At 72.5% G+C, this 56155-nt stretch carries 57 protein-coding genes (1 of these 57 cut by a window edge); 26 read left to right on the top strand and 31 right to left on the bottom strand.

Features of this window, described 5'->3' with window-relative positions; genetic code table 11:
- Positions 1-684, bottom strand: the 5' end (the start) of a protein-coding gene (locus RF640_RS06370; RefSeq protein ID WP_109221846.1) for a DUF1538 domain-containing protein. 798 nt of this gene lie to the left of the window's left edge; 684 of the gene's 1482 nt are visible here — the first part of the coding sequence; its start codon is at positions 682-684; the stop codon falls past the left edge of the window.
- A 78-nt stretch (positions 685-762) separates the two neighbouring features.
- Complete coding sequence (locus tag RF640_RS06365; RefSeq protein ID WP_109221847.1) at positions 763-1788, bottom strand: DUF368 domain-containing protein; 1026 nt, start codon at positions 1786-1788, stop codon at positions 763-765.
- Between the two features lie 139 nt (positions 1789-1927).
- Between RF640_RS06365 and RF640_RS06360 the strand changes: the two genes are divergently transcribed.
- From RF640_RS06360 to RF640_RS06325, 8 genes are all read left to right on the top strand, one after another.
- Positions 1928-3370: a sodium/glutamate symporter gene (locus RF640_RS06360; RefSeq protein WP_109221848.1), complete on the top strand. Its 1443-nt coding sequence runs from the start codon at positions 1928-1930 to the stop codon at positions 3368-3370.
- Positions 3371-3376: 6 nt separating this feature from the next.
- Positions 3377-4135 (top strand): dienelactone hydrolase family protein, encoded by a 759-nt coding sequence (locus tag RF640_RS06355; protein WP_109221849.1) that lies wholly within the window; start codon positions 3377-3379, stop codon positions 4133-4135.
- A gap of 271 nt (positions 4136-4406) precedes the next feature.
- Positions 4407-4628 carry a hypothetical protein gene (locus RF640_RS06350; protein WP_035925329.1) on the top strand — a complete coding sequence of 74 codons (222 nt, stop codon included), beginning with the start codon at positions 4407-4409 and terminating at the stop codon, positions 4626-4628.
- 103 nt (positions 4629-4731) lie between these two features.
- Positions 4732-5604: an N-acetylglucosamine kinase gene (locus RF640_RS06345; protein WP_095649914.1), complete on the top strand. Its 873-nt coding sequence runs from the start codon at positions 4732-4734 to the stop codon at positions 5602-5604.
- Positions 5605-5638: 34 nt separating this feature from the next.
- Positions 5639-6553 carry a DMT family transporter gene (locus RF640_RS06340; protein ID WP_095649915.1) on the top strand — a complete coding sequence of 305 codons (915 nt, stop codon included), beginning with the start codon at positions 5639-5641 and terminating at the stop codon, positions 6551-6553.
- Positions 6554-6598: 45 nt separating this feature from the next.
- A complete protein-coding gene (locus tag RF640_RS06335; RefSeq protein ID WP_035925322.1) occupies positions 6599-6805 on the top strand; it encodes a hypothetical protein in 207 nt (68 codons plus the stop codon).
- Between the two features lie 55 nt (positions 6806-6860).
- Positions 6861-8000: an FAD-binding oxidoreductase gene (locus tag RF640_RS06330; RefSeq protein WP_109221850.1), complete on the top strand. Its 1140-nt coding sequence runs from the start codon at positions 6861-6863 to the stop codon at positions 7998-8000.
- A gap of 137 nt (positions 8001-8137) precedes the next feature.
- The gene (locus RF640_RS06325) at positions 8138-8923 is read left to right on the top strand and encodes a VOC family protein (RefSeq protein ID WP_109221851.1); all 786 of its coding nucleotides are present in this window, start codon (positions 8138-8140) and stop codon (positions 8921-8923) included.
- Positions 8924-8941: 18 nt separating this feature from the next.
- Here RF640_RS06325 and RF640_RS06320 read toward each other — a convergent pair whose 3' ends face one another.
- The gene (locus RF640_RS06320; protein WP_109221852.1) at positions 8942-9775 is read right to left on the bottom strand and encodes a hypothetical protein; all 834 of its coding nucleotides are present in this window, start codon (positions 9773-9775) and stop codon (positions 8942-8944) included.
- Positions 9772-10566: a hypothetical protein gene (locus tag RF640_RS06315; protein ID WP_017834019.1), complete on the bottom strand. Its 795-nt coding sequence runs from the start codon at positions 10564-10566 to the stop codon at positions 9772-9774. The genes RF640_RS06320 and RF640_RS06315 overlap by 4 nt, the downstream gene beginning before the upstream one ends.
- A 65-nt stretch (positions 10567-10631) precedes the next feature.
- Between RF640_RS06315 and RF640_RS06310 the strand changes: the two genes are divergently transcribed.
- Positions 10632-10841 (top strand): hypothetical protein, encoded by a 210-nt coding sequence (locus RF640_RS06310; protein WP_109221853.1) that lies wholly within the window; start codon positions 10632-10634, stop codon positions 10839-10841.
- An 83-nt stretch (positions 10842-10924) separates the two neighbouring features.
- Here RF640_RS06310 and RF640_RS06305 read toward each other — a convergent pair whose 3' ends face one another.
- The 4 genes from RF640_RS06305 to rhaI are packed head-to-tail and all read right to left on the bottom strand — an operon-like array spanning position 10925 to position 18232.
- Positions 10925-13450, bottom strand: coding sequence for a glycoside hydrolase family 3 C-terminal domain-containing protein (locus tag RF640_RS06305; RefSeq protein ID WP_109221854.1), 2526 nt, complete (start codon positions 13448-13450; stop codon positions 10925-10927).
- Between the two features lie 50 nt (positions 13451-13500).
- Complete coding sequence (locus RF640_RS06300; RefSeq protein WP_109221855.1) at positions 13501-14973, bottom strand: rhamnulokinase family protein; 1473 nt, start codon at positions 14971-14973, stop codon at positions 13501-13503.
- Between the two features lie 5 nt (positions 14974-14978).
- Positions 14979-17024 carry a bifunctional aldolase/short-chain dehydrogenase gene (locus RF640_RS06295; RefSeq protein ID WP_109221856.1) on the bottom strand — a complete coding sequence of 682 codons (2046 nt, stop codon included), beginning with the start codon at positions 17022-17024 and terminating at the stop codon, positions 14979-14981.
- Positions 17025-17065: 41 nt separating this feature from the next.
- The gene (gene rhaI / locus RF640_RS06290; protein ID WP_109221857.1) at positions 17066-18232 is read right to left on the bottom strand and encodes an L-rhamnose isomerase; all 1167 of its coding nucleotides are present in this window, start codon (positions 18230-18232) and stop codon (positions 17066-17068) included.
- 333 nt (positions 18233-18565) lie between these two features.
- Between rhaI and RF640_RS06285 the strand changes: the two genes are divergently transcribed.
- The 3 genes from RF640_RS06285 to RF640_RS06275 all read left to right on the top strand — a co-directional run bounded on the left by RF640_RS06285 (position 18566) and on the right by RF640_RS06275 (position 21492).
- Positions 18566-18934, top strand: a complete 369-nt coding sequence (locus RF640_RS06285; RefSeq protein ID WP_109221858.1) for an L-rhamnose mutarotase — start codon at positions 18566-18568, stop codon at positions 18932-18934.
- 65 nt (positions 18935-18999) lie between these two features.
- On the top strand, positions 19000-20298 hold the full coding sequence (locus RF640_RS06280) for an MFS transporter (RefSeq protein WP_109221859.1): 1299 nt from the start codon (positions 19000-19002) through the stop codon (positions 20296-20298).
- Between the two features lie 168 nt (positions 20299-20466).
- Positions 20467-21492 (top strand): LacI family DNA-binding transcriptional regulator, encoded by a 1026-nt coding sequence (locus RF640_RS06275; RefSeq protein ID WP_035925293.1) that lies wholly within the window; start codon positions 20467-20469, stop codon positions 21490-21492.
- A gap of 48 nt (positions 21493-21540) precedes the next feature.
- Here RF640_RS06275 and RF640_RS06270 read toward each other — a convergent pair whose 3' ends face one another.
- Complete coding sequence (locus RF640_RS06270; RefSeq protein WP_207307455.1) at positions 21541-22224, bottom strand: maleylpyruvate isomerase family mycothiol-dependent enzyme; 684 nt, start codon at positions 22222-22224, stop codon at positions 21541-21543.
- Positions 22225-22326: 102 nt separating this feature from the next.
- Here RF640_RS06270 and RF640_RS06265 point away from each other — a divergent pair, with 102 nt between their 5' ends.
- The gene (locus RF640_RS06265; RefSeq protein WP_109221860.1) at positions 22327-22779 is read left to right on the top strand and encodes a MarR family winged helix-turn-helix transcriptional regulator; all 453 of its coding nucleotides are present in this window, start codon (positions 22327-22329) and stop codon (positions 22777-22779) included.
- A gap of 3 nt (positions 22780-22782) precedes the next feature.
- Here the strand turns inward: RF640_RS06265 and RF640_RS06260 are convergent, their stop codons facing one another.
- The 4 genes from RF640_RS06260 to RF640_RS06245 form a co-directional block, all read right to left on the bottom strand.
- The gene (locus tag RF640_RS06260; protein ID WP_017834030.1) at positions 22783-22965 is read right to left on the bottom strand and encodes a PspC domain-containing protein; all 183 of its coding nucleotides are present in this window, start codon (positions 22963-22965) and stop codon (positions 22783-22785) included.
- Between the two features lie 83 nt (positions 22966-23048).
- Positions 23049-23534, bottom strand: a complete 486-nt coding sequence (locus RF640_RS06255) for a pyridoxamine 5'-phosphate oxidase family protein (protein WP_017834031.1) — start codon at positions 23532-23534, stop codon at positions 23049-23051.
- 161 nt (positions 23535-23695) lie between these two features.
- On the bottom strand, positions 23696-24286 hold the full coding sequence (locus RF640_RS06250) for a hypothetical protein (protein ID WP_109221861.1): 591 nt from the start codon (positions 24284-24286) through the stop codon (positions 23696-23698).
- Positions 24283-25302, bottom strand: a complete 1020-nt coding sequence (locus tag RF640_RS06245; RefSeq protein ID WP_368827142.1) for an arsenic resistance protein — start codon at positions 25300-25302, stop codon at positions 24283-24285. The genes RF640_RS06250 and RF640_RS06245 overlap by 4 nt, the downstream gene beginning before the upstream one ends.
- A 77-nt stretch (positions 25303-25379) precedes the next feature.
- Between RF640_RS06245 and RF640_RS06240 the strand changes: the two genes are divergently transcribed.
- The gene (locus RF640_RS06240; RefSeq protein ID WP_368827140.1) at positions 25380-26555 is read left to right on the top strand and encodes a PP2C family protein-serine/threonine phosphatase; all 1176 of its coding nucleotides are present in this window, start codon (positions 25380-25382) and stop codon (positions 26553-26555) included.
- 33 nt (positions 26556-26588) lie between these two features.
- Here RF640_RS06240 and RF640_RS06235 read toward each other — a convergent pair whose 3' ends face one another.
- The 3 genes from RF640_RS06235 to RF640_RS06225 form a co-directional block, all read right to left on the bottom strand.
- Positions 26589-26900 (bottom strand): hypothetical protein, encoded by a 312-nt coding sequence (locus RF640_RS06235; RefSeq protein WP_109221864.1) that lies wholly within the window; start codon positions 26898-26900, stop codon positions 26589-26591.
- A 367-nt stretch (positions 26901-27267) separates the two neighbouring features.
- The gene (locus tag RF640_RS06230) at positions 27268-27897 is read right to left on the bottom strand and encodes an AAA family ATPase (RefSeq protein ID WP_323632679.1); all 630 of its coding nucleotides are present in this window, start codon (positions 27895-27897) and stop codon (positions 27268-27270) included.
- A 230-nt stretch (positions 27898-28127) separates the two neighbouring features.
- Positions 28128-28613 carry an Lrp/AsnC family transcriptional regulator gene (locus RF640_RS06225; protein ID WP_242630326.1) on the bottom strand — a complete coding sequence of 162 codons (486 nt, stop codon included), beginning with the start codon at positions 28611-28613 and terminating at the stop codon, positions 28128-28130.
- A 164-nt stretch (positions 28614-28777) separates the two neighbouring features.
- On the opposite strand from RF640_RS06225, the gene RF640_RS06220 reads away from it, so the two are divergent.
- From RF640_RS06220 to RF640_RS06200, 5 genes are all read left to right on the top strand, one after another.
- A complete protein-coding gene (locus tag RF640_RS06220) occupies positions 28778-30037 on the top strand; it encodes an MFS transporter (protein WP_095649928.1) in 1260 nt (419 codons plus the stop codon).
- A gap of 146 nt (positions 30038-30183) precedes the next feature.
- Positions 30184-30816, top strand: coding sequence for a dihydrofolate reductase family protein (locus RF640_RS06215; RefSeq protein WP_109221867.1), 633 nt, complete (start codon positions 30184-30186; stop codon positions 30814-30816).
- Positions 30817-30981: 165 nt separating this feature from the next.
- The gene (locus RF640_RS06210; protein ID WP_368827136.1) at positions 30982-32103 is read left to right on the top strand and encodes an alcohol dehydrogenase family protein; all 1122 of its coding nucleotides are present in this window, start codon (positions 30982-30984) and stop codon (positions 32101-32103) included.
- A 37-nt stretch (positions 32104-32140) separates the two neighbouring features.
- On the top strand, positions 32141-33322 hold the full coding sequence (locus tag RF640_RS06205; RefSeq protein ID WP_109221868.1) for an SGNH/GDSL hydrolase family protein: 1182 nt from the start codon (positions 32141-32143) through the stop codon (positions 33320-33322).
- A 298-nt stretch (positions 33323-33620) separates the two neighbouring features.
- Positions 33621-34952: a serine hydrolase domain-containing protein gene (locus RF640_RS06200; protein WP_368827134.1), complete on the top strand. Its 1332-nt coding sequence runs from the start codon at positions 33621-33623 to the stop codon at positions 34950-34952.
- On the opposite strand, the gene RF640_RS06195 is transcribed toward RF640_RS06200, so the two are convergent.
- The 3 genes from RF640_RS06195 to RF640_RS06185 all read right to left on the bottom strand — a co-directional run bounded on the left by RF640_RS06195 (position 34953) and on the right by RF640_RS06185 (position 36585).
- Positions 34953-35333 carry an LssY C-terminal domain-containing protein gene (locus RF640_RS06195; RefSeq protein ID WP_368827132.1) on the bottom strand — a complete coding sequence of 127 codons (381 nt, stop codon included), beginning with the start codon at positions 35331-35333 and terminating at the stop codon, positions 34953-34955.
- Positions 35334-35519: a hypothetical protein gene (locus tag RF640_RS06190; RefSeq protein ID WP_368827130.1), complete on the bottom strand. Its 186-nt coding sequence runs from the start codon at positions 35517-35519 to the stop codon at positions 35334-35336.
- Between the two features lie 97 nt (positions 35520-35616).
- On the bottom strand, positions 35617-36585 hold the full coding sequence (locus RF640_RS06185) for a GlxA family transcriptional regulator (RefSeq protein ID WP_144836373.1): 969 nt from the start codon (positions 36583-36585) through the stop codon (positions 35617-35619).
- A 160-nt stretch (positions 36586-36745) separates the two neighbouring features.
- Here RF640_RS06185 and RF640_RS06180 point away from each other — a divergent pair, with 160 nt between their 5' ends.
- Positions 36746-37387, top strand: a complete 642-nt coding sequence (locus tag RF640_RS06180) for an isochorismatase family protein (RefSeq protein ID WP_272027460.1) — start codon at positions 36746-36748, stop codon at positions 37385-37387.
- 74 nt (positions 37388-37461) lie between these two features.
- Here RF640_RS06180 and RF640_RS06175 read toward each other — a convergent pair whose 3' ends face one another.
- From RF640_RS06175 to RF640_RS06145, 7 genes are all read right to left on the bottom strand, one after another.
- Positions 37462-38031 carry a DapH/DapD/GlmU-related protein gene (locus tag RF640_RS06175; RefSeq protein WP_272027461.1) on the bottom strand — a complete coding sequence of 190 codons (570 nt, stop codon included), beginning with the start codon at positions 38029-38031 and terminating at the stop codon, positions 37462-37464.
- A gap of 60 nt (positions 38032-38091) precedes the next feature.
- Positions 38092-39135 carry an NAD(P)-dependent alcohol dehydrogenase gene (locus RF640_RS06170; protein ID WP_272027463.1) on the bottom strand — a complete coding sequence of 348 codons (1044 nt, stop codon included), beginning with the start codon at positions 39133-39135 and terminating at the stop codon, positions 38092-38094.
- 544 nt (positions 39136-39679) lie between these two features.
- Positions 39680-40831, bottom strand: a complete 1152-nt coding sequence (locus tag RF640_RS06165) for an AI-2E family transporter (RefSeq protein WP_272028058.1) — start codon at positions 40829-40831, stop codon at positions 39680-39682.
- Between the two features lie 38 nt (positions 40832-40869).
- Positions 40870-41160, bottom strand: a complete 291-nt coding sequence (locus tag RF640_RS06160) for an FCD domain-containing protein (RefSeq protein ID WP_158279194.1) — start codon at positions 41158-41160, stop codon at positions 40870-40872.
- Positions 41118-42581 (bottom strand): L-lactate permease, encoded by a 1464-nt coding sequence (locus tag RF640_RS06155; RefSeq protein ID WP_272027472.1) that lies wholly within the window; start codon positions 42579-42581, stop codon positions 41118-41120. Before RF640_RS06155 ends, RF640_RS06160 begins: the two co-directional genes overlap by 43 nt.
- 255 nt (positions 42582-42836) lie before the next feature.
- Positions 42837-43823, bottom strand: a complete 987-nt coding sequence (locus RF640_RS06150) for a DMT family transporter (RefSeq protein WP_249033735.1) — start codon at positions 43821-43823, stop codon at positions 42837-42839.
- Between the two features lie 5 nt (positions 43824-43828).
- A complete protein-coding gene (locus RF640_RS06145) occupies positions 43829-44434 on the bottom strand; it encodes a TetR/AcrR family transcriptional regulator (RefSeq protein WP_368827125.1) in 606 nt (201 codons plus the stop codon).
- A gap of 555 nt (positions 44435-44989) precedes the next feature.
- Between RF640_RS06145 and RF640_RS06140 the strand changes: the two genes are divergently transcribed.
- Positions 44990-45577 carry an HAD-IA family hydrolase gene (locus RF640_RS06140; RefSeq protein ID WP_290467765.1) on the top strand — a complete coding sequence of 196 codons (588 nt, stop codon included), beginning with the start codon at positions 44990-44992 and terminating at the stop codon, positions 45575-45577.
- Between the two features lie 346 nt (positions 45578-45923).
- Here the strand turns inward: RF640_RS06140 and RF640_RS06135 are convergent, their stop codons facing one another.
- The 5 genes from RF640_RS06135 to RF640_RS06115 form a co-directional block, all read right to left on the bottom strand.
- The gene (locus RF640_RS06135) at positions 45924-47012 is read right to left on the bottom strand and encodes a Gfo/Idh/MocA family oxidoreductase (RefSeq protein ID WP_272027464.1); all 1089 of its coding nucleotides are present in this window, start codon (positions 47010-47012) and stop codon (positions 45924-45926) included.
- Positions 47013-47092: 80 nt separating this feature from the next.
- Positions 47093-48124 carry an inositol 2-dehydrogenase gene (iolG, locus tag RF640_RS06130; RefSeq protein ID WP_272027466.1) on the bottom strand — a complete coding sequence of 344 codons (1032 nt, stop codon included), beginning with the start codon at positions 48122-48124 and terminating at the stop codon, positions 47093-47095.
- Positions 48125-48319: 195 nt separating this feature from the next.
- The gene (locus RF640_RS06125) at positions 48320-49192 is read right to left on the bottom strand and encodes a sugar phosphate isomerase/epimerase family protein (RefSeq protein ID WP_368827122.1); all 873 of its coding nucleotides are present in this window, start codon (positions 49190-49192) and stop codon (positions 48320-48322) included.
- Positions 49193-49212: 20 nt separating this feature from the next.
- Positions 49213-50295, bottom strand: coding sequence for a Gfo/Idh/MocA family protein (locus RF640_RS06120; RefSeq protein WP_368827120.1), 1083 nt, complete (start codon positions 50293-50295; stop codon positions 49213-49215).
- A 184-nt stretch (positions 50296-50479) separates the two neighbouring features.
- Positions 50480-52108 carry an IclR family transcriptional regulator gene (locus tag RF640_RS06115; protein WP_109221885.1) on the bottom strand — a complete coding sequence of 543 codons (1629 nt, stop codon included), beginning with the start codon at positions 52106-52108 and terminating at the stop codon, positions 50480-50482.
- Between the two features lie 287 nt (positions 52109-52395).
- Here RF640_RS06115 and RF640_RS06110 point away from each other — a divergent pair, with 287 nt between their 5' ends.
- The 5 genes from RF640_RS06110 to RF640_RS06090 all read left to right on the top strand — a co-directional run.
- A complete protein-coding gene (locus RF640_RS06110) occupies positions 52396-52533 on the top strand; it encodes a hypothetical protein (RefSeq protein WP_161976678.1) in 138 nt (45 codons plus the stop codon).
- Positions 52534-52578: 45 nt separating this feature from the next.
- Positions 52579-53703, top strand: coding sequence for a maleylacetate reductase (locus RF640_RS06105; RefSeq protein WP_109221886.1), 1125 nt, complete (start codon positions 52579-52581; stop codon positions 53701-53703).
- Between the two features lie 71 nt (positions 53704-53774).
- On the top strand, positions 53775-54737 hold the full coding sequence (locus RF640_RS06100) for an aldo/keto reductase (protein ID WP_109269519.1): 963 nt from the start codon (positions 53775-53777) through the stop codon (positions 54735-54737).
- Between the two features lie 34 nt (positions 54738-54771).
- The gene (locus RF640_RS06095) at positions 54772-55704 is read left to right on the top strand and encodes a dioxygenase (RefSeq protein ID WP_109221888.1); all 933 of its coding nucleotides are present in this window, start codon (positions 54772-54774) and stop codon (positions 55702-55704) included.
- Positions 55705-55773: 69 nt separating this feature from the next.
- Positions 55774-56155 (top strand): MFS transporter (locus RF640_RS06090; RefSeq protein ID WP_368827115.1); only part of this gene is annotated, 382 nt, incomplete at its 3' end.

Raw genomic sequence — 56155 nt, 5'->3', positions numbered from 1 at the left:
GTACAGCTGCACGCCGATCATCGGCACCATGACGCACAGGGCCACGAGGCCGAAGCCGTCCGAGAGCGCGCTGCGGCCCCGGATCGAGTTGGCGAGACCGATCCCGATGGCCGCGATCAGGGGCACGGTGACGATGTTCGTGGTGACGCCGCCGGAGTCGTAGGCGAGGCCCACGATCTCCGGCGGGGCGACGTACGTGGCGACGAGGACGAGCACGTAGCCGGGCAGCAGCAGCCTCTGCACCGCCCAGCCCCGCAGGATGCGCAGGATGCCGAGGACGAGCACCGCGCCCACGGACACGGCGATGACGAGGCGCAGCACGAGGGCGCTGATCCGTCCCTCGCTGACGAGCTCGGCCTGCTCGGCCACGGCGATCAGTGCGGGCTCGGCGACCACGGCGGCGAAGCCGATGGCGAAGCCGAACGGGAGCAGCAGCCCCAGGGCGCCGCGGCGGGCGAACTGGTTGGCCAGGTTCTTGCCGACCGGGAACACGCTGAGGTCGAGGCCCTGCAGGAACAGGGCGATGCCGACGCCCACGACCAGCAGCCCGGCGACGAGCCGCAGGGGCTGCTCCGGGACCTCCCGGAACACGGCCAGCTGGAACACCACGACCACCACCACGATGGGCAGCAGACTCCGCAGGGCCTTCAGGAACTCCCGGGAGAAGTGCATGAGGTGCTCCATGGGCGCTGCCGGACCTCCTCCGGGGGAGCCGCGGGCGGGGTGTCTCCCGCCAGTCTGTCGCGGCCGGCCCGGGGCCGTCTACCGGGTGCTGTCCGCGGCGTCGTCGCCGGACTCGACGCCGGCGAGCTCCTCCTGGGAGCCGTGGCCGGTGCGCGCCCGGGTGCGGGCGTCGACGGCCAGCAGGGCGAGGACGACGACGCAGCCGGCCGCCGCCCCGAGCAGCTGCACCCACCAGTCCCCCTCGGGGGAGAGCAGCGTGCGGTCCTCGAGCTGCCAGGGCCACAGCGTGCGCAGGGCACCGAGCATGAGCCCGGTGAGCGCCAGCATGGTGACGCGGTGGTGGTGGTCGAGGAGCCACTGCAGGCCCTTGACGATGACCACCATGCCCAGGGCCGCCCCGAGGAAGAACAGGGACAGGTAGCCGAGGTCGAGCTCGTCGACGGCCCGCAGCGTCGGCTGGTAGAGCCCGATGGTCAGGAGCAGGAAGGAGCCGGAGAGCCCGGGGAGCAGCAGCGCGGACACCGCGACCATGGCCGCGAGCACGATGAGCAGCGGCGCGGGGGCCACCGTGGTGGGCGGCACGGACACGAGCACGAACGCGAGCACGGCCGCGAGCGCCACGACGGCCGCGTCCCGGGCCCGCAGGGCCCCGCCCGCCAGACGGAGGGGCACCCCGATGGAGGCCAGGACCATGCCGAAGAACAGCGCCCGCATGGTGACGGGGTACTCCTCGACGAGGTGGCTCATGGGCCCGGCCACGGTGAGCAGGGCCGCGACCATGCCGATCACCACGGGCACCACGATCCGCCAGTGCACCCGGGCCAGGTGGTGCCGCACCCCGGCGGCGCGGTCGGGCCCGAGCAGCGCCCGCCTGCCGGCGGAGACCACGTGCCCGGCGGAGTTGATGAGCTCGTCGTAGATGCCGACCACGAGGGCCACGGTGCCGCCGCTGACCCCGGGGACGGTCTCGACCACGCCGATGAGCGCGCCGCGCACCACGTTGCCCGGGATGCTGCGGCGGACCTCCCCGCCGGGAGTGGTCGTGGCGGTGGTCGTGGTGGCCGGCGGTGTCGAGGGACGGTCCGGGGGCGACGAGGGCGTCACAGGTGCTCCTGGGCAGGGGAAGAGGGGACGCCTGCCAGGGTACCGGGGCGGGCGCCCGCCCCGGCGGCCCCGGGTGTGCCGCCGGACACGCGTGCGTAGACTGGCCCGACCGCACGAGCCTTCGACCCAGGAGCCCGCCATGAGCCCCAACCACGTCGGTTTCGCCCTGATCCTGCTGGCAGCGCTGTTCCTCGTGGGGAAGTGGTTGCGGGTCCGGGTGCGGTGGATCCAGAAGATCTTCCTGCCCAGCTCCATCATCGCGGGCTTCCTCGCCCTGCTCGCCGGCCCCCAGGTCCTGGGCCGGGTCGGAGAGGCCGCCGGGGTCGGCTGGTTCGCGGACGGGGGCGTGTTCACCCCGGAGATCCTCGAGGTCTGGGCCACCCTGCCCAGCCTGCTCATCAGCGTGGTCTTCGCGACGCTCTTCCTCGGGGCGTCCATCCCCGGTCCGCGGCGCGTCGCCCGGCTCGCCGGCCCGCAGCTGTCGGTGGGTCTCGCCTTCGGCTCCGGCCAGTACGTCGTCGGCCTGCTGCTGGTGATCGCGGTCCTCGGGCCCCTGTTCGGGATCTCCCCCATGGCCGGGGCCCTCATCGAGATCGGCTTCGAGGGCGGCCACGGCACCGCGGCCGGGATGCGCCCCGTGATGGAGGAGCTCGGCTTCGAGGAGGGCGCGGACCTGGCCCTGGGCATGGCCACGATCGGCCTGGTGGGCGGCATCGTCATCGGGATCGCCGTCATCAACTGGGGTGTGCGCACCGGGCGCACCAAGGTGCTCAAGGGCAACGTGGAGCAGTCCGTCGAGGAGCAGAAGGGCCTCTACCGCCGGGACGAGAACATCCCCGCGGCCATGATGACCTCCCGGCCGGCCTCGATCGAGCCGCTGACCCTGCACGTGGCCGTGGTGGGCATCGCGATCCTCATCGGCTACCTCATCCTCACGGCCCTGCAGTGGGTCGAGCAGGCCCTGTGGGCGGACACCGTGGAGCTGCTCGCGTTCGTGCCCCTGTTCCCGCTCGCCATGCTGGGCGGCGTGGTGGTGCAGCTGGTGATGGACTGGCGGGGCATCGGCCACCTGCTGGACCACCAGATGATGCTGCGCATCCAGGGGCTCGCCCTCGACTTCCTGATCCTCGCCGCGATCGCGACCCTGTCCCTCACCGCGATCGCCGCGAACTGGGAGGTCTTCCTGGTCCTGTCCGTCGCCGGCGTCGTCTTCTGCACCGGCTTCCTGCTCCTCTTCGTGCCCAAGGTCATCCCCGACTACTGGCTCGAGCGCGGCATCGCGGACTTCGGCCAGTCCATGGGTGTCACCGCCACCGGCCTCATCCTGATGCGCATCGCCGACCCGCACGACGAGAGCCCGGCGATGGAGGCCTTCGGCTACAAGCAGCTGTTCTTCGAGCCGTTCTTCGGCGGCGGGCTGATCACCGCCGCCTCGGTGCCGCTGATCTACCAGTTCGGCCCGTGGCCGCTGCTCGTCGTCATGTCGGTGCTGTTCGTGGTGGCGCTGGTCGGCGGCATGTCCTACCGCAAGCGGCTCGTGGCGGCCGGCTCCGCCGACGCCGTGCACGCCCGGCAGGCCTGACGGGCCATGAGCGACGTCCTCGTGGCCACCGGTCACGGGCAGATGCCCGTCCACGTGGCGGTGCCCGACGGCCCGGGGCCCTGGCCCGGGGTGGTGCTCGTGCACGACTTCACCGGGATGAGCCAGGACCTGCGCCACCAGGCGGACTGGCTGGCGGGGGCGGGGTTCCTCGCCGTGGCCCCGGACCTCTTCCACTGGGGCGGCCGGCTCCGCTGCCTGCGCACGATCATGAAGGACATCGGCGCCCGCCGGGGACGCACGTTCGACGACGTCGAGGCGGCGCGGTCCTGGCTCGCCGCGCGCCCCGACTGCACGGGCCGGATCGGGGTCGTCGGCTTCTGCATGGGCGGCGGCTACGCGCTCGCCCTCGCCGTGGAGCACGGGTTCTCGGCCGCGAGCACGAACTACGGCGGGTGCCCCGAGGGCGCCGAGCAGTGGCTCCCGGACGCCTGCCCCATCGTGGGCAGCTACGGCGGGGCGGACACCACTCCCCTGGGCGCCGACGCCGGCCGCCGCCTGGAGGGCATCCTCACCGAGACCGAGGTGGCGCACGACATCAGGATCTACCCCGGGGTGGGTCACGGCTTCATGAACGACCACGACCCCGAGGACCTCTCGCCGATGCTGCGGGTGCTCGGCCGGTTCAGCCGCACGGCCTACGACGACCCGGCCACCCAGGACGCCCGGCGCCGGATCGTCGCGTTCTTCGACCGGCACCTGCGGGAGCCGGCCGATCCGGACGGAGCGCAGGGCTCCGAGGGCTGAGCACCCGGCACGAGGGCGCGCACGACACGGATGACGGTGTGCGACGACGATTTCGTGACGTGTTGTTGTTCACGCGCCCGGCCGGGACGGCCGTCACAGAACGCCGCCCTCGGCACCCTCCGGGCAACCGTTGCAGGTTGCCGACCGGACGGGGGTGTGACGAAGCTCAAGACCCGCGGGCCGTTTGTCAAATCGGGGTCGCTGCGCAGGTCACCTCGGACAGTGCACCATGGAAGCACACACGAACGAAGACTTGATGGGAGGTGGCGGAATGACCGCTGCTGAGAAGTGGATGACCGACCTGAGCCAGATCCAGCCCGGCGACCGGCTCGAGATCTGGGACGAGTTCTACGAGAGCTGCGTCGGCACCGTGGGGCAGGTCTCGCACCCCCTGGGCGTCCTGTGGGTCCTCGAGGCCGGCACCGGCGTCCGCCGGCTGTTCTCCTTCGAGGACTGCCGCCTGCGCCCCGCGCCCCTGGCCCTCGCGGCCTGACCGGACACGGTCCACGACGCCCGATCGGGCCGGTTCGCACCGGCGCCCGGTCGGGCGTCGTCGTGCCCTGGGCCGGCCCGGCCGCGCACGGCAGGATGGACCCATGAGCATCCTCATCGGCCTGGACATCGGCGGCACCACGACCCACGGCCTGCGGGCCGAGGACGGCCGCCCGGTGCAGGAGGTCGTCGGCGGCAGCGCCAACGTGCAGAACGTCAGTCCCGCCCAGGCCTCCCGCGCCCTGGCCGGCGTCCTCGGTGAGCTGGGCGCCTCCGCCGCGGACGTGGTCGTGGCAGGGGCGGGCGGCGTCGACACGCCCGCGGACGCCGAGGCGCTGCGCGCGCTCATCGCCCCGCACACGGGGGCGGCGCGGATCGTCGTCGTGCACGACACCCGGCTGGTCCTGGCCGCCGGCGGGTGCAGCACCGGCATCGCGGTCATCGCCGGCACCGGCTCCGCCGCCTGGGGCGCCGCCCCGGACGGCCGGGAGGCGCGCGCCGGCGGCTGGGGGCACCTGCTGGGCGACGAGGGCAGCGGCTACTGGCTGGGCCGGGAGCTCGTGCGCCGCGCCCTCGCCCGGCTCGACGACGGGCTGCGGCCCGACGCCCTGGACCGGGCGGTGCTGGCGCAATGCGGGATTCCCGAGCCCGGTCAGCTCATCGAGCGCTTCCACAGCGGCGTGGACCGCGGGTTCTGGGCCGGGCTCTCCCGGGTCGCCTTCGAGGCCGCGGCGCACGACGACGACGCCCTGCAGCTGGTGGAGCGCGCGGCCGGGGCGCTGGCCGACCTCGCCGCCACCGTGTCCCGGCGGCTGGAGCTGACCGGCCCGGTGGTGGTGGGCGGTGGCCTGGCACGGCACCAGCCGCTGCTGCGGGACCGGCTGCAGCAGGCCGCCGCGGCCCGCGGTCTCGGGGAGCTGCGGGTGCTCGAGCGCGATCCCGTGCACGGCGCCCTGCGTCTCGGCGAGCGCCGGTGACGGCAGAGCCGCCGGGGAGCCCTACCCTGAACGGGTGACCACCCTCGCTCCCGCCCGCGGCCCCCGGCTGCGCCCGACCCTCTACGTGCTGGCCGCCGTCGTCTCCGTCCAGTTCGGCGGGGCCCTCGCCGCCGTCCTGGTGCCCCTGATCGGGGCGTCCGCCACGGTGACCATGCGGCTGCTCATCAGCGCCGCGATCATGCTGGCCGTCATCCGGCCGCGGCTGCGCGGCCGGAGCCGGGAGGCGTGGCGGTCCGGTCTGTTCTTCGGGGCGGCCCTGGCCGGCATGAACTTCGCGTTCTACCAGTCCCTGGCCACCCTCCCGCTGGGCGTGGCCGTGACCATCGAGTTCCTGGGCCCGCTCGCCCTGTCCGCCGTGCTCTCCCGCCGCGGCCGGGACGTCCTCGCCGTGGCGGCGGCCCTGGGCGGGATCGTGCTCATCTCCCAGGCCCTCACCGTGCCGTGGCCGGAGCTCGACCTCGCCGGCATCGCCTGGGCGGCGCTGGCCGGGGCGGGCTGGGCCGCCTACATCCTGGGCAGCCGGTCCGCGGGCCGGCACTTCGACCAGCTGGACGGTCTCGCCGTGGCCCTGGTCGTGGCGGCGGTCCTGGTCACCCCGGTGGGGGTCCTCACGGCGCACGTCCCCGCCCTGACGTGGGGCGTGCTGGGCGCGGGGGTGGGGATCGCGATGCTCTCCTCCGTGGTCCCCTACTCCCTTGAGCTGCTCGCGCTGCGGGCCATCCCGCCCAAGGTCTTCGGGATCCTGCTGAGCCTGGAGCCCGCGGTCGCGGCCCTCGCCGGGCTGCTGGTGCTCGGGCAGGCGCTCACGGGCCCGCAGCTCGTGGGCATGGGCCTGGTGGTGGCCGCGAGCGCCGTGGTCATGGTCGGCGGGAGCTCCCCCGAGCTCGCCGCGGACGCCGCGGCGGACCCGGCGGCCCGCGAAAACTGATCAGCCCCCTGTTCAATGTCGGACGGCCGTGATGGGATGGAGACCATGGAAGCCAACGAGATCATGGACCGCATCCGCTCCGCCCGGGACCACGCCCTGGAGCAGGAGCGCGAGGAGCGCAGCAACATCGAGAACGCCGACACCGCGGACAAGCAGGGCGCGGCGAGCGTGCGCCTGGCCACCCGGCAGGCCGTGCGGGAGGCCTTCGACGACATCCTCGGCGAGAGCACCGACCCCGGGCAGGACAGCTGAGCGCCCGGACGGCCGCGCGCCCGACCGGTGTGACGAGCGTCCCCGGAGTCCTCCGGTGACCCGCACGGCCGTGGTCGGCGCGGGCATCGTGGGCCTGGCCGCCGCCCACGCCCTGCGGGCGCGCGGCGCCGACGTGACCCTGTACGAGTCCGGGCCGCCCGGCAGCGGGCAGTCCGCCGGGCAGGGCCGGATCTTCCGGCACGCCCACGAGGACCCCCGGCTGGTGGCGCTGGTCGCCCGCAGCCGGGCCCTGTGGCGGGAGTGGGAGGAGGAGTTCGGCGTCGAGCTGGTCTCCCCCGACGGCGCCGTGGCGATCGGGGACGGAGTCGAGGACAAGCTCCGCGCCCTGGAGCCGTTCGAGGACGTCCCCGTGCGGCGTCTGCCGCCCGAGGAGCTGCACGAGCGGCTGCCGCTGCTGGCCGACTGGACCGGCCCGGCGATGCTCGACGTCCGCGGCGGTGCCATCCGCACCCTCGCCGCCGTCGCGGCGCTGTCGCGCCGGCTCGAGGGGTCGATGCTGCGCGAGCACGTGCTCGCGGTCCGGCGCACGGGCACGGGAGCGGTGGAGGTGCGCACCGGAACCACCTGCGAGACCTACGACCACGTGGTGCTGTGCGCCGGCCGGGGCACCGCCCCGCTGGCCCGCGGCGCCGGGCTCGACCTGCCCGTGGAGGTGGGCGCCCACGTCCGCCTCACGTTCGCCCTGGCCCCGGACGGACCGGCCCTTCACGGTCCGGTCCCGGACGGAGCGCCCTCTGGTGTCACTCGAGGCCTGCCGACCTTCCAGGACGGCAGCGGGGCCTTCGGCGAGACCGGCGTGTACGCCGCGCCTTATCCGGACGGCCGCCACTTCTCGGTGGGCCTCAGCGCCGACACGCCCGCCCACCCGGACGGCGGCCTCGCCGATCCCGCGGCGCTCGCCGCCCTGGCCGACCGGACCGTCTCCTACGTGCGGCGCGCCCTGCCCGGCCTGGACCCGCGCCCGGTGGACCACGTGCACTGCTGGGTCACCCGGCTGCCCTGGGGCGACGACGGCGTGGGGATCTGGTCCGAGGACGGGCTCACCGCCCTCGCCGGGCACAACCTGTTCAAGCAGGCCCCCGCGCTCGGCGAGGCGCTCGCCGGGACCGTGCTGACCGGCACGGTCCCCGGCCACCTCCACCACGGGGAGCGGCTGGGCCGCTCGGCCGGCTGAGCGGACCCGGTAGCGCGTCCGAGCGGGCGCCTAGCCTGGAACGTGTCGGAGGTCACACCAAACCGTGTCCGGGTCCCGGACGCCGTGGCGGACCCCCGGCGGCACCGCTGCACCCGCTTCCCGGAAGGACCCTCGCCATGACCACGCACACCGAACCCTGGCCGGCCGGCACGCCCTGCTGGGTGGACCTGATGGCTTCTGACCTGGGCCGCACCCAGGCCTTCTACCGCGACGTGCTCGGCTGGACCTACTCCGAGTCCCAGCCCGAGTACGGCGGCTACTGCAACGCGCTGCTCGGCGGTCGGGCCGTCGCCGGGCTCTCCCCCACCATGGAGGGCATGGCCGACGCCCCGCACGTCTGGTCGGTCTACCTGGCCACCGAGGACATCTCCGCCCATGCCGCCCGGGCGGTCGAGGCCGGGGCCACCCCGGTGTTCGAGCCCATGGAGGTCGGGGCCTTCGGCTCCATGGGGATGTGGGTCGACCGCACCGGGGCGGGCTTCGGCATGTGGCAGGCCCACGAGCACACCGGCTTCGAGGCGTACGGGGAGCCCGGCGCGGTGGTCTGGTGCGATCTCATGACCGGTGATCCCGCCGCCGCCCAGGGCTTCTACGCCGCGGTCTTCGGCTACGCCTACCAGGACATCGGCGACGACCGGATGCCCTACGCCCTGTTCACCGTTCCCGGCGGGCAGATGCCCGCCGGCGGCATCGGCGGTCTCGACCCCGCGGCCGGTGACGCCCGGCCCGGCTGGTCGGTCGCGTTCCAGGTCGAGGACGTCGACGCCGCCGTGCGCCGCGTGCGCGAGGCCGGGGGGTCGGTCGTCCAGGAGCCCTCCGACTTCGAGTACGGGCGGATGGCAGCCGTCGCGGGACCCGACCAGGAGGTCTTCGTGCTGATGACCCCGAAGGAGGAGATGTAGCTCCCCTGCCGGGGCGCCTCAGCCCCGGTCGAGGCGTCCCAGCGCCGCGGCAACCGGGCGGGCGCCGGCCAGACCGGGCAGCGCGGCGAGGTCCTCGTCGACCGCCAGCAGGTCGGCACGGGCGGCCGGGTCCGCGAACAGCCGGCTGACCCACGCCCGGTGCGGACCGGGGTCGCCGTAGCGGGTGCCGGGCCACCGCCACCGGGCCACCCCGGAGCGGGCGAGCCGACGCGCGCTCGCGCTGCGGTCCAGTCGCGCTCCGGCCTCCTCGGCGAAGAACGCCAGGTGCCGCTCCTTCAGTCGCACGATCTCCCGGGCCGTGCCGGCCAGCCGGGGCTCGACGGCCCCCAGTCGCCGGTAGACCGCGGCGAGCACGGCGGTGTCGAGTCCTCCGGTGACCATCTGGGCGCCGGTGGTCTCGGCGCCCAGCAGATTGCTGGAGACCGCGCCGAGCGCGGGCCGGGCCCGTTCGTCCCAGGTCCGCCGGGCCCGGCCGAGGTGCGTGTCGGCGGGCTCCCGGGCCGTGCGGCCGTTGGCGGCCAGGACAGCTCCCAGGGTCTCGGCGAGCCAGTGCTGCTCGTAGGCCCACGCGGTGAGGAAGGCCGTCACCCGGGCCTCGGCGTGGGTGGGGGTGACCAGCAGGTCCCGCAGCCGGTCCAGCAGGCCGCGCTCGACGCACCACAGGTGCGCCAGCACCTCCAGGGTCCCGGGGGCGAGGTCGTTCAGGGCCTGGAGGTCGAGGTCGGCCGGGCGCAGCGCGTGCGGGTCGCGCGCGTAGGCGCGCACGTCGAACCCGGGTGCGCGCACGTCGGACCGGGGGCCGCCCACCGCGGAGGTGCTGCTCGCGCTCACGCGGCCACGCCCCGGGCGTCCAGGGCGTCGGCCACCACCGTCAGTCCCTCCATGCCGGGCAGCTTCGCGATCTGGCGGTCGATGGCCTCGACCTCCCGGCGGCCCTCGGCCCCGGCGAAGAGGTGGCCCATGACGTGGGTGACCTCCTCCTCGGGCGAGACCCCGGAGCCGACCGGCTGCCAGGCGGTGCGCAGGGCCAGGCGGGCGAGCTTCTGCGCCTTCGGGCTGTCCTGCAGCCGGGCCCGGGCCTGGGTGGTGTAGAACGCGATGTGCTTGGTCTCCTGCGCGGCGATGCGCCGCAGCAGCGGGGCGAGCACGGGGTGGTCCTCGAGCGCGGCCAGGCGCCGGTAGGCGGCGGCCGCGGAGCGTTCGTTCACCGCGCCCCAGAGCATGTGCACGGCGACGAAGTCGGTGCCCACGATGTTGGACAGCAGCGACTGCTTCACCGGGTTGATGCGGTCGCGCCAGCCGAGCTTGACCCGCTTGGCCTTGAGCTCGTCGAAGGCCACGGTGATCCCGTGCAGGGACAGCACGTGGGCGAGGGCTTCCCCGTGCCAGAACTCCTCCCGGTTCCACATGGTCATGAAGGTGCTGACCTCGGGGTCCTTGCGGGAGGGGCTGACGAGCATGTCCCGCAGGTAGCAGACGGTGTGGAACTCGACGTCGCACATGTACCGCAGCGTGCGCAGCGTCTCCGGGGGCAGGGGGTCCTCGCGCAGGGCCTCGAGCCCCAGGTCCTCCCAGTGCAGACTGGTGGACTCCTCGGCGAACCGGTCGATGTCGAAGGCCATGACGCCTCTTTCTCCTCCTCGATGGGGTGCTCTCGTGAGGATGTTCGGCGCCGGGGCGGCATCGGATGGGTGGGTCCCTCCACGGCGTGGACCTCGAGGTCCGGGTCGGGGAGGCGCCCTGGATGGAGCGGATCTCCCCCTTCCACTGGTACATCGGCGCCGAACCGCCGGCCGCCGGCGTCGACTGGTCCGGTCTGGGGCTGCTGGCCGCGCCGGCGGTCCTGGCGGCGGCAGGGAGCGCCGCTGCCTTCGAGCGGCGCGACCTCATGGTCTGATCCACGGGCCTGTCCTGGCACGTCACCGGGCGTCCGGACGGGCACGACGTCCCGCGGCCCCGCGCGCAGAGACGTTCCCACCGTCAGGCCAGGGGAACCCGTGCCCGGACGTCGCCCAGCCCGCGGGCGAGCACGAGCTCCCCGCCCCCGGCCAGGGGTGCCCAGGTGCCGGCGGCGTCGTCCCAGCGGCGGAGCAGCCTGTCGTCGCAGCGCACCCTGACGGCGGCCGTGGCCCTGCTGGGGACGTCCACCCCCTGGTAGCCGATCAAGCGGATCGGCTGGTCGTCCTCGGCCGGGTCCAGGTAGACCTGCACGGTCTCCCGCGACGCCCGGGACGAGGTGTTCGTGAGCTCGACGTCCACCACCGGTCCGCCCTCGCCCGCCCGGGCCCGCACGGTCCCGTACTCCCAGGTGCCGTAGCCCAGGCCGTGCCCGAACCAGAACAGCGGGGCGGGGGCGTGCCCGGCGTGGTAGCCGCGGTGGCCGATGAACGTGCCGTCGTCGTAGCTCAGTGCCCGGTCGCCGTCCGGGACCACGCCCCACGCCGGGGCCGCCCCGTCCGCGGCGGGCCAGGAGGTGACCAGTCGCCCGGTGGGCTCGAGTACGCCGGTCAGGGCGGCGGCCACGGCGTGTCCTCCCTCCTGACCCGGCAGCCCGGCCACCAGCACCGCGTCCACCTGGTCCAGCCAGGGCATGAGCACGGGGGTGGCGGCGTTGACGACGACCACGGTCCGCTCGGCGGCGGCGGCCACGCGTCGCACGAGCTCGTCCTGGCGCCCGGGCAGGACGAGGGTCGTCTTGTCGGCGGCCTCGGTCTCCTGCTCCTCGGTCAGGCCGACGACGACGACGGCGGTGCCGGCGGCGGCCGCCGCGGCCTCGGCGGCGGCGAGCAGGTCGTCGTCGGGGCGCGGGGCCGGGGCGGCCACCAGGGCCGTCTTGCCCGCCGTGGTCATCTGCAGCAGATGGCTCTCCTCGGCCAGCCCCAGACCCGGATCGCCCAGGAGCACCTCCCGCCAGTCGACCGGGGCCGGCGCCACGGTGGCCGTGAGGGCGGCCGCAGCCGGCAGCTCCACGGTCTCGGCGAAGGCCGGCGGGCGCAGCATCGCCTCGCCCGGGTCCTGCCCCTCGAGGCGCAGCTCGGCCGACAGCTCCTGCCCCTCCGCCACCAGGTCCCAGCGCCCGGCGCCGACGGCGCCCAGCCGCACCGGTCCCGCGTCGTTGGCCAGGACGGTGGTGAGCACCGCGGTGGCCGGGACCTCGCCGAGGTCGTCGTGCCCGTCGAGCGAGATCGCCGGGGAGTCGGAGTGGTACCGGGTGAGCTCGGTGCCGTCGGCGCCGAGCAGCACCACCTGCATCCCCGGGGTTCCGGTGGCCGGATCCGTGAGGAAGGCGGGGTCCGCGGGGACCGGGCGGGTCCGCACGGCCGGACCGTCGGCCACGCGCACGCGCTCCCCGAGCAGCGCGGCCAGCCCCTCGGCGATCGTGGACCGGTAGGGCGGGTTCACGACCGCCGAGCCCCCGCCCATGTCCACGGTGTCGATCGCGTGCCGTCCGATCAGCGCCACGTCCTGGCCGGCATCCCCCTCCACGGCCAGGGGCAGGACGCCGTCGTTCGCCACGACGGTCATGCCCCGGGCGGCGATCCGGCGCAGCTGTTCCTTCCGCTGCGGGGAGTCCACCGCGGGCAGGTCCTGGGCCCACGGGCGGGACTGCCGCCCCGGCGGGGTGAGCCCGCCGACCCGCTCGGCCAGGCGCAGCAGCCGCAGCACGTGGTCGTCGATCGTCTCCTCGGCGACCTCACCGGCCCGGACCGCGGTCACGAGGCGCTCGCCCCAGGGCCCGCCGGGGCCGGGCATGACGAGGTCCAGGCCGCCCTGGGCGGAGGCCGCGGTGCGCTTGGTGGCGAACCAGTCGCTCATGATCAGCCCGTCCCAGCCCCACTCGCCCTTGACGATCCCGTTCTGGACGTGGTCGTGCTCCGTGGCCGCCACCCCGTTGACATCGTTGTAGGCGGCCATCATCGACCAGGCGCCCGCGTCCTGGACCGCCATCTCGAAGGGCAGCAGGTACAGCTCGCGCAGTGCGGTCTCCGGGACCCGGGAGTCCATGAAGTTGCGCAGCGTCTCGGACTCGTTGGCCACCAGGTGCTTCAGGCAGGCGGCGGTCCCGCGCTCCTGCATGCCGCGCACGTAGGCGGCCGCCGTGCGCCCGGTGAGGTACGGGTCCTCGGAGTAGGCCTCGAACAGCCGCCCGCCCAGCGGGGTCCGGTGCAGGTTGATCGTGGGACCGAGGACCACGTGGATGTGCTGGCGCTGGGCCTCCTCGGCCAGCATCCGCCCCACCTCCTCGGCGATCCCGTCGTCGAAGGCACCGGCGATCAGGGTCGCGCTGGGGAACAGGGCCACGGCGTCCCCACCGACGAAGGTCAGCCCTCGGACGCCGGTGGGACCGTCCGAGAAGGCCAGGGCTGCCAGGCCGATCCTCTCGTTGCCGGGCAGGGTGAAGTCGGTCTCGCCGGTGAGCAGGTGGACCTTCTCCGCCAGGGAGAGCCGGTCGACGAGCTCCGTGAGGCGGGCGGCCCGGCCGGAGGTCCGGATGGCGTCGGTCATGGCGGTGTCGCTTTCTCCCGGGGCGTGCTCCTCACCGTGCCACAGATCGCTCACGACCGGCAGGCGGGACTGAGCACCCGCGGCTCGTAGCGGACGGGTTCGAACGTCCGGGCCACGAGCTCCCGCAGGGCCTCCAGGGTGCCGGAGAGGACGCCGGCGGCCCGCAGCTGGACCAGGACGTTGCCGATCGCGGTGGCCTCCACGGGGCCGGCGTGCACGGTGCGGCCGGTGCGGTCGGCGGTGAGCTGGCACAGCAGGGCGTTCTGCGAGCCGCCGCCCACCACGTGCACGGTGCGGATGCTCCGCCCGGACAGCCGCTCGGCCTGCTCGATCGTGGTGGCGTAGGCCGCGGCCAGGGACTCCAGGATCGAGCGCACCACCTCGGCGCGGCCGCGCGGGGGCTCGACGTCGTGCTCCCGGCACCAGGCGGTGATGCGGGCGGGCATGTCCCCCGGGGCGGTGAAGCGGTCGTCGGTGGCGTCGAAGACGGCCACGGGGCGGGTCACGGCGGCGGCCTCGGCGAGCAGGGCCGAGAGGTCGCTGCTGCGCTGGGCGTCGGTGGCGCCGGGCCCGTCCCAGCTGCGCATGGACTCGGTGAGCAGCCACAGTCCCGAGACGTTCTTCAGGTAGCGGACCCGCCCGTCCACCCCGCCCTCGTTGGTGAAGTTCGCCGCCCGGCTCTCCTCGCCGAGCACCGGGGCCTCCAGCTCGATGCCGACCAGCGACCAGGTCCCGGAGGAGATGAAGGCGGCGTCCTCGGCGGTGCTCGGCACGGCGGCCACGGCGGAGGCGGTGTCGTGGGAGCCGACGGCGGTGACCGGCAGGCCTGGGCCGGCGCCGAGCTCGGCCGCCACCGCCGGCAGCAGCTCGCCGATCGTGGTGCCGGGGGCGACGACGGGGGCGAGCAGCTCCCGGGCGAACCCGAGCTCGTCCAGCAGCCGGGTGTCCCACTGCCCGGTGCGGGCGTCGAGCAGGCCGGTGGTGGAGGCGTTGGTGGCCTCGGCGACCTGCTGCCCGGTGAGCCAGTAGGCGACGAGGTCGGGGATCAGCAGGGCCCGGTCGGCCACGGCCAGGTCCCCGGCGAGCCGGTCGGCGGCGAGCTGGAAGACCGTGTTGAACGGCAGGTGCTGCAGCCCGTTGCGCCGGTACAGCTCCTCCCGCCCCACCCGTGCGTGGACCGCCGCCACCCCGGCGGCGGTGCGCTCGTCCCGGTAGTGGTAGGGCACCCCGAGCATCCGCCCGTGGCGCAGCAGCGCGTAGTCCACCGCCCAGGAGTCGACGCCGACGGAGACGACGTCGTCCTCCTGGCGGAGGGCCTGGGCCAGCCCGGCGGTCACGGACCGGTGGAGCTCGGTGATGTTCCAGTGCAGACCGGCCCGGTCCCCCTCGTGCAGGCGCACGGGCTGGTTGGGGAAGCGGGCCACGTGGCGCATCCGGAGCCGCCCGTCCACGAGGCCGCCGAGGATCACGCGCCCGCTGGTGGCCCCGAGGTCGACGGCGGCGACCGCCGCGGTGGTGCGCACCGGGCTCACCGGAGGAAGGCGGCGGCCACGCCGGCGTCGACGGGCACGTGCAGGCCGGTGGTGTGGGAGAAGTCGGCGGTGCACAGGGCGAAGACCGCGTTGGCGACGTTCTCGGGCAGCACCTCCCGCTTGAGCAGGGTGCGCTGGGCGTAGTACGCGCCCAGCTCCTCCTCCGGCACGCCGTAGACCGCGGCGCGCTTGGCGCCCCAGCCGCCGGCGAAGATCCCGGAGCCGCGCACCACGCCGTCCGGGTTGATGCCGTTGACCTTGATCCCGTGCTCGCCCAGCTCGGCGGCGAGCAGCCGGACCTGGTGGGCCTGGTCGGCCTTGGTGGCGGAGTAGGCGATGTTGTTGGGCCCGGCGAAGATCGAGTTCTTCGAGGAGATGTAGACGATGTCCCCGCCCAGCCCCTGGGCGATGAGCACGCGGGCCGTGTTCTTGGAGACCAGGAAGGAGCCCTTGGCCATCACGTCGTGCTGCAGGTCCCAGTCCTTCTCGGTGGTCTCCAGCAGCGGCTTGGACAGCGACAGGCCGGCGTTGTTGACCACCAGGTCCAGCCCGCCGAAGGCGAGGACGGCCGCCTCGATCGCGGCCTGCACGGCGGCCTCGTCCGAGACGTCGACGGCGACGCCGACGGCCACGTCGGTCCCGCCGAGCTCCGCGGCCGCGGCGCGGGCCTTCTCGGCGTCCAGGTCGGCGATGACCACGCAGGCGCCCTCGGCGGCCAGGCGGGTGGCGATGGCCCTGCCGATGCCCGAGGCCGCGCCGGTCACGAGGGCGATCCGGGTGGCCAGCGGCTGGGGCGCGGGCAGCCGCCGGAGCTTGGCCTCCTCCAGGGCCCAGTACTCGATGCGGAACTTCTCGGCCTCGTCGATCGGGGCGTAGGCGGAGATGCCCTCGGCCCCGCGCATGACGTTGATCGCGTTGAGGTAGAACTCCCCGGCCACCCGGGCGGTCTGCTTGTTCTTGCCGAAGGAGAACATGCCCACCCCGGGGACGAGCACGATCGCCGGGTCCGCCCCGCGGATCGCGGGCGAGTCCGGGCCGGCGTGGCGGTCGTAGTAGGCCTGGTAGTCCGCGCGGTAGGCCTCGTGCAGCTCCTTCAGCCGTGCGACGCAGTCCTCGACCGGGGCGCCGGCGGGCAGGTCCAGGACCAGGGGCTTGACCTTGGTGCGCAGGAAGTGGTCCGGGCAGGAGGTCCCGAGCGCGGCCAGGCGCGGGTGTGTGGTGCCGGCGAGGAACTCCAGCACCCGGGCGTCGTCGGTGAAGTGGCCCACCTGCGGGCGGTCGGCGGAGGCCAGCCCGCGGATCACGGGGGCCAGGGCCGCGGCCTTGGCCCGGCGCTGCTCCGCCGGCAGCGCCCCGTAGCCGTCCAGGACCGGGCCGAAGGGCTCGGGCCGGCCGTGCTGGTCGATGTACTGCTCGGCGGTGCGGATGATCCACAGCGAGTTCTGCTCGGACTCCTCGCTGGTGGCGCCCCAGGCGGTGATGCCGTGCCCGCCGAGGATGCACCCGATCGCCTCCGGGTTCGCCTCCTTGATCGCCGCGATGTCCAGGCCCAGCTGGAAGCCGGGGCGGCGCCAGGGCACCCACACGACCTTCCCGCCGAAGATCTCGCCGGTGAGCCGCTCCCCGTCGGCGGCGGTGGCGACCGCGATGCCGGAGTCGGGGTGCAGGTGGTCCACGTGCGGGGCGTCGACCAGCCCGTGCATGGCCGTGTCGATGGACGGCGCCGCCCCGCCCGCCCCGTGCAGGCAGTAGTCGAAGGCCGCGACCATCTCGTCCTCGTGCTCGACCCCGCGGTAGACACCGGTCAGCGCGCGGACCCGGTCCAGCCGCAGCGCGGCGAGGCCCTTCTCGGTGAGGGTGCCGAGGTCACCGCCGGAGCCCTTGACCCACAGCAGCTCGACGCCCTCGCCCGTGACGGGATCGGTCGCGGTGCCCTTGGCGGAGGTGTTCCCGCCGGCGTAGTTGGTGTTCTTCGGGTCCGCGCCGAGCCGGTTGGAGCGGGCGATCAGGTCGGCGACGACGGAGTGCGTGGTGGTCTGCATGATCAGGTGTCTCTCTGCGAGGTGGTGTGCAGGGGGTGAGGTCAGGAGGCCCAGGAGGCCTGGGTGCCGCCGACGCGCTCGGCGGCCAGGCGCTGCTGGTGCCCGGAGGCGGCGTAGGCGGCCATCGGGTCCGCCGGAAGGCCGCGGGCCTCGCGCCAGTCCGCCAGGGCGGGGCGGACGTCGGTGTAGAAGGCGTCCATCAGGATCTGGTGGGCGCCGAGCACGTCGCCGGCCTCCTGGGCGGCGGTCAGGGCCACCCGGTCCAGCAGCAGGGCGCGGGCGGTCATCTCCTGGACGTTGAGCACCGAGCGGATCTGGCCGGGGATCTTCTCCTCCACGTTGTGGCACTGGTCGAGCATGAAGGCCACGCCGGAGTCCGGGTCCAGGGCCCCGCCGCGGATCACCTCGACCATGATGCGGAAGAGCTGGAACGGGTCCGCAGCGCCGACGATGAGGTCGTCGTCGGCGTAGTTGCGGGAGTTGAAGTCGAAGGACCCGAGCTTGCCCAGCCGCAGCAGCTGCATCACGATGAACTCGATGTTGGTGCCCGGGGCGTGGTGGCCGGTGTCCAGGCAGACGAGCGCCCGCTCCCCGAGGGCGGTGACCTGGGCGCAGGCCGTCCCCCAGTCCGGGACGTCGGTGTGGTAGAACGCCGGCTCGAAGAACTTGTACTCCAGCACCAGCCGCTGCTCCGCCCCGACCTGGGCGTAGATCTCGGCCAACGACTCCGCCAGCCGGTCCTGGCGTCCACGCAGGTCCTGCTGGCCGGCGTAGTTGGAGCCGTCGGCCAGCCAGATCTTCAGGTCCCGCGAGCCGGTCCCGGTCATGATCTCCAGGCACCGCAGGTGGTGGTCGACGGCCTTCCGGCGCACTGCGGGGTCCGAGTGGGTGAGGGAGCCGAACTTGTACGCCTCGTCCTGGAAGGTGTTGGAGTTGATCGTGCCCAGCGCCACCCCCTGGTCGGCCGCGTACCGGGCCAGGGCCCCATAGTCGTCCACCTGGTCCCACGGGATGTGCAGGGCGACGCTCGGGGCCAGTCCGGTGAACCGGTGCACCGTGGCGGCGTCGGCGATCTTCTCCTCGACCGTGCGCGGGGTGCCCGGGGTGGAGAAGACCTTGAACCGGGTCCCCGAGTTGCCGAACGCCCACGAGGGCAGCTCGATGGCCTGGGCGGCCAGCTGGGGCGCGATGTCGTCGAATGCAGTCATGGGCTTCACATCTTTCGTGCGGGGATCGGGGACGCGACCGGGACGGCGGCGTGCTCAGATTTTGAATCGTTTCATGACGATAGGCGGCGATCCGGATCACGTCAAGACCCGATCTGGGCTCCGATGACGAGGCCCTCCGTCCCCGTTGAAGATCCCGTCGGACAAAACTGAGGCAGGGGTATTGAAACGACTCAAAGTGTGACTACGATGGCCCGGTACTGAGAGGCACCTCACATGCCGCGGTCGGCGGGACGTCTGCCCTGCCCCGCGGAGCATCACCGCTTCTCCTCTCCGGCCGGTCGTTCCGACGGTCCCACCACGAAGGAGTCCCGCATGGGCGCCCACCCGTCCGCCGCGACGCTGCAGGAACTGATCGAGCTGCCCGAGGAGATCACCCGCACCCGCCGGTGCTTCCTCCTCCACGTCCGCCCCGAGAAGCTCGCCGAGTACGTCGAGGTGCACCAGCAGGTCTGGCCCACGATGCTCGCCGCCCTCCGGGAGACCGGCTGGCGCAACTACTCCCTGTTCCTGCACCCGGAGGACGGCCTGGTCGTGGGCTGCTTCGAGGCCGACGACGTCGCGGCCACCCAGGCGCTCATGGACGACCACCCGGTCAACGCGCGCTGGCAGGCCGAGATGGCCCAGTACTTCGTCGAGGGGTCGCACCCCGAACCGCTCCTCCCGTACTTCCACCTGGCCTGAGCCGGGACCACCACCCGCACGGCACCACCGTCACCGTCACCGTCACCGTCACCGAAGAATCACCCATGACCACCACGAAGCTCGGGGGCTGGAAGGCCACCATCGCGGTCTCCATGTCCAACTACATCGAAGCCGGGTCCATCATCGCGCTGGCCACCAGCCTGAGCCTGTGGCAGGAGTACTTCGGCTTCACGAACCTCGCCGTCGGCCTCGTGGCCGCGCTCAGCGCCAACGCCTTCGGCGCGGCCCTCGGCGCGCTGATCGGCGGGCCGCTCGGCGACCGGTACGGGCGCAAGTTCATCTACACCTACGACCTGATCCTGTACATGATCGGCACCGCCTTCGTGATCTTCGCCGTGGCGCCGTGGATGCTGGTGCTCGGCGTGGTCCTGACCGGCATCGCCGTGGGCGCCGGCGTCCCCGTGGCCTGGACCTACATCGCCGAGGAGGCGCCGTCCGAGGCCCGGGCGAAGCACGTGGGCACCGCCCAGTTCGCGTGGTCCCTGGCCCCGGCGCTGGTGTTCCTGTTCGCCACCTTCGTGGTGCCGCTGGGGCTGCTGGGCACCCGCATCGTCTTCGCCCACCTGTTCGTGGTCGCCTTCGTCACCTGGTGGGTCCGCCGGGGCCTCTCCGAGTCCCACACCTGGAAGAAGTCCGACGAGGAGCGGCGCGCCTCGGAGGCCACCGGGACCAAGCGGCGCAACTACCGCGAGCTGCTCACCAACCGCACCAACCTCAAGGCGCTGCTCTTCCTCGTGGGCGTGTACGCGCTGTGGAACCTCGTCGCGGGGCAGATGGGCATCTTCATGCCGCGGGTGTACGAGACCGCCGGCGTCGAGTCGGCCACCCAGCAGAACCTGCTCCAGGTGCTGCTGTGGAGCTTCACGGTGCTGGCCACCTGGTTCGGCTTCATGCGCTACGGCGACCGGGTCGACCGGCGCCTGCTCTACGGCATCGGGGCGGTCCTGGGGATCGCCGCCTGGGTGCTGCTGGTCTTCGCCCACGTCACCATGCCGGTGCTGATCCTCTTCGCCGTGCTCTGGGGCGTGTCCGCCGGCATCGGCGCCCAGGCGTTCTACGCCCTGTGGGCCGCGGAGATGTTCGCGACCCGCTACCGTGCCAGCGCGCAGGGCGTGCTGTTCTTCGTCGCCCGCATCGTCGTGGGCCTGCTCAGCTACTGGTTCCCCACCCTGCTCGCCGAGCACGGCGTGCCCTTCGTGGGCATGATCATGATCGGCGCCCTTCTGGTCGCGCTGCTCGTCGGCGTGATCGGCGCCCCGGACACCCGCGGCAAGAGCCTGGAGCAGATCGAGGAGGACCGCTACGGGACGCCCGCCTCCCGGCCGGCCCAGCCGGTGGGCTGAGCCCGGCGCACCGCAGCGACACCACCGGGCCGCGGCCCCTCGGCGTGCCGGCCGGGGAGCCGCGGCCCGGCGCGTCGAGGGGACCGCGGCCCGCCCGCGCGCCGGGCACGCCGGGCGGCCGGATCGTTAGAATCGAGGACCTGGACAGTTCCGAGGGAAAGTGACGACGTGACCCCTGCGCGACCGGCGGTGAGCATCAAGGAGGTGGCCCGGGAGGCCGGGGTGTCCATCGGCACCGTCTCCAACGTCCTCAACCGCCCCGAGGTGGTCTCCGAGGACCGCCGCCGCCGTGTGCTCCGGGTCATCGAGGACCTGGGCTACGTCCGCAACGACGTCGCGCGCCAGCTCAAGGCCGGCCGCTCGCGCACCGTGGGGCTCGTGGTGCAGGACTCGGCCAACCCGTTCTACAACGAGATCGCCCTGGGCGCGGAGACGGCCGCCGAGCGGCTGGGCCAGGCCGTGATCATCGGCAACGCGGGGCTCTCCCCCGAGCGGGAGAGCCTGTACCTGGACCTGTTCGAGGAGCAGCGGGTCCGGGGCGTGCTCGTCACCCCCCAGACCCCGGAGCGGGCCCGCGTCGACGTCCTGCGCTCCCGCGGCACCCCGGTGGTGCTGGTGGACGAGCACGCGGCTCCCAGCGAGTACTGCTCGCTGGCCGTGGACGACGTCGAGGGCGGCCGCGCGGCCGTGGCGCACCTCCTGGGCACGAGCCGCCGGCGGATCGCCTACGTGGGCGGCCCCGACTCCCTGCACCAGGTCCGCGACCGCCGGGCGGGGGCGCAGCGGGCGGTCGAGGCCGTGCCCGGTGCGTCCCTGGAGTCCTTCAGCACCACCGCCCTGACGGTGCTGGAGGGACGCCGGGTCGGCGAGCAGATCCTCGAGCTCCCCCCGGAGCGACGCCCCGAGGCCGTGTTCGCCGCCAACGACCTGCTGGCGCTCGGGCTGCTGCAGGCCTTCGCGTTCACCCACCGCGTCCGGGTGCCCGAGGACATCGCGCTCATCGGCTACGACGACATCGACTTCGCGACCTCGGCGATCGTCCCGCTCTCCTCGATCCGCCAGCCCGCGCGGCTGATCGGGCGCACGGCCGTGGAGCTGCTGGAGGACGAGATCACCGACCCCGGCCACCACCACCGTCACGTGAGCTTCCAGCCCGAGCTCGTCGTCCGGGACTCCACCCGCCCCGCGGCCTGAGCCGCCGAGCGCCTCGCCCGGGCCCCTGGGGCTGCGTGGGCCCAGAAGTCACGCGGGCGCGAGCCGGTGCCGCAGCATCTCGACCCCGTCTCCCGCCAGCCGGTCCAGCCCGGCGCGGCGCCCCGTGAGCAGGAGCAGCAGCGCGGCGGCCGGTCCCCGGATCTCGGGGCCCTCGCCCGCGGCCCAGGAGACGTCTGTGGCGACTAACCGGAAGCCCTCCAGCGGCAGGTGCCGGAACACCCGCGCCGTGCGCGTGCCCCCGGTGGACCGCACGCGCTCCGCGGCGACGGCCGCGGCCTCCGGGGGCATCTCGAGCTCGAGGCCCAGCGGCACGGCGATGTCCTGGCCGTGCACCAGGATGTCGGTCAGCGTCTCGAGGCTCGTCACACCCACGTTGTGCCGCCGGGAGCCCACCGTGGCGCGGATGCCCGCGACCAGGCGGTCCGCCGGACGGCGGGCGCGGTCACGGGCGGACTCGAGGATGACGTGGTTGAGGCCGCCCGGGTGCCGCAGCGCGGACAGCAGCGCGGCGCCGAGACCCAGCTGCTGCAGCGTCAGGTGGGCGGCGACGTCCCGCACCGTCCATCCCTCGCACAGCGACGGGTGGTCCCACTGCTCCCCGGAGAGCCCGGCGAGCAGGTCCGCCGTGCGCCGGCGCTGAAGGTCGATCACGGCCCAGACGTCGTCGTCGCCCATCGGGCCGGTCGTGCTGTGCTTCCGGACCGTGCTCATGGTCCTGCCTCCTCGCCCGCGGACGGGGCCGCCACCGGGCCCCTCGTGTCCTCCGGGTGACCCGATTATAGTTCGTTCATAGGACTATTTCGAGGGGCGGGCATGACAGGACAGCTCAACATCGGGGTGCTCATGTTCATCGCGCACCGCTCGGCGGAGAACCGGATCGTGGAGGCGGTGCGTCGGGCCGGCTACACGGACCTCACCGTGCCGCAGGCGCGCATCCTGGCGCGGATCGGCCCGGACGGGACCCGCCTGTCCGAGCTGGCCGAGCAGGCGCAGGTGGCCAAGCAGACGGCCACGGTGCTGGTGGACCGGCTCGAGCGCGCGGGCTATGTGGAGCGCACGGTCGACCCTCGCGACGCCCGGGCGCGGCTGGTGCGGATCGCGGGCCGGGGAATCGAGCTCGTGCCGATCGCCCGCGCGGAGGAGGCCCGGATCGAGGCGGAGTGGAGTGCGCACCTGGGCGGACGGAGGATGCGCCAGCTGCGCGAGGCGCTCACAGCACTGCGCGAGATCACCGACCCGCACGCGGGGCCGGAGGAGCAGGGATGAGGCTCAGGCCTCCTTGGGGATGATGATCCACAGGGCGATGTAGACCAGCTCCCCCACGCCCACCAGGCCGAAGACGATGAAGCCCAGCCGCAGGAGGAACTTCGGCAGTCCGAAGCGGGCCGCCAGGGCCGCGCAGACGCCGGCGATGAGCTTGCCGTTGCGGGGGCGGACCAGAGAAGTGTTCATGCCCGGATCCTACCAACGCACCCCGGGACACGCCCGGGGGCGGGACCGTCCGGTCCGGGCGGAGCGGACGGCCCCGGCCGGCGTCAGAGGTCGACGACGCCCTTGTCGCCCTTGATCGTGTCGCCGGTGACCTTGGACTTCACGAGGTTGGCCACCTGGGTGACCTTGCCGCCGCCGGGGGTGTCCCAGTACTCGGCGGAGCGGCCGGTGACCTCGATGAGGATGTTGTTCGGGTTCTCCGGCCCGCCCTCGAGCCAGGAGCCGGTGAAGCTGTCCCACAGCTCCTTGAGCTTGGCCTCGTCGTTGAGCACCAGCGCCGTCCCGGTCAGCGAGACCCAGGCGCCGTCCCCGGCGTAGGCGACGTTCACGGCCGGCCGCTGCTGCAGGTCCTGAACCTGGTCCGAGGTGCGCTCGGCGATGAAGTACACGGTGCCGTCGAAGTCCACGTCCTGCGTGGCCATCGGCTTGGAGATCAGGTTCCCGTGCTCGTCCGCGTGGGTGAGCATGGCGATCCGGGTGTCCTTGATGAGCTGGCGCACCTTGGCGGTGCCGTTGTCCTGGTCGGTCATGGGGAGGTCCCTTCTTCGGTGGACTGCTGACGGTGTTCGACTGCTGAACTGCGGTCCGCGGCGCGGAGGGCCAGTCTATGAACCCCGAGCGCGTCGCACGAGTGGTGGGCCGGCGAACGGCCCCGGCCAGGCCGCGGGGAGGACCGCCGCGGCGACCCTTCCTACCGGCCCTCCGGGACCTCAGCGGCGGCCGGGACCACCGCGTTGCGCGCGGTGGAGACCGGCAGGTTCACGGGGCACGCCATCTGCCCGGCGAGGCGGTGGACCACGGCGAACGCGCTCAGGGCGAGCGCCAGCAGCCCCAGCCACGGCTGGACGGGCGCGAACCACGTCAGGGCCCCGGTGGAGCCGAGGGCCAGCAGCGCGAGCTTGTTGCAGACCGGGCAGCCCACGGCGAACCAGGCGGCGAACGTGCCGACCGCGCCCAGCCGGGCGCTGCGGCGCTCGCCGGACTCGACGGCCCGGGCCACGGTGGCCGCGGCGACGTCGTCGTCCCCGGGAAGCGGGGTGCCGCCGGCCACGGGGGCCACGTAGGAGGCCACGAGGACACCGGTGAGCGCCGAGGTGGCGATCCAGACGGGGTAGTTCCACCACACGGGCGGGATCTCGCGGCTGAAGACGCCGTTGGGGATGAGCACGGTGGCGAGCCCCAGGACCAGGGCGGTGGCGAGCCCCGCGAGCACCGCGGCGCCCCACTGGCGCGGACCCCACAGTCGGAGGGCCTGGGTGGCGGGGCGGAGGCGCTGCGTCATGGGCGGGGTGCCTTTCGGTGGGACGGGGTGGTGCCCCCACTGTGTCGTGGATCGCGGTCCCGCACCAGCGCGGGGACCAGCCGCACCAGCACCACCATCCCCACCAGCTCGACCAGGGTCTGGGTGACGACGACGAACGGCGTCAGCGCGAGCCGCTCCGGCAGCGCCAGGGCCAGGGGGAGCACCACGAGGGAGTTGCGGGTGACCCCGCCGAAGACCAGGGCCCGGGAGACCGGCACGTCCAGGCGGGCGAGGCGGGCGGCCAGGATCCCGATCGGGACCATGAGCACCAGGAAGCCGGCGTAGAGCGGCACGACCGCCGCGAGGTCGGCCAGCTGCTCCCCCACCCCGCGCACCTGCGAGGCGATCACGGTGAACAGGGTCAGCGCCATGAGCGGCACCATCGCCGCGCCCGTCGCGGACTCCAGCCGCCGGGCCGCGGCGGAGCGGGACGCCGCCCGCTGCACGGCCGCCGCCGCGGCCAGGGGCAGCAGGATCAGGAGCACGAACGCCTCCACGAAGGGGCCCAGCTCCACCAGGGCCACCGCCTCCGGGCCGGCGAGGAGCAGCAGGTAGGCGGGCAGGAGCAGCATCTGCGCGAGCATCAGCAGCGGGGCGGCCGCCAACAGCCGGTCGGCGGCGCCCCCGGCGAGGCCGGTGAAGACGATGACGTAGTCCACGCAGGGGGCCAGCAGCACGAGCAGCACGCCCAGCAGCAGGGCCTCGTGCCCGGCGACCGGCCGGGACAGCCCGAGGACCACGACCGGGACGACCAGGAAGTTCACCACCAGCAGCGCCGCGAGGAAGCGGAGATCCGCGAAGGCCCGGCCCAGTGCGGCGAACGGGACGGCCAGGAACGTGGCGAACAGCAGCAGCCCCAGGACCGGGGTGATGGCCGGGGCGAGCGCCGGCGCGCCGGGCACCGTCCAGCCCACGAGGACCGCGGCCGCGATGGTCACCAGGTACACCGCCACCTGGTGGCGCTCGGCCCGTGCGACGGCTGTCGGTGCGTTCACCCGCCCAGCCTAGGGGCAGACCCTCCGGGGGGGGTGCCGGCGGTCGTCGCCGGTCCCCACCCCGATAGCCTGGTGGCATGCAAACGCACACGGCCCGCACGGAGGCCGCCCGGGTCGATGCCCTGCACGCCCTGAAGATCCTGGACACCCCCCGGGAGGAGCGCTACGACCGTGTGGTGCGCATCGCCCAGGACGTCTTCGGGGTGAAGGCCGCGGCCGTGAACCTCATCGACGCCGACCGGCAGTTCACCAAGGCCGAGGCGGGACTGGACGGGCTCGTCCACGCCACCCGCGCCGACTCGCTGTGCGCGCGCACGGTCGACCGGGACGCCCCGCTGATCGTCGCCGACGCGATGACCGAGCAGTGCTTCGCCGGCAGCTCGTTCGTCAGCGGGGACGACCCGGTGCGCTTCTACGCCGGCCACCCGCTGCACGCCCCCGGCGGTGAGCCGGTCGGGTCCCTGTGCCTGGTCGACAGCGTCCCGCGCGAGCTGGACGAGCGGGAGCGGCGCATCCTCGCGGAGATGGCCGGGTGGGTGGAGCGCGAGCTCGCGGCCCAGATGGAGCTGGACCGGGCCGAACAGATCCAGCAGATGCTCATGCCCCGCACCGGGCTGGTCACCCCCGTGGTCGAGGCCGCCGGCCGGTGCCTGCCGGCGCGGTCCATCGGCGGGGACTTCTACGACTGGATGGTCCTGGGCGACGAGGTGCAGGCGATGGTCACCGACGTGATGGGCAAGGGCATCCCCGCGGCCCTGCTGTCCGCCTCCGCGCGCGCCGTGCTGCGCGGGACGTTCCAGTACAACCCCCCGGCGGAGGCCATGAAGCGCGCGGCCGGGGCGCTGACCCCGCTGCTGGAGGAGGCGGGGGCGTTCATCACCGCCTTCATCGCCCGGGTGCACAGCGACACCGGGGAGATGAGCTACATCGACGCCGGCCACGGCCTGGCACTGATCCTGTCCCCGGAAGGCGCCCACCGCCGACTGTCCTCCTCGGGCCCACCCCTGGGGGTCGTGGCCGAGTGGATCTGGGACGTGCACACCACCACGCTGCTGCCCGGACAGACCCTGCTGGTGGTCTCCGACGGCTACCTGGACTTCTTCGACGACCTCGAGGCGGCCGTCGCGACCGCCGCAGCCCTCAACACGCTGGCCGGCACCGCCGAAGAGCTCGTGACGCTGTGCAGCGACTACGCCGGCACCTCCGGCGCCGATGACGACACGACCGTCCTCGCGCTCCGGCGCACCGCCTGAGCACCCACCGGCCGCTGCGCCCGGCCCGAGGGCTCACCCCACGTGCCGGCAGGCGGGCTCGCTCGTGTAGGTGAGGACCACCTCGTCGTCCTCGGGGCGTTCCCGGGAGGAGCGGTGGCTGACGGCGGCCAGCACCGCGGTGATGACCGCCTCGTCGTCCTCGGGGCGTTCCCGCTCGGAACTCCCGCGGCCGGGGGGACGCCCGGCGCTCTCGGCCGGTGCGGCTCCGCGCCGGGTCTGCTCCCGGGGCAGGACCTGGAACCCTCGAACGCTGGTCCCGATCGTCTGCGGCGCCGGCGGTGCGGGCGGTGTCGATCCGGAGTGGATGCTGGTCGTCGTGGTCATCGCGCTTCCCTACTTCGTCGTAGTGGTGTGCTCGGTGGTGTCGTGCCGTGCCCGGTCGGTGCCCGCCCCCGCGGGGCGTGACGCTTCCGGCGGAGTGCCCCGCTTCCCGAACCCCCAGGACCGTCGCGGGGCCCGCGGATCCCGGCTGCCCGGTGGAACCGGGCGCGCCGGTGGACGCCGAGGAGTCCGGGAGTCGCAGACGGCGCGCTGGTGGGGGATTCGCCTCTGCCCGCAGGTGGACCTGAGACTAGCGACCCGGACCACGGACCGGAACCGCCCGGCGAAATATGTCGACGCATCGGGGCGCGCGAAGGGCGAGAGCGCGCCGGGGAGTGACCCGGGAGGACCGGTCAGGGGTTCCCGCCCGTCACCGGCCGGTGAACCGGGCGAGAACCGACTCGGGGGCCCCGGTGGCGTCCACGACGGTCCAGCCCAGAGCACCGGCGAGCTCCAGATAGGCCGCCCGGGCCGCGCGCAGGTACTCCAGCGACTCGTGGTCCTGCCCGCGGGCGAGGATCCGCGCACGGGCGGTCTCGGCCGGGACGTCGAGAACCACCACCACGGCCCCGCGCAGCGCCCTGACCGCCAGCCACGGCAGGACCCGGCCCGGCGGCAGACCCCGGACCTGCCGCAGCACCGACTGGCACACCAGGTGGCGATCGATCACCACCAGACCGTCCCGGTGTGCGGCACGCACCTGGGAGACCAGGACGTTGGCGGTGCGCACCACGGTCTCGAACCGGTCCGCCCACCGCGCCGGCACCTCCACCCCCCACCGCGCCGAGGTGCGTGCCAGCCAACGGCGGCCGGACCGGTTGCGCAGCACGACCGCCTCCCGCCCCGCCCGGGCCTCCTCCGCCACCAGTGCCGCGGCGGTGGTCGTCTTCCCGGCCCCGTCGACGCCCAGCAGCACCACGGTCCGCGCCCGGCGAGCCGGCAGGGCCCCGGGTCGCCGCCTTCTCCGGACCGCAGCGGGACGGCCCCGGATCCCCGTCATCGGACTGCTCCTGGTGCTGCTGGACAAGGCACGACGCACGGCCTTCCTGACCGTCGGAGGCTTCGCGGACGTTCCGCGGCGCGGCACGGGGACAGAAGCCTGGAGGTCCCCATCCAACCAGTCCCGGGAACCGGTGGGCTGATCGGTGCCCGCGTGGGGACAGCGTCCGCCGCCGCGCGGGCACCGTGGGGTGGACGCAGCGGGCTTCGGGGGTCGTCGAGGAGCGACCCTCACGCTGACGTGCGGCCGCCCTCCGTGAGCGTTCGCAGGAGGGGCTGGACCCGGTAGGGGATCTGCTCGCTGAGGGCCAGGGACGTCTCGGCGCGGAGGACTCCCCGGATCCGCAGGATCGAACGCAGAACGGCGTGCAGATCACGGGTCTCCCGTGCCGCCACCCGGCACCAGACGTCCCCGCGCCCCGAGATCTCGTGCACCTCCAGGACGTTGTCGATGCCGCGCAGGGCGGTGACGACGGCGTCGAGCTCCCGGTGGGTGACCTCGAGGGTGAGGAACGCCAGGACGTCGAAGCCCACGGAGGCCAGGTCGACGTCTCGACCGCCGGAGCGCAGCACCTCCCGGCGCTCGAGCCGGCGCATCCGCGAGACCACGGTGTTGCGGGCGACCCCGAGTGCGGCCGCCACCTCCCCGATCTGCGCCCGGGGGTACCGCAGGAGGTGCAGCAGCAGCCCGATGTCGACGGCGTCCAGTGTGGTCACGGTGGTCTCCCTGTCAGTGGTCCGCCTCCAACTTTTGATCAGCGTGATCAGTTCCGCAAGCATCTCGGTGGTGCCGGACTCAGTCTCCGGCAGACTGCGTGAGCACACTGCGCCGGCCGCCCACGGCACAGCCCGCAATCGCCGATCCCACCGGAAGGCCCGCGATGACCGTGTTCAACGAGCTGACCATGCGCTCCGGCGCCGGCGACGCAGGCCGGGGATGGAACGCGGGATCGCGCTCCCGCCTGGTGCTGACCATGTCCACGACGGCACTGCTGCTGGTGGGCGCCAACCTGGCCACCCCGCTGTACCCCGCGCTGCAGGAGCGCCTGGGGCTCGGCCCCTTCGCGGTGACGGTGGCGTTCTCCTCCTACGTCCTGGCCCTCATTGCCGGGCTCGTTCTCTACGGGCACTGGTCGGACCACATCGGGCGGCGCACTGCCCTGGTGCTGTCGGTCCTCGTGGGACTGGCCGGTGAGATCGTCTTCGCGACCGCCGGGGGTCTCGCCGGTCTCGTGACCGGTCGGGTCCTGCAGGGCGCAGCCGTCGCGATGGTGACCGGCGCCAGCAGCGCGGCGCTCCGGGAGCTCCTGCCCCACCGCCCGGAGTGGGCCGGCCGCTTCACCCTCCTGGCGTCGGCGGGCGGAGTGGCGGCGGGCCCCCTCCTGGGCGGGGCCCTGGGCCAGCTGCCCCACCCGACGACGACTCCCTTCGCCGTCCACTGCACCATGCTGATCGCCGTCCTGGTGCCGCTGTGGACGCTGCACGCCAGGCCGGCCATCGCCCCGGCCCCGGGATCGGCGGCCTTCAAGGCCCTGCGGCCGCGCCGTCTCTGCCTGCCGCCCGGGGTCCGCACGCGGTTCCAGCAGGCGGCCGCGGTCGGTTTCCTCAGCTTTGCGCTCTTCGGCTTCAGCCTCTCGCTGGCTCCGGGCTACTTCGCACGAACGCTCGGGGTGAGCTCCCCGGCCGGGATCGGGGCGCTGGCGGCCCTCGTGCTCATCGGGTCCGCCGCGGCGCAGCTGGTGGGACGCCCCCGCGTCCGGGCCCTGCCCGGGGCCCTGGTGGGGATGGCCCTGGGCACGGCGCTGATCGGGGTGGCGGGCGCGCTGTCCAGCCTGCCGCTGCTGCTCCTCGCCGCCCTGGTGGCCGGGGCGGCCCAGGGCGTCGCGTTCCGCACGGCGTTCAACGCGCTGTCCGTGGCCGTTCCGGCTGCCGACAACGCCCGGGTGGTCAGCGCGGTCTACGTCGTGACCTATCTGGGCAGTGCCGTGCCGGTCCTGGGCCTCGGGGTCCTGGCCGGCGCGGTGGGCGTCCCCTCCTCCGTCCACTGGTTCGCGGGCACCCTGGCGGGCGCATGCCTGCTGCTGGCGGGAATCGTCCGGCTCCGGGCCGGACGCGGGCCGCGGCGCGGACAGCGGGCCTGACCGGTCGGGGCACGAGGGACAGCACGCGGGGGACCGCCGTCAGGCGATGAGCACCGGCGGCGGCCACAGGCGGCACTTTCCCCGGGCGCGCCGAGCAGTCATCATCGGGGGACGACGGAGTCGCCGAGTGCGAAGGAGCACCAGCCATGTCACGGGTCCGCGTCCACAACTTCTCCATCTCCCTCGACGGCTTCGGCACCGGTGAGGGTCTGAGCCAGAACGCCCCCTTCGGGCACGCCGGACAGAGGCTGCACGAATGGATGATCGCCACCCGGTGGTGGGATCCCGGCGGCAGCGGTGGCGTGGACGACGCCTTCGCCCAGCTGCACGGTGTGGGGATCGGGGCCGAGATCATGGGAGCGGGGAAGTTCGGTCCGCCCGGGTGGCACGAGGACCCGGGCTGGGAGGGCTGGTGGGGTCCCAACCCGCCGTTCCACACGCCCGTCTTCGTCCTCACCCATTTCCCGCGCCCCTCGATCGAGATGGAGGGCGGCACCACGTTCCACTTCATCGACGCCTCGCCCGCAGAGGCGCTCGAGACGGCGCGAACGGCCGCCGACGGCCAGGACGTGCGCCTCGGCGGGGGCCCCACCACGGTCCGCGACTTCCTGGCGGCCGGGCTCGTCGACCACCTGCACGTGGTGGTGGTCCCGATCCTGCTGGGCCGCGGCGTGCGCCTGTGGGAGGGGCTCGAGGGCCTGGAGGCGGACTACCGGGTCGAGGCCACCTCCGCGCCCCGTGGAGTCACCCACGTGACTTTCACCCGCACGAGCGCCTGAACCGGGGTCGCGAAGGCTGAGGCGAAGGTGGATCGCAGGTGATCCCGGAGGCGAGTTGCCGCCCGGATGAGGGCAGGCCGTGTGCAGCATCGCCCTGCCCGCACGCACGCACACCGCGACCGTCAGCTCGTTGGCATCAGCACCGACCGTGATCCAGGATGAGGGATGACCACGACTCGACCCCTCCCGCGGACGCGCGTCGCCGGCGGGACCATGATGGCGGTCGTCACCACCGGTGTCGGCGGCTACGACCGTCTCGTGCTCTCCCGAGTGCCCATCCCTGAGCCGGGCGAGGGCGAGGTGCTGGTCCGCGTCCTGGCGGCCGGCATGAACAACACCGAGATCAACACCAGGCTCGGCTGGTACTCGTCGTCGGTGACGGCAGGAACGAACGACGCGTCCGAGGACGTCGTCGGGGACGCCTCGACGAGACCGGACGGCGGCTGGAACGCGGCAACCCCGTTCCCGCTGATCCAGGGCGCGGACTGCTGCGGGCGGATCGTGGCCGTCGGCCGTGGGGGCGACGAGTCCGCCCTCGGAGCACGGGTGCTGATCCGCGCCTGCATGCGCACCGAGGGTTTCTCCTCCTGGGACACGACCTGGCTGGGCTCCGATCTCGACGGAGCCTTCGCCCAGTTCGTCGTCGTCCCGGCGCACGAGGTCTTCCCGGTGGACTGCGACTGGAGCGACGCGGAGCTGGCGACCGTCCCGTGCGCCTACGGGACGGCGGAGAACATGGTCCGCCGCGCCGGCATCACCACGGGGGCACGGGTCCTGGTGACCGGCGCCTCCGGCGGCGTCGGATCGGCCGTGGTGCAGCTCGCCAAGCGGCGCGGCGCCCACGTCGTCGGCATGGCCGGTGACGCCAAGCGGGACCAGGTCCGCGCCCTCGGCGCCGACGAGGTCATCGGGCGGGACGACCCGCGGGACGTGCTGGGCGCGGACAGCGTCGACGTCGTGATCGACAACGTCGCCGGGCCCGGCTTCCCGGCAGTGCTGGGCCTCCTCCGGAGGGGCGGGACGTACGTCTCCTCCGGCGCCATCGGCGGCCCCCTGGTCGCACTCGACATGCGCACCCTCTACCTGAAGGACCTCACCCTGATCGGCTGCACGGCGTGGGACGAAGAGGTGTTCCCCGACCTCGTCTCCTACATCGAGCGCGGAGAGATCCGGCCGCTGCTGGCGAGGGTCTTCCCGCTCGAGCAGATCGCGGCCGCCCAACGGGAGTTCCTCGAGAAGACGCACGTGGGCAAGTTCGCCCTGATCCCGCCCGACCCCGCACCCTGAACCACCGCTGCCGGGCCCGACACCCCCTGGGAGGACCATGCCGATCCCCGACCGACACTGCACCACGCCCGTCACCGACGAGCTCCTCCACGGCGTCGTGGAGCTGGAGCACACGGACGACGGAGTGATCCCGCACCGCCTCCCCGCGTGGGCCAGGAACCAGGCCCGCGACCCGCAGCTGGCCATGGCCGAGTCCCAGCCCTCGGGCGCGCGGCTGCTCTTCGCGACCGAGGCGAGCCGCGTCGAGCTCCGCGGGCGCGCCACACGCTTCCGGTACGAGGGCGCACCACCGCGCCCGGCGGGCATCTTCGACCTGCTGGTCGACGGCCGGCGCACCCGGCAGGCCGGCCTCGAGGCCGCGACCGTGGTGAGCATCGACATGACCACCGGCGACCGGCAGATCACGCAGGCCGGGCTCGGCGGCGTCGTCTTCGACGATCTGCCCCGGGGCCCCAAGACGGTCGAGCTCTGGATGCCGCACAACGAGACCGTGGAACTGGCCGAGCTCCGCTCCGACGCCCCCCTCCGACCGGTGCAGGACCCGCGCCCGAGGTGGGTGCACCACGGCAGTTCGATCAGCCACGGCTCGAACGCGGTGCATCCCACCGGCACCTGGCCGGCGGTCGCCGCGAGGCGGGCCGACCTCAATCTGCTCAACCTCGGCTTCGGGGGCAGCGCGCTGCTCGACCCGTTCACCGCACGCACCATCCGGGACACCCCAGCCGAGCTGATCAGCGTCAAGCTCGGCATCAACCTGGTCAACCTCGATCTGATGCGGCTGCGGGCCTTAGGCCCCGCAGTGCACGGCTTCCTCGACACGATCCGCGACGGCCATCCCCACACCCCGCTGCTGGTGATCTCCCCCCTCCTGTGCCCGATCCACGAGAACACCCCGGGACCCGGCGCCTTCGACCCGGACGCCCTCGCCCGGGGTGAGCTGCGGTTCCGGGCGACCGGCGACCCCGGCGAGGTCGCCGCCGGCAAGCTCACCCTGACGGTCATCCGTGCCGAACTGGCACGGATCGTGACGGAGCGGGCGCACGACGATCCGCACCTGTTCCACCTCGACGGACGCGAGCTCTACGGGGAGTCCGACGCCCGGGAGCTCCCCCTGCCCGACGCCCTCCACCCCGACGCGACCACGCACCTGCGGATCGGCGAGCGCTTCGCCGAGTTCGTGCTCGGCCACGGCTCGCTGCCGGCCGGCGAAGGGGCGTGACATCTTCGGCGGTTGGGTAACGATCCGGGGCAGGTCGGCCGGCCGACCCGGAGGACCGTCCTACGCTGGGGGCACCGCCTGTCCCACGCGTTCACCGGGCCGGTGCGTGATCCGGGGCCGTGGACCGGCCCGTCATCTCATCGATTCCACGCCCCGTACGTGCTGTCGGATGTGCCTTCGCGGTGGAGTGCGGCGCAGGGGTCGACATCGTCGCCCATGACGACCGCGCCAGAAGCACTGTTCTCCGGATGCAGGCCCTCCCCGGAAGCGGCCTGCGCCGATCGAGAAGGAAACGAAGATGTCCGCACCCGTACGCTCCACGCGCCACACGTTCGCCGCCGCCACGGCGGCGGTGCTCCTCCTCGGGACCACCGGCGGGGCAGCCGCCGGGCCGCCCTCCCCGGCCGGGCCGGCGGCCACTCCGGCCGCCGCGGCGGCACCGTCGGCTCCGGCCACGGACCCCGAGGCCTGTGTCACCGATGTCGACGACGTCGTGGCCCGAGAGCCCTCCGCGCAGATGTCCGGGCCGCTGCCCGAGGAACGGGCTACGACGTTGGACGCCGCCGCCCGGGCCTCGTTCGCGCAGGCCGCCACCCCCGGTGCGGTGGTGGGGGTCTCCTCCCCGGAGGGCACCTGGACGGCCGCCTACGGGGTGGCCGACCCGGCCACCGGGGAGCCCATGGAGGTGGGGGTGCACACCCGCGTCGGATCGGTCACCAAGCCCTTCACCGCCACCCTGGTCCTGCAGCTGGCCGAGGAGGGTGAGCTCTCCCTGGAGGACCCCATCGCCGACTACGTCGACGGCATCCCCAACGGCGAGCAGATCACCCTGCGCCGGCTGGCGGACATGACCAGCGGGGTGGCCAGCTACACCCGCAGCACCCAGTTCACGGACCGCTTCTTCGCGGATCCGCAGCAGGTCTTCACCCCGGAGGAGCTGGTCGCCGTCGGCGTCTCGGAATCCCCCCTGTTCGCCCCCGGTGCGCAGTTCGACTACTCCAACACCAACTACATCCTGCTGGGCCTCGTCGTCGAACAGGTCACCGGCCAGCCGGTCGGGGAGGTCCTGGAGGAGCAGATCTTCGACCCGCTGGGACTCGACGAGACCGTCTGGCCCGGTGACTCCACCGAGATGCCGGAACCCTACGCGCGGGGCTTCACGCTCCAGGGCGACACCGCGACGCCGGAGGCGCCGGCCGACGCCACGCACTGGAACCCAAGCTGGGGAGCCACCGCCGGGGCCCTGATCTCGGACGTGGACGACCTGCTGGTCTACGGCCGGGCCCTGGGCACCGGGCACGGACTGCTGGAGCCGGAGGCCCAGCGAGAGCGCCTCACCTCGTTCCAGCCCCCCGAGTCCGGCTACGGGCTGGGCTTCGGGTGCATCGACGGCTGGGTCGGGCACACCGGGACGCAGCCCGGGTACAACACCACCGTCTACTACGACACCACCACCGACACCACCGTGGTCGTGCAGGCCACCAGCGACATCCCCTCCGGGGACTGCCCGGAGTCCCCGGTGCTGGCCGACGACCCCAGGACCCTGCCGTGCGCCACCCCGGCCACACGGATCTTCGCCGAGGTCTCCACCGTCCTGGGCCACACCTTCACCCCCAACCCGGAACGCTGATCACCCGCTCCACCGAATCTGGCGGACGTCGATGATGGGCAGGTCCCCGTCCGTCTCGATGGCGTCCCCGCCTCCGTTGCGGGCGTGATAGCCGGTGGAGTACTGCTCGACGACGTGGACCGTGGCGCCGACGGCCTGCAGGGACGAGACGACGAGATCACGCTCGCGGTCGGTGTCCGCGGCGGTCCAGCCGGCCCCGACCATCGCGGCGGACAGCTGCGCGGGGGTGCCGACCACCGCCAGGTTGACCGGGTCCCCCAGCAGGCCGTCGGAGGTGCGGGCCCGCCCGATGAAGTAGCTGGGGACGTAGATGCCGGTGAGCAGACGGTTCAACCGCGGCAGGAGCACATAGGCCGACAGCACCCAGAGGGGCAGGAACAACTAGGGCAGACGCCCGTCGTCGTCGATCTCCTCGAGGACGAGGTGGTAGACGCCCCAGCCGGCCAGCACGCTGGTGACGAGGAAGCCGAACCGGTGCGCCCACAGCACCACGGTGGCCCGCCGGGCACCGCCCCTGGGCTGCGGGCTCCGCTCGTCGCTGTCGGGGTGCCCACGTCCTGCATCCATCTCGTGCTCCCCGCCCCGTCTCCCGCACCGGACGTCCGCGGCGCCGGTCGTGGTGCTCCCAGGCTAAGGGGTGCTCCGGACGTTCCGGAGCCTGCACCTAACGGGATTCCCCTCCGGCCTCTCGGAGGGCGAAGCTCCGCCGGTAGGCGGACGGCGTGGTCGCGTAGGCCGAGACGAAGTTCTGCCGGAGGGTGACCGCGCTGCCGAAGCCGCAGGCCAGCGCGATGCGGTCGACACCCCAGCGCGTGGTCTCGAGCAGGCTGCGGGCCTCGTCGAGGCGTCGCGCGAGGACCCAGCGGGCGGGGGTGGTGCCGGTGGTGTCGCGGAAGCGGCGCACCAGGGTCCGGCGGCTCATCCGGGCGTGGGCGGCGAGCTCGTCGATGGACAGGGGCTCGTGCAGCCGGGCCATCGCCCAGTCCAGCGTGGCGGCCAGGGGATCCCCGCTGTCGGGCCGGGCGACCGGGCGCTGGATGTACTGCGCCTGGCCGCCTTCCCGGTGCGGGGCCACGACCAGGCTGCGGGCGACCCGGTTGGCGGCCGCGGCACCCAGGTGCTTGCGGACCAGGTGCAGGCAGGCGTCCAGGGAGGAGGCCGTGCCGGCGGAGGTCATGACGTCGTCGTGGTCGATGTAGAGCACCGAGTCCTCGACAGCCAGCTCCGGGTGACGGGACGCGAGTTCGTCCATCCCCTCCCAGTGGGTCACGGCGGGCCGCCCGCCCAGCAGACCGGCCTCGGCGACGGCGAAGGCCCCCATGCACAGACCCACCACACCGGACCCATGCGCATGGGCGCGGGTGAGCACGGCGCGCAGCGGCTCGTCGACGGCCACCGGCGGATAGGGCCAGGAGGGGATCACCACCAGGTCGGCGTCCTCGGCAGCCTCTGGCCCGGCGAGACGGCCCAGCGAGTAGCCCTCCGCCGTCGTGACCATGTCCGTGCCCGTGCTCCACAGCACCGTGTCCCAGCCCTCGGCCAGGCCCAGCCGGGTGACCTCGCCGAACACCAGCTGCGGCACGGCCAGGTGGAACATCGTCACACCGTCGAACGCATGGATCGCGATCCGCACCTGTCGCTCCTCTCCGACAGGGACCACCACGGAGCAGAAGTGGCCCGATCTCATCGTAATCGTGCACGCGGGCCAGTCGCGGTGGAACCCGGTCGGATCCGAACATGGACTGCAGGCCATGCACCACCGCTGGCCCACCGCTTTCTTCAGAGGAGATCCCGTGACCATTCCCCGCCGCGCCCTGATCGTCGTCGACGCCCAGATGGAGTACTTCGACGGCCCGATGTCCATCCAGTACCCGCCCCGCGAGGAGTCGCTCGCCAACATCGGCCGTGTCCTCGAGGTCGCCGCCGAGCAGGACATGCCGGTCGTCATGGTCCAGCACGAGACGGACGAGGGCGCCCCCATCTTCGCGCCCGGCTCGACGGGATATCCGCTCCACCCCGATCTCGAGCAGCTCGACAACCGGCAGTGGAAGCAGGTCGTGAAGGGGTACGGCAGCGTCTTCGCCGGCACCGACGTGGCCGAGTGGCTGCGCGAGCGCGACGTCGACACGATCACGATCGTCGGCTACATGACCAACAACTGCGACCTGGCGACGGCGGTCGAGGCCGAGGGGCTCGGCTTCGCCGCCGAGATCCTCTCCGACGCCACCGGCGCGATCCACCTCGCCAACGAAGCCGGTCAGGTCTCGGCCGAGGATCTGCACCGCACCCTGATGGTGCTGCTGCAGTCGAACTTCGCCGCGGTCACCACCACGGACGGCTGGATCGGGGCGGTCGCCGGCGGCGAGTCGCCGGTCCGCAGCAACCTCGTCGCCTCGGCCATGAACGGAGCAGAAGCGTTCACCAGCGGTTCGTAGACGGCGTGTCGTGACCGCCCAGCCGCGCTGGGGGGCGGGCCGGGGTCCACCGAAGGACACCCACCCGGCGCGGTTCAGTCGCTCACGGAGCGCACGACCCGTGCCGGGGAGCCCACCACCACGGACCTCTCCGGGACGTCCTTGGTCACCACCGACGCCGCCGCCACGACGGCGTCGTCGCCGATCGTCACGCCCGGCAGAACCGTGGCGTTGGACCCGATCCAGACGTTGCGGCCGATCACGATGGGGGCCGGGTGCATGTCCGTCCGGCGGCTGGGGGCGAGGTCGTGGTTGAGGGTGGCCAGCACCGTGTTGTGCCCGATCAGGCAGTCGTCGCCGATGACCACCCCGCCCTGGTCCTGGAACGTGCACCCGGAGTTGATGAAGACCCGCTTGCCCAGGGTGATGTTCTTCCCGAAGTCGGAGTGGAAGGGCGGGAACACCGTCACCGATGCGTCCACCGGCCTGCCGGTGAGCTGGGCCAGCAGCTCCCGCACCCGGGCCGGTTCCCGGTATCCGCCGTTGAGCTCCCCGGTGATGCGCAGGGCCTCCTGGCTGACCCGGTGCATGACCTCGTGCAGGGGCGAGTCCCCCGTGATGGTGCGCCCGGCGTCGAGCGCCTCCAGAAGATCGGTCAGTTCCATGGTTTCCTTTCGGTGATGTCCGGGCGGCGGGATCCGCAGGCCCAGCGCCTGGGCGCGGGCTCAGACCAGGGTGGCGGCGTCGATGACGAAGCGGTAGCGCACGTCCGAGGCCAGCACCCGCTCGTAGGCCTCGTTGACCCGGTCGGCGGAGATCAGCTCGGTCTCCGGGACGATGCCGTGCTCGGCGCAGAAGTCGAGCATCTCCTGGGTCTCGGCGATGCCGCCGATCATCGACCCGGCGTAGGTGCGCCGACCGCCGATGAGGGAGAAGACGTTGAGGCTCAGCGGCTCCGCCGGGGCCCCGACGTTGACCAGAGCCCCGTCGACGGTGAGCAGGGAGAGGTAGGCGTCCACGTCGATCACGGCGCTGACGGTGTTGAGGACCAGGTCGAAGGACCCGGCCAGCTGCTCGAAGGCGGCCCGGTCCGAGGTGGCGTAGTAGTGCTCGGCACCCAGCCGCAGCCCGTCCTCCTTCTTCTTCAGCGACTGCGAGAGCACGGTGACCTCCGCGCCCATCGCGGCGGCGATCTTCACGGCCAGGTGCCCCAGTCCGCCCAGGCCCACGACGGCGACCTTCCGGCCCGGGCCGGCGCCCCAGCGGCGCAGCGGGGAGTAGGTGGTGATCCCGGCGCACAGCAGCGGGGCGACCGCGGCGAAGTCCAGGGACTCGGGCACGGACAGCACGAAGCCGGCGTCGACGACCACGTGGGTGGAATAGCCGCCCTGGGTGATGGTGCCGTCCCGGTCGGCCCCGCCGTAGGTGGGCACCATGCCCTCGGCGCAGTACTGCTCGTCCCCGTTGCGGCAGTTGGTGCACTGCCCGCAGGAGTTGACCATGCACCCCACCCCGACGCGGTCCCCGACGGCGTGGCCGGTGACCTCGGGGCCGATCTCGGCGACGGTGCCCACGATCTCGTGGCCGGGCACCAAGGGGTAGGGCTGGGGTCCCCAGTCGCCGTTGACGGTGTGGATGTCGGAGTGGCAGATCCCGGCGTAGGCGATCTCGATCAGCACGTCGTGCGGGCCCACCTCGCGGCGGGTGATCGTGGTCGGCTCCAGCGGTGCGTCGGCGGAGGGGGCGGCGTAGGCGTTGACGGTCAGCAAGGGGTCTCCTGGTGCGGTGGGGGCGGCGGAACGGATCGGGCGGACGTGGCGGGAGACCCGTCCGCGCAGTCGCCCGAGCGTGCGGGAAGGACCCGACGGATCAGCGACTGCACCACCTCATCAGGAACGGCAGAGCTCAGGGAGTCCCTGGTGAAGGGCGTACCGGGAGAGCACCCCAGGGTCGGTGCTTCCCCGTTCACACTGTGGCTGGTGGCAGCCCGGGGGTGCTGCTGCGCTCGGGCTCACCGTCGCCGCGGTGATGAGAGTTCTCCCGCTGCGGGTCCTCGGTGCTGGGAGGCGGTGTCGAGCTGACCTCCCCGAGGAGGTCTCGCCAACGTAGAACATCCGGATGTGCATCCGTCCGGCCCCCACCCGGATCACCGACTCATACCGGCAGGACGCCGTCATGAACCCAGTTGGCTGCCGCCCTGACCGCAGATAGGCGCCGCCCGGCGGTGGATCGGTCCGCAAGGGAACACGTCGGCGGCGTCCATCCGCCCCCGTCCTCCGGTGACGCTGCCGGTCCTGCGGCGCCCCGAGGCCGTCACCCGTCGACGGGCGCGTCCGGGGCCGGTGGCTTCAGCCGGACGCCGGGACGCGCAGCCGGCCGGGACAGGACATCGGGGTTTCGGGGGTTCGGGAACCAGATCTGGATCAGAGCCCATCCCACCGCGGTCAGCGGGACGGCCAGCACGGCCCCGACGACGCCGGAGAGGATCCCGCCGGCGGCCAGGGCGAGCAGCACCACCAGCGGGTGCAGGCTCAGGGCCCGGCCCAGCACCATCGGCTGGAGCACCCTCCCGTCGAGCTGGTTGGTGGCCACCACCACCGCCACCACCACCAGCGCCACCACCGGGCCGTTGGCCACCAGGGCCACCAGGACTGCCACGCCGCCGATCAGGGCGGCCCCCACGATGGGGATGAAGCCGCCCAGGAAGATCAGCACCGACAGGGGCAGGGCCAGGGGCACCCGCAGCACCAGCAGGGTGACGCCGATGACCACCGCTTCCAGCAGCGCCACCACCGCGGTGCCGCGCACATAGCCGCCCAGCACGTGCAGGGTCGTGGTGCCCGAGGTCAGCAGCTTCTCCAGGGTCTCACCGTGGAAACGGCTCAGGACGAACGCCCAGATCCGGGCCCCGTCCTGGAGGAAGAAGTAGAGGATCACGGCCACCAGCACCGCGCCGGTGACCACCTGGGTGGCCGCGGAGATCCCCAGCAGCGCCCCGGCACCGAAGCTGGGGCTGGCCGTGAAGTCCACGACGGCGGTCAGAGCCTCGTCCAGGCCCTGCTGGCCGACCGGGATCGGCCCGGCCACCACGAACTGGCGCAACCGGTCCAGCCCGCCCACCGCGGAGGCCACCAGCTCCGCCCACTCGCTGCGCACCGCGAAGACCATGCCGGTGACCACCCCGCCCAGGACCACGATCGCGGCGACGAACACGATCCAGGTCGCCAGCGCCCCGGGCACACGGTGCCGGCGCAGAGAGGCGACCAGGGGGTTCAGCGCAGCGGCCAGGACCAGGGCGATCAGCAGCGGGATCACCACCAGCTTGAGCTGGATCAGCCCGTAGACCACCACCGCCGTCGCGCTCAGCAGCACCAGCCCCTGCAGCGCCCGGGTGGTCGCCCGACCCAGCGGGTCCGCCCACAGATCACGAGGGTGCGAGGTCCTGCGATGCCGTGGACGCGTCACCGGAATCGCCCCTCCCCCGCTTCGCCGCTGGTCTGGGTTCAGGATGCGCCCACGGACTCATCGATGCCAAGACCCCGGACGGCACCCGACGACGCTCCCGGTCGATGCCGACCGCAGGACGGACGGCTCGACGACGCGGCACGACCGGCGGCCTCCGTGTGCTCGCGGGCGATGGTGCGCGCGGTCTGCTCGTCCTGGTCCTCGATGGCGCGCACGAGCCGCTCGTGCACGTCCAGGGCGGCGTCCCTCCGGTCCTCGGTCGACAGCGTGGACTTCGGAGCGGGAGTCAGCCTGCCACCGGCATCCAGAGCATGTTCCCGATGCCCCACAGCACCAAGCACACCAGCACGAAGGGCAGGGTCCTCGCCACCAGGGCCCCGCGGGTGAGGACGGGCCCGGGGGTGTCCTTCTGCTGGAGTGGGCCGGCGATCCGGTAGGCGAGCTCGATGCGCGCCGGGCTGGCCAGGCAGGCCAGTCCGGCCGCCACGTTCTGGGAGGCCATCATCCACAGCGGGTCCATGCCGAGGGCATGCGCGGCTGCGTCCTGGGTGCCGCCGAACATGGCGTTGGCGCCCGTGCCCGAGGCCGTGATGTATCCCCCCAGACCACCGACCATGGGCACCAGGAACAGGTAGGCCTGACCCAGCCCGGTCAGCGCCGCGGCCAGCGCCTCGGCCAGCCCGCCCCCGGAGACCGCGCTGCCCAGCACCAGGTACAGGCCGGTCGGCGCCGCCACCTGGAGCCACATCCGGCGGATCTCCCGCGGCAGTCGCCGCCGGTGTTCCCTGTCCATGGAGAGCACGACGACGCCGACCAGGGCGCCGGTGATGGACCACAGGGCCGGCGAGCCCAGCACCGCGCCGAACTCACCGGGCGGCAGCAGGCCTTCGAGGAGCTGCCCGATGATGGTGCCTCCGAGCAGCACCAGGTACGGCACCAGGGCGCGGGCCGGGACGGGCCCCATCCGTCCGCGGCTGATCACGCCGGCCCAGCCCGCGGACATCACCAGGGTGGCCACCGCACCGGCCACGGCCGTGCCGAACGCCAGATTGGCGGCGAGGACCAGGGCGGACAGCACCACGCCCGATGCCAGTCCCATGCCGATCCAGGCCCCGTAGTCAGCGGGCCGGGCCCGGGCCCGGGCATCGGAGGTGGGCAGTCCCCGGCCGGCGATGACCGCGGCCACGGCACCGGATCCCAGGAAGGCGATGACGTTCAGGACTCCGGAGGCCACCCCGAGGTCGTGCAGGGTGACGCCGGCGATCTGGGAGCCCAGGAGCGTGCCGGGCCCCATGGAGCCCCACGGGCCCACCATGAGCGCCACCAGCGAGAGCGAGGCCGCTCGCAACGGCGTGAACCCCAGGGACAGCAGCAGCGGCAGCCCGATGATCACGGAGACGCCGAACCCGGTGACGGTCTCCATGAACGGCACCACCCCGTGCACCATGAGCAGCGCCGAGAGCACCGTGGGGCCGCCGCCGTCCGAGAGCCACCGGGCCAGCTTCTCCTGAGCGCCGGTCCGGTCCATGACGCGGGAGAGCAGGATCCCGCCGGCAATGATCGCCAGCACCTCGACCAGGATCCAGAAGCCCTCGCCGAAGGCCGAGGACACCTCCGCCACAGGGGTGCCGAACCAGGCCAGGCCGATCACCACGGCTGACACCAGTCCGACCGTGGGAGCCACCCACGGCGGCGCCGGCACGAGCAGCAGACCCAGGGTCAGCACCATGGGCAGGGCCGCCATGAGCACGTCCAACGGCGGCCCACCTCCACACTTCTCCTGTCAGATCTCTGTCACCGGCCGATGCTACGCCCCGACGGCGTCCGGGTGATCACGGATGCGGAGGGCAACTCCTACTGCGCCACCGCTTCGTGAGCCCGCCCGGTAGTCCGCCATATGTAAAGCGGCGATGGGACCCTCATTGCCTGCGGAGACCATCGCCCATCCGGGTGCGGTTCAGCGTCCTGTTCGCTCAGGGGCATCGGTCCCGTGCCGGCGCCGCCGTCATGGCAGCAGTGCCGGGGCGGCCTGGGCCGGTCTTTTCTGGGTGGTTGGGCTCGTGCCGGCGGGAATGCTCTCGCCGGAAGCGCCGGCGATGGCTGGTCGGGGTCCGGTGGTGTTGGTCGGTGCCAGCGCCAGCACGATCAGGGCGGCGGCCAGGATTGACAGCCCGATCCAGCCGAGCACCGCGAGCTGTTCGCCGACCACGAGGACCGCCAGCAGTGCCGCCACGGCCGGTTCGGTCAGGGTCAGGGTGGTTGCCGTGCTCGGGCGCAACCGGGTGAGCCCGATCCCGAAGAGGTAATAGCCGAGGAACATCGGGATCAGGGCCATGTAGGCGGCCACGGCGAAGGACTGGCTCGAGGCCAGTAGGGGCGCCCCCGTGGCGGCCAGCACGGGCAGCAGCAGGACCCCGCCGGTCCCGAAGACCGCACCCATCGCCGCCGCCCGTCCCACCCCGTGGCCCATGAGCCGGTGGACCACCCAGGAGTACAGGGCGTAGGTCGCCCCGGCCACCAGGCCCAGCCCGATCCCGGTGACGGTGTCGGTGGTCGATGCGGTCGTCTGACCGGTCTTGGACAGGCACAGCAGGGCACTGCCGGTGATGCCCAGCACCGCCGCCAGCACCCACCACCGGCTCAGCGGCTTGCGCTCCAGGATCAGTTCCAGCACCCCTGAGGCCAGCGGGGCCGAGGCCAGGGAGACGACCGTGCCGATGGCCACCCCGGCCAGGTGCATCGAGGAGTAGAACGCCAACGGGTAGACCGCCACCGCACCGGCCCCGACGGCCACCAGCCTCGCGTGGGCCCGCAGCATCGGGCGGGCCCGGCGCAGGGCGGGCACGGCGATCCCTGCTTGCAGCAGTCCGCCCACTCCCAGCGCGGCGGCACCGATCGCCAAGGGGCCGGCCTCCGGGGCGAAGGTCGCCGCCGTACCGGTGGTGCCCCACAGGAACGCGGTGATCAGGACCGCGACGATCCCCCCGGCCACGCCCTTCACCGCCCCGCCCCCAGTCCGGCCAGAAGGCCTCCGGCGATCGTCCGGGCATGGATCAGGCGTGCCGGGTCGCCCTCCAGCCCGGCCCGGGCCATCGCCCCCTCCAGCAGGAAGCTGAAGTGCTCCGCCAACTGGCGGGCCGCGGCCGGATCGGTCAGCGTGCCCAGGTGCTCGACCAACAGGTCCTCGACCTGCTCCTTGTGCCGGCGCACCACCGCCCGCCCCGGATCACCGGCGGGCAGCTCGGCGGCGGCGTTGAGCAACCCGCAGCCGCGGAAACCGTGATCGTAGGCGAGACCAGTGTGATCGAGGTAGGCGTCGAACACCGCCAGCACCCGCTCCTGGGGCGTGGACGCCTCTCCCAGGCGGGCCCGGTACAGGCCCAGCCACTCCTCGTGCCGGTCCTGGAGATAGGCCTGCACCAGGGCGGCCTTGGAGGCGAAGTTGTTGTACAAGCTCATCTTCGCCACCCCGGCCTGGGCGGTGATCGCGTCGATGCCGGTGGCCGTGATGCCCTCGGCGTAGAACCGGCCCGCGGCCGCCTCCAGCAGCCGCTGTCGGGCCGACCCGCGGCGCTGCGCGGGACTGTGCTGTGGTGTCGTCATGCTCGCCTCCTTCTTAGGTAGAGCAGTCTACCTAAGAAGGAGGTGGCGACAACCTTGGTGCAGACCGGCACGGTCTTGAGGTAACGAGTGCGCCTCGCCACGGGCTGGCTGGTCCGGCCAGGAGTTCGCGCACCCAGCCCAACAGGCTGCGCCACGCCGGCAGCCACGTGCAGGATGTGGGACGCAAGGCCGGTTCTCAGTCGCGGCGGATTCAGGAAGCCGGAGGGGATGTGGGAGTAGATGCAGTAACTGCCGCGACTCGTTGGCCGGTATCCGGGCCATATGTAAAGCGGACGCAGCTGCTCCAGCTCAATCGCCTGCCGTTCCTCCACGGGCCGGCCAATCGGCCATGAGTGCAGGGCCGGAGCGCGTGCTGCTGATGGGCCTCCTCGTGCCCGAAACCTGTATGGCCCGATTTTTGGACCAGAGGGAGAACGCGTTTTTGCCCGCCGTGGGCCCCATCTATGCTGGGTGGTGTCGTGATATGACAGCGAAAAATGAGAATTTTAGGGTTGCCTTGTGAAGAAATCACATCATGCGTCACACACTACGGTTGTGTTCGATCTTGGGAATGTGATGGTTGGCTGGGATCCTTTTCTTCCCTTTTCTGACCGGATGAGTCGGGAGCAATGGGATCGATTTGCCGTGGATGCAGATTTCTTTTCGCTCAACGCCAAGGCTGATAGTGGTGTGCCTTGTGAGGAGATCATTGCCCTGGCCGCGGGGAAGTGCCAGGACCATGGTGGTCTGATGAGGCAGTACTACGAGAGGTTTGATCGTTCCCTGACCGGTCCGGTGGTGGGGGTTGCGGACATCGTGGGTGAGCTGGAGCTCGGGGACCTGAGGCTGCTGGGCTTGACCAACTGGTCCACGGAGACCTTCCATCACGCCCCCACCAGCGCCCCGACGATCGACCGCTTGGAAGCCATCATGGTCTCCGGGCGGGAAGGGCTGGCCAAACCGGACCCGGCGATCTTTCACCGGCTGATCGAAAGGTTCGCGCTGACGCCGACCCAGACCGTGTTCATTGATGATTCCCCTCGCAATGTCCGCACTGCGCACGAACTCGGTTTCACAGCACTCCGATTCACGGACGCAGTCAGCCTGCGCGCAGCGTTGGAAGAACTCCACCTCTTGGATTGAGGCGAATTCTGGCCTCCTGTCTGGAGGCCGACTGACGACGGGGTGGCGGCTGCCCCCGCGTCCGGCAGGAAAAGGGGTCTCCGTCACGATCATTTCCTCGGGCTATTAGCGCCTCACTTGCAGGCGCACGGGAAAATCTCTGGCGGGTGGTGTGCCCGTTGAATTGCTGGCGACCGCGCACCCCGACAACGGATTAGTGGAAGAGATTTTTGCCGGCCTGGGAGGGTGTCGCCACCGGGGCGCTGGCGCTGGTCTTCCGCCCGGGCGGGGCCGTGGCGCAGGACGGTGAGGCGCCGCCGGGATCACTCCGGGCGGCGCCTCACGGTGTTCTTGTGGTGGGCGGTTCTCAGGCGGGGACCGGGACCAGGTCGACGGCGGGGACCGGTTCGGCTGTGCCGTCGAGGACCGCGCGCAGCGACGGGACGGCCACCGGCTCACCCCGGGTGAGGGAGAGCTGGGCGGCGTCGGCCACGAGGGAGGCGGCGACGGCGTCGAAGGGGGTGCACGGGTTCTCGCGTTCGCCCAGGACGAGTTCGACGAAGGCGACCAGCTCGGCCACGTAGGCGTCGGCGAACCGCTCGGCGAAGGTCGCGTGGGCTTTCCCGGCCGGGAAGTTCACCTCGGGTTCGGCGGAGCGCAGCGCGGAGCGGTCGTCGAGGCCGGCGACCAGGGTGTCCTTGGATCCCTGGACGTCGAGGCGCACGTCGTGGCCGGCCCCGTTGTAGCGGGTGGCCGCGGCCGTGGCGACGGTGCCGTCGGCGAGGGTGAGCACGGCCTGGGCCGTGTCGACGTCACCGACCGCGCGGATGGCGGGGTCCCCGTTGTTGGTGCCGCGGGCGTAGACCTCGACGATCTCCTGGCCGGTCAGCCAGCGGATCAGGTCGAAGTCGTGCACGCTCATGTCGCGGAAGATCCCCCCGGAGGTCGCCAGGTACTCCACCGCGGGCGGGAACGCGTCCCCGGACACGGCCCTCAGGCTGTGGAGCCAGCCGAGGTCGCCGGTCTCGAAGCGGCGCTTGGCTTCCTGGTAGCCGAGGTCGAAGCGGCGCTGGTGGCCGATCTGGACGACCCCGGCGGCGGCCTCGATCTCTTTGAGCAGGGGCAGCGCGCCGATGACGTCGGAGGAGACGGGCTTCTCGCAGAACACCGGCAGCCCGGCGGCGAGCCCGGCGCGGATCAGATCGGGGTGGGTGGCGGTGTTGGTGGCGATGATGAGCCCGTCGATGCCCTCCCCGATCATCGCCTCGAGGCTGTCGGCGGCGCGCAGGCCCAGCCGGTCCCCGACCTGCCGGGCGGCCTGCGGGTCGGCGTCGGCGAGCACGATCTCCAGCTGCACGCCGCGGGCGGCGACCTGGTCCCGGACGGTCAGCAGGTTCTGGGCGTGCATCTGGCCGATCCGGCCGACGCCGACGAGCCCCAGGGTCAAAGTCTTCATGTCTTTCTCTTCTCTCACGTCGTGTCGATCAGGAAGGCGTCCGTGACACGGTCGCCTCTGAAAAAAGGGGTGCTGCCGGTTCAGCCCGCGCTGGGTGCGGCGGCCCGGGCCACGGTCACGGTCTTGCCGGTGGCGGCGGATTCGGCGGCGGCGTTGGCCAGGACCAGGGCGGTGACGCCGTCGTCGAAGCTGGGTGAGCAGGGCGCGCCGGTGCGGATCGAGTGGGCGAAGGCGTCCAGTTCGGCCCGGTAGGCCTGGCCGTAGCGCTCGAGGAAGAACGGCATGAACGGGGCTGCTTCCTCGGTCCCGGTGGCACCGGACTTGCGCACCGTGGTCGCGGTGACGTTGCCGGCGGTGAGCATGCCGGTGGCGCCGAATGCCTCCAGGCGCTGGTCGTAGCCGGAGGCACAGTGACGGGAGTTGATGATGGTGATCAGCTCACCGCCGCTGCCGCGCAGGGTGACGGTGACGGAGTCGTAGTCGTCGAGCTCCTTGATCTCCTCGCTGAAGACGTTGGCGCCCACGGCGGTGACCTCCACGATGTCCGGGACGAAGAACCGGGCCATGTCCAGGTCGTGGATGGTCATGTCCCGGAAGATGCCCCCGGAGCTGGCGATGTAGTCGCGCGGGGCCGGGGCGGGGTCGCGGCTGGTGATGATCAGCTGCTCCAGGGGCCCGACCTCGCCGGCTTCCACCCGGGCGCGGACCTCGGCGAAGTTGGGGTCGAAGCGGCGGTTGAAGCCGAGCATGATGGGCACGGTGTGGCCGCTGATCTGTTCCTGGCAGGCCCGGACGGTGTCGATGTCCAGGTCGATGGGCTTCTCGCACAGCACGGCCAGCCCGTGGGCGGCAGCACGGGTGATGAGGTCGACGTGGGTGGGGGTAGGGGAGCCGATGATGACCCCGTCGAGGCCGGGCTCGGCGAAGACCTCTGCGGGGTCCTGCACGGCCCGCGCGCCGGTCTGCGCCGCCAGACGCTGGGCGGCGTCGATGAAGGGGTCGGCGATCAGGACCAGGTCGATGTCGGGGTGGGAGGCCACGTTGCGGGCGTGGACCTGCCCGATCCGCCCGGAGCCGAACAGAGCCAGGCGAAGGCGTCGGTCGTTGGACATGGTGTGTCCTTTCGTCAAGGAAAGTCTGGCGGGGGTGTGGGCTGCAGGGCAGGGCAGGGCCCGGGTGCTGGGCGCAGGCGGACCTGCGCCCAGCAACGGGAGGAGGCGGCGACACGCGTTGCGCGGGTCTTGTCCTGACCGTGCCGCTTCCCCGTCGGGGTGTGGTGAGCGGGGAACTGACCGGGCGGGGCCGGGTCAGATTTTCTGGAGGGCGTGGGAGAAGGAGCTCAAAGCGGTCTCGTGGGCGTAGCGCAGGCCCTCGAGGAGGGGCTTGCTGCGGTGCTGGGCCGAGATGATCTCCACACCCCACGGGCCCTGGTAGCCGGCCTCGAGGGTGCGCTGGATGAAGGTGGCGGTGTCGAAGTCGCCTTCCCCGCAGTAGGCGCGGTTGTTGATCGTGTCCTCGAAGACGGTGCCGACGACCTGCTCGAGCCCGTCGTCGATCTCCACGGCGTAGACCCGTTCGATCGGCACCACGTTGTACAGGTCGTCGTGGGAGAGCCCGCCCCGGTAGGTGTGCCAGATGTCGATCAGCAGGCCCGCGGCGGGATTGTCGGCCTGGTTGATGACCTCCACCGCCTCGTGCGTGGTGCGCAGGTGGGAGAACGGGGTGGCTTCCAGGGCCAGGCGGATCCCGGCGTCGGCGGCCTCGTCGGCCAGATCCGAGAACGCGTCGGCCAGCGTCGCGAACGGCAGAGGCCCGCTTTGGCCGGTCATGCCCGCCCCGACCTTGATGTGCCGGGCCCCCAGGGCGGTGGCGGCTTCGAACAGATCGGCGCGCAGGGCATCAGCTGCGGCCCGCTCGGCCCCGGTGGTCCACCACTCGTTGAGGAACTCGACCTCGACGATGCCGATGCCCGCCTCGCGGATCAGCCGGGAGAGCTCTGGGTAGCCGATGGTGTCGCGGGCCTGCACCAGGTCGGCGTGGACCAGGCCGATGCCGGCCCACCCGGTCTGGGCGATGGCGGTGATGCGCTCGGCCAGGGGGATGGGGCTGGTCTCGTCCCCGCGCATGGGGGCGGCGTCGCCGGCACTCACCCAGCAGGTGGCAATCAGGTCAGGGTTCATGGTCTCTTCTTTCTTCGTGTTCATGCCGTGGCCACCTCGATGCAGGCTCCACGGTCCTTCTCGGAGCGGTAGCAGGCCTTGACGATGCGCGCCACGGCCAGGGCGTCGGCGACCGGGGCCACCACCGGGGCTCCGGTGCGGATGCTCTGGACCCATCCGCGCATCTCGGTGTGGAAGTTGCTGATGTTCTCCAGCTCGGGCAGCTCGGAGAACTTGTTCGCCTCGGTGCGGGCGAACGGCGGTGTGAAGTAGCTCTGCGTCCATTCGGTCCAGCCGGCCGGCCAGCCGGCCCGGTCCTGCTCCACGTAGACCCGCAGCTTCTGGGGCAGGATGCCGAGCTCGATCATCCCGGCGGTGCCGTAGACGGTGATCCGGGAGCTCTCGAACCACTCGAGCGGATCGTGGCCGTCGAAGCTGAAGGTCATGGACATGTCCGGGTAGTTCAGCAGCACCGCCGCGGAGTCCTCCCGGCTGGTCTCATCCGAGAGGCGGGCGGACTTGTGCACCCGGGCGTTGACGGACTCGGGGGCACCGAACATGTGCACGAGGGAGTCGAGCATGTGACAGCCCAGGATCCACAGGACCCCGCCCATGTCCGCCGGCTGGTTCAGGTGCGCGGTGCGGTGCTCGCCCACCAGGGCCGCACCACGGGCGGCGACGGTGACGACCTCCCCGATCACCCCGGCCTCGATCAGCTCTTTGGCCCGGGTGATCGACTGGGCCAGGCGCACGTTGTAGCCGACCTGGACGACCTGCCCGGGCCCGGCCTGGGCCTCGGCCTCGGCCAGGCGCTCCAGGTCCTCCACCGTGCCACCGCCGGGCTTCTCCACCACCACGGACTTGCCGGCCTCCAGGGCGCGCAGCGCGTGGGCGACCATGTCCTTGCTCTTGGAGTGGACCATGATCGCGTTGATGCGCTCGTCCTGGAGCACGGCCTCCACACTGCGGGCCTCCATGTCGTACTTGTCGGTGAAGTAGTTCAGCCGCGAGTCGTCGTCGGCGGCGGCCACCACCTCGACCCCGTCGATCTCCCGGAGGGCACGGACCCGCGCGGAGGCGTGCGGGTGGGTGATGCCCAGTAGTCCTACGACAATCGGTTCCAACGCAGTGTCTCCTGTCCTTGTGAGCCTCAGGCTCGGGGGTGATGGGGGCGTCCGGCGTGCCGCGGGGAGCTTCAGGCCGGGTGCGCGTGGCGACCCGGAGTGATCCGGGTGCCGGATAACCACCAGCCGCTAGTGCCACCTGATGGACAACATGTCCACAGCATGCCATGGAGGGTGGTGGGGGTCAATCTATGACCTGGGACACTTCCAGTGCGGCCCATTCCTGGTCCAGGAGGTCCGGGCCGGCCTGCGGGGCGCCCAGGTAGCGCGAGAGCGTCTGGGCTCCCTGGCGCACGAGCTCGGTGACGGAGGGGTGGTCACCGGCCGGGGCCAGGACGCCCTCGCGCAGCCCGCTGACCGACAGGGAGGCGACGACGTCGCCGCGGTGGTCGAAGATGGGGGCGCCGATCGCGGCGATGCCCGGGGTGACGTTGTTGTCGCTGCGCACGTAGCCCTGGGCGCGGATCTCCTCGAGGTCGGCGTAGAACTCCGATCGGGAGCGCACATCGCGCCACGGCTCGCCGCTGTGGTTCATGATGGCGGCGTATTCCTCCCAGGCGGCGCGTCCTTCGAAGGCCAGCAGGGCCCGGGGGGCGGCACCCACGTGCAGGGGCAGGGACTCCCCCAGCTGCAGCACGCGGCTGTTGACCCGGATCCCGTCGAGGCGTTCGATGCACACGGCCCGGGTGCCGCGTCGGATGCACAAGAAGGTGGTCTCCCCGGTGGCCTCGTGGATCTGCTGGAGCACGGGGCGGCAGGCCCGGCGCAGATCCAGTTGCCGGGTCAGTTCCCCGGCCAGGGACAGCATCTTGGAGCCCACCCGGTAGGCGCCCCGGTGGCCGATCTGCTCGACCCACCCGGCCTCGGCCAGGGTGGCGAGCATGCGGTAGACCGAGGTCACCGGCTCCCCGAGCAGTTCGGTCAGGCGTCCCGAGGTGGCGATCCGCTCCCGGGCCAGGGCGTCCATCAGGGCACTGGCCTTGGTGATCGCCGCCGGCTGCCGGGCACCGCTGTGGGCCGGCGATGGCGAGGCGGGCACATGGTCAGTCCGGGGGGTTTGCGTGCGTTCGGGGCGGTCCATGGCCGCTGTGATGGCCTCAGCGGCGGTGCGCAGCACACCGGTGGCCACCGATTCCTGGTTCAGCACGCTCTCGCGCAGTCCGGCCACCGCGATCACCCCCAGCACCGATCCGTCCTGGTGCCTCACAGGCACCCCGATCGTGGCCACGCCTTCGATGATCGTGCTGTCCTCCACGCTCCACCCGCGGGCCGCGGTCTGATCCAGCTTCTCCCGCAGTTCCGCGGCCGTGAGCGCGGTGCCCGAGGCCAGCCGGTCGAAGGGCGCGTTCTCCAGCACGGCGGCCTGTGCCTCCGGGGCGGCGAAGGCCAGCAGGGCCAGGGACGGGGCCCCGGCGTGCAAGGGCAGCAGGCCCCCGGGGGTGAGGTGGAACAGGTCCACCTCGGAGCCGTGGACCTGATCCAGGCACAGTGCCCCGTTCTCGCGCAGCACGCAGAAGAAGGCGCCGACGCCGAGCTGGCCGCGGACCCACATCAGCTTCTCGTGCAAGGCCGCGCGGTCCACGAGGGCATCGACGGCGGCGTCTCCCAGTCGCAGGATCCCCACCCCGAGTTCGAGCTTGCCCTCGCCGTTGGAGCGGATCAGCTCGGCCTGCTCCAGCCCCGCGGTGATGCGGTAGATGGTCGACCGGGGCTCGGACACCGCCTTGGCCAGCTCCGCCGGGGTCGAGGGACTCCTCCGGGCCAGCTCGTCGACCACCTGGCTGGCCTTGTGCAAGAGCTGAATGGTGTTCACTGCTGACCTCGTTCTTCGCGCGTTCCGTGGCTAACACAGGCCGGCACCCCGCAGGTGAGCAGACCCGCCTGCGCTGGTGCAGGCGACCGTCATGTCGCCCGAGCCGCCACCGCCGCAGACCAGCGCGATCCCAACGTAACCTGGATCACCCCTAGCGCCTTGCCGTGCTACTGTGCGAACATGTTGTCCATTGTACGGTACTAAGCGGTCGTAGGAAATCACTTCCCCGGCAGCGCGGCCGGTGGCGGCACCGGGGTAGCTACCGCCACCGGCTGCTCCGCGAAACGGTGTTTCCTCCGCCAGCCATCACGAGGGGTGGTGGATCCGCCGGTGCCACGGCGATCCGCGAGGACCGCGAGGACCTCGTGCTGCTGCCGGCGACGGTCTGCGGCATCGACCCCGTGGGCCGCTCGAGCTCCTGCTGACCCGCCGGCCCATCCACCCGTTCCAGTCCATCGGAAGGTCCCCACATGAACGCCCAGACCAACGAGACCACCCTGACCGACACGCCCCTGGCCTCCCGCCAGTTCGTCTACGAGGCCCTGCCCATGCGGGTCCGCTTCGGCGCCGGGACCCTGTCGACCCTGCCCGAGGAGCTGGATGCGATCGGGCTGGCGCGTGTGCTGGTCCTGTGCTCTCCGGAGCAGGAGGACACCGGCCAGCGGGTGGCCCAGGCACTGGGCACCCGCTGTGTGGGGGTGCTGCCCGAAGCGGTGATGCATGTGCCCAGCGAGGTCGCCCAGCGCGCCAGTGAGGAAGCGGCCCGGGTGGGTGCCGATGGTTGTGTGGCCGTCGGTGGAGGCTCTGCAATCGGGTTGGGCAAGGCCATCGCGCTGCAGCACGGCCTGCCGATCGTGGCGGTGCCGACCACCTACGCCGGGTCTGAGATGACCCCTGTGTGGGGTTTGACCACCGATGGGCGCAAGGAGACCGGCCGGGACCCGCGGGTGCTGCCGCGCAGCGTGGTCTATGACCCCGAGCTCTCGGCGACGCTGCCGGTGCCGATGTCGGTGACCAGTGGCATCAACGCCATCGCCCATGCCGTGGAGGCCCTCTACGCCCCCGACGCCACCCCGATCATCTCGTTGATGGCCGAGGAGGGAGTCCGGGCCCTGGCCACAGCGCTGCCGGCGATCGCCGCCGACGGCACCGACCCCGCGGCCCGCAGCGAGGCCCTCTACGGGTCGTGGCTGTGCGGGGCCTGCCTGGGGGCGACCACCATGTCCCTGCACCACAAGCTGTGCCACGCCCTGGGCGGGACTCTGAACCTGCCCCACGCCCAGACCCACACCGTGGTCCTGCCCCACGCCCTGGCCTTCAACCAGCCCGCGGCCCCCGAGGCGACCGCGGCGCTGTCGCGGGCGCTGGGCGGGGCCCCAGATCCGGCCGCGCGGCTGTGGCAGATCGCCGAGGAGCTCGACGCGCCGCGGTCCCTGGCCGAGCTGGGCATGCAGGAGGAGGACATCGAGCGCATCGCCGAGGAGGTCACGAGCCGTTCCTACGGCAACCCCCGGCCGGTCACGTATGAGGACGCCCGGGCCCTGCTGCGCGCCGCCTGGGCCGGGGAAGCCCCCAGCGCCCATCCCGGCGCCTGACCTTCGCCCCCGACACCTACCCACCCACCACGACCTGCACCGCGCACCGTTACGACACCAGGAGGACACCCTTGGCCGCCACGCAGACCATCGCCCCCGGACTCGACGTCTCCCCGCTGGCGTTGGGCACCAACGTCTTCGGGTGGACCGCCGACGCCGCCACCTCGCACCGGATCCTCGACCGCTACGTCGAGTCCGGGGGCAACGTCCTGGACACCGCCGACTCCTACTCGTTCTGGGCCGACGGCAACAGCGGCGGAGAATCCGAGACCATCATCGGTCAATGGCTCACCGGCCGCAGCGACCGCGACGAGCTGGTGATCGCCACGAAGGTCAGCCACCACCCGCAACTGGCCGGCCTGGCCCCGGAGACCATCCGCACCGCCGTCGACGGGTCCCTGTCCCGGCTGGGGGTCGAGGCCATCGACATCTACTACGCCCACTACGACGACCCCGACACCCCGCTGGTCGAGAGCATCGAGGCCATGTCCCAACTCGTGGACCAGGGCAAGGTCCGTTCCATCGGGCTGTCCAACTTCACGGCCGAGCGCATCGCGGAATGGCTGCGGATCACCGACCGGGAAGGCTTCCACACCCCCATCGTCCTGCAGCCCCAGTACAGCCTGGTCGAGCGCGGCATCGAGACCGACGTCCTCCCACTGGCCCGCACCCATGGCCTAGCCGTGATGCCGTACTACTCCCTGGCCCACGGCTTCCTCACCGGCAAGTACACCGGGGAGGGTCCGGTCGACACCCCTCGCGCCTCCGAGGCCTCCCAGTACCTCACCACCCAGGGCCGGGCCGTGCTCCACGCCCTCAAGCAGGTCGCCGCGGAACACGACGTTGAGCCCGCCGCCATTGCCCTGGCCTGGTTGGCCGCCCAGGACGGGGTCGTCGCACCCATCGCCAGCGCCCGCAACACCGAGCAGCTAAAACCGCTGCTCCAGTCCATGGAGACCCCCTTGAGCCGGCCCGAACTGGACCTGCTCGAAGAGGCTTCCAGGCCCTCCCCCGTCTCCACACCCGTTCGTTAGACCGCCGACTCCACGACTGAAAGGCAGGCCCGCCATGGCCCAGCAGACCCCAGTCCCCACCACCGAGAGCTCTCCCGGGCACCCGCAGGTCTCCACCGCCCAGCAGGCGGTGGAAGAGCAACTGATCCGCACCGTGCTGCGCTCCTTCGAGGACTGCCAGGACCCGCGACTGAAGCAGCTGATGCAGGCCCTGGTGAAGCACCTGCACGCCTTCATCCGCGACGTGCGCCTCACCGAGGCCGAATGGAACCAGGCGATCGAGTTCCTCACCGCCGTCGGGCACATCACCGATGACCGGCGCCAGGAGTTCATCCTGCTCTCCGACGTCCTCGGCGCCTCGATGCAGACCATCAACGTCAACAACGAGGCCTACGGCGACGCCACCGAAGCCACCGTCTTCGGCCCCTTCTTCGTCGACGACGCCCCGGAGATCCCCCTCGGCGGGGACATCGCCGGGGAGGCCCCCGGTCAGCCCTGCTGGGTGGAGGGCACCGTGACCGACACCGACGGCAACCCGGTGCCCCGGGCGCGGATCGAGGTCTGGGAGGCCGACGAAGAGGGGTTCTACGACGTCCAGTACGACGACAACCGGGTCTCCGGCCGAGCCCACCTCTTCAGCGACGACCAGGGGCGGTACAACTTCTGGGGCCTCACCCCCACCCCCTACCCCATCCCGCACGACGGGCCGGTGGGGAAGATGCTCGAGGCCACCGGCCGCTCCCCGATGCGCGCCTCACACCTGCACTTCATGGTCACCGCCGAAGGCCTGCGGACCCTGGTCACCCACATCTTCGTGCGCGGGGACGAGCTGTTGAAGTACGACACCGTGTTCGGCGTCAAGGAATCCCTCATCAAGGACTTCACCGAACAACCCGCCGGCACCCCGACCCCCGACGGCCGCGACCTCACCGACCGGAGCTGGTCCAAGGCCCGGTTCGACATCGTCCTGGCCCCGGCCCAGTCCTAGCCCCATCACCGGATCGGCGCTCCACACGATCCATCCCTGCTTCATCAGGTCACCAACAAAGGAATTCCCATGTCACACAACACCGCAGACGGCACCCGGGTCGCCCTCCCGCCGTTGACCCAGGGGCCGCACCGGAAACGGCTCGGACTGATCTCGGTCGTCGCTTGCCTGGGCGGGCTGCTGTTCGGCTACGACACCGGCGTGACCAACGGCGCCGAGGGGCCGATGGCCCAGGACCTGGGACTGAACCTGCTCCAGCTGGGCGTGGTGATCAGCTCCCTCATCTTCGCCGCCGCCGTCGGCGCCCTGGTCTGGGGCCGGGTCTCGGACGCCTGGGGGAGGCGCCGGACGATCATCCTGCTGGCCGTGCTGTTCTTCGCCGGCACCGCCCTGGTGGTCCTCACCCCCACACCTGCTGAGGAGGGAACGTTCTCCCTGACCGGGTACACGG

The organism is Kocuria sp. CPCC 205231, from assembly GCF_040980965.1.
Lineage (GTDB): Bacteria > Actinomycetota > Actinomycetes > Actinomycetales > Micrococcaceae > Kocuria > Kocuria rosea.
The sequence above is the reverse complement of the archived record's forward strand: the minus strand, read 5'-3'. Positions and strand labels throughout refer to the sequence as shown.

Coding starts and splice junctions, on each gene's coding strand:
- RF640_RS06260 (WP_017834030.1), bottom strand. CDS start 22,965: ATGAACACTTCTCTGGTCCGCCCCCGCAACGGCAAGCTCATCGCCGGC.
- RF640_RS06310 (WP_109221853.1), top strand. CDS start 10,632: ATGGGTGGGTCCCTCCACGGCGTGGACCTCGAGGTCCGGGTCGGGGAG.
- RF640_RS06205 (WP_109221868.1), top strand. CDS start 32,141: ATGCCGATCCCCGACCGACACTGCACCACGCCCGTCACCGACGAGCTC.
- RF640_RS06095 (WP_109221888.1), top strand. CDS start 54,772: ATGGCCCAGCAGACCCCAGTCCCCACCACCGAGAGCTCTCCCGGGCAC.
- RF640_RS06240 (WP_368827140.1), top strand. CDS start 25,380: ATGCAAACGCACACGGCCCGCACGGAGGCCGCCCGGGTCGATGCCCTG.
- RF640_RS06190 (WP_368827130.1), bottom strand. CDS start 35,519: ATGGATGCAGGACGTGGGCACCCCGACAGCGACGAGCGGAGCCCGCAG.
- RF640_RS06305 (WP_109221854.1), bottom strand. CDS start 13,450: ATGACCGACGCCATCCGGACCTCCGGCCGGGCCGCCCGCCTCACGGAG.
- RF640_RS06175 (WP_272027461.1), bottom strand. CDS start 38,031: ATGGAACTGACCGATCTTCTGGAGGCGCTCGACGCCGGGCGCACCATC.
- RF640_RS06125 (WP_368827122.1), bottom strand. CDS start 49,192: ATGAACCCTGACCTGATTGCCACCTGCTGGGTGAGTGCCGGCGACGCC.
- RF640_RS06230 (WP_323632679.1), bottom strand. CDS start 27,897: ATGACGGGGATCCGGGGCCGTCCCGCTGCGGTCCGGAGAAGGCGGCGA.
- RF640_RS06145 (WP_368827125.1), bottom strand. CDS start 44,434: ATGACGACACCACAGCACAGTCCCGCGCAGCGCCGCGGGTCGGCCCGA.
- RF640_RS06265 (WP_109221860.1), top strand. CDS start 22,327: ATGACAGGACAGCTCAACATCGGGGTGCTCATGTTCATCGCGCACCGC.
- RF640_RS06315 (WP_017834019.1), bottom strand. CDS start 10,566: ATGGCCTTCGACATCGACCGGTTCGCCGAGGAGTCCACCAGTCTGCAC.
- RF640_RS06325 (WP_109221851.1), top strand. CDS start 8,138: ATGACCACGCACACCGAACCCTGGCCGGCCGGCACGCCCTGCTGGGTG.
- RF640_RS06355 (WP_109221849.1), top strand. CDS start 3,377: ATGAGCGACGTCCTCGTGGCCACCGGTCACGGGCAGATGCCCGTCCAC.
- RF640_RS06360 (WP_109221848.1), top strand. CDS start 1,928: ATGAGCCCCAACCACGTCGGTTTCGCCCTGATCCTGCTGGCAGCGCTG.
- RF640_RS06295 (WP_109221856.1), bottom strand. CDS start 17,024: ATGCAGACCACCACGCACTCCGTCGTCGCCGACCTGATCGCCCGCTCC.
- RF640_RS06220 (WP_095649928.1), top strand. CDS start 28,778: ATGACCGTGTTCAACGAGCTGACCATGCGCTCCGGCGCCGGCGACGCA.
- RF640_RS06135 (WP_272027464.1), bottom strand. CDS start 47,012: ATGAAGACTTTGACCCTGGGGCTCGTCGGCGTCGGCCGGATCGGCCAG.
- RF640_RS06235 (WP_109221864.1), bottom strand. CDS start 26,900: ATGACCACGACGACCAGCATCCACTCCGGATCGACACCGCCCGCACCG.
- RF640_RS06350 (WP_035925329.1), top strand. CDS start 4,407: ATGACCGCTGCTGAGAAGTGGATGACCGACCTGAGCCAGATCCAGCCC.
- RF640_RS06250 (WP_109221861.1), bottom strand. CDS start 24,286: ATGACGCAGCGCCTCCGCCCCGCCACCCAGGCCCTCCGACTGTGGGGT.
- iolG (WP_272027466.1), bottom strand. CDS start 48,124: ATGTCCAACGACCGACGCCTTCGCCTGGCTCTGTTCGGCTCCGGGCGG.
- RF640_RS06285 (WP_109221858.1), top strand. CDS start 18,566: ATGGGCGCCCACCCGTCCGCCGCGACGCTGCAGGAACTGATCGAGCTG.
- RF640_RS06210 (WP_368827136.1), top strand. CDS start 30,982: ATGACCACGACTCGACCCCTCCCGCGGACGCGCGTCGCCGGCGGGACC.
- RF640_RS06345 (WP_095649914.1), top strand. CDS start 4,732: ATGAGCATCCTCATCGGCCTGGACATCGGCGGCACCACGACCCACGGC.
- RF640_RS06335 (WP_035925322.1), top strand. CDS start 6,599: ATGGAAGCCAACGAGATCATGGACCGCATCCGCTCCGCCCGGGACCAC.
- RF640_RS06280 (WP_109221859.1), top strand. CDS start 19,000: ATGACCACCACGAAGCTCGGGGGCTGGAAGGCCACCATCGCGGTCTCC.
- RF640_RS06255 (WP_017834031.1), bottom strand. CDS start 23,534: ATGACCGACCAGGACAACGGCACCGCCAAGGTGCGCCAGCTCATCAAG.
- rhaI (WP_109221857.1), bottom strand. CDS start 18,232: ATGACTGCATTCGACGACATCGCGCCCCAGCTGGCCGCCCAGGCCATC.
- RF640_RS06105 (WP_109221886.1), top strand. CDS start 52,579: ATGAACGCCCAGACCAACGAGACCACCCTGACCGACACGCCCCTGGCC.
- RF640_RS06215 (WP_109221867.1), top strand. CDS start 30,184: ATGTCACGGGTCCGCGTCCACAACTTCTCCATCTCCCTCGACGGCTTC.
- RF640_RS06270 (WP_207307455.1), bottom strand. CDS start 22,224: ATGAGCACGGTCCGGAAGCACAGCACGACCGGCCCGATGGGCGACGAC.
- RF640_RS06200 (WP_368827134.1), top strand. CDS start 33,621: ATGTCCGCACCCGTACGCTCCACGCGCCACACGTTCGCCGCCGCCACG.